The organism is Stenotrophomonas sp. 8(2023), assembly GCF_030345295.1.
GTDB classification, from domain to species: domain Bacteria; phylum Pseudomonadota; class Gammaproteobacteria; order Xanthomonadales; family Xanthomonadaceae; genus Stenotrophomonas; species Stenotrophomonas muris.
In genome coordinates this window covers 2,186,145-2,243,146 of the sequence record NZ_CP128404.1, presented here as the reverse complement: position 1 = coordinate 2,243,146, position 57,002 = coordinate 2,186,145, and the positions used below count along the sequence as shown (strand labels likewise).

Sequence of the window (57,002 nt, the reverse complement as noted above, 5' to 3'; positions counted from 1 at the left end):
GAGGACACGCCACATGCACAGGGAGGTAGGCGGATACGCTCTTTTGCTTCACCATCCATGGTTACCGGATACACCGCTGGGTCGTTCCTGCCCTTCACGAATCATGAGTCCCGCCCTTGATGCCTTCTGCTGAGCCCACGCACGACGCTGCCCTGTCGCGTTGCGCGCGCGAACCGATCCATACCCCCGGCGCGATCCAGCCGTACGGTGTGCTTCTGGTGGTGGAACCGCACTCGCTGCAGGTGCGTGAGCGCGCCATCAGCCACCCCGCCCTGCTGCAGCAGTTCGGCGAGCCATTGATGCAACACGTCGCCGAGGTGCTGGGTGGCGTGCTGGCGCCGTTCCAGGCGGTGTTGCAGCAGGCCACGGTCGGCAGCAGCGCACACGTGGGCGCGGTGCATCTGGATGGCCATGGCCGCCACCAGCTGCTCGTGCACCGGTCTGCAACCGACCTTCTGGTTGAACTGGAGGCGCCGGTTCCGGGCCAGCCCGGTTCGCTGGAAGAGCTGTACCCGGCGATCCGCGAGCTGATGTCCGGCATCGAGACCGCCACGACGGTGGAAGACCTGTGCAGGCTGGCCGCCGCGCATGTGCGACGCCTCACCGGCTTCGACCGCACCCTGGTCTACCAGTTCGATGCAGGCTGGAATGGCACGGTGGTGGCCGAGGACGGCAACGGCCTGCTGCCCTCCTATCTGGACCTGCGCTTCCCCGAATCGGACATTCCCGCCCAGGCGCGTGAGCTGTACCGCCGCAACCGGGTGCGCCTGATTGCGGACAGCGATTACACCCCTGCGCCGCTGTTGCGCGCGGAAGCGCATCGCGACGCGCCTCCCACCGACCTGAGCCTGGCCGTGCTGCGCAGCGTCTCGCCGGTGCACCTGCAGTACATGCGCAACATGGGCACCGGGGCATCAATGTCGGTGTCGCTGGTGCACGAAGGGCGGCTGTGGGGCCTGGTGTCCTGCCACGCGGTGCAGCCGCGCCGCCTGCCGTACCACGTGCGTACGGCCTGTGAGTTCATGGGCCAGATCCTGTCGCTGCAGATCGCGCTGAAGGAGCGCGCGCGCGCGATCGAGGAACGCGTGGCCCGTCGCTCGGTGCTGGTCAAGCTGCTGGCACGCATGGCCGGGGACGAAGAGTTCATGGCGGCGCTGCGCCACGATGAGGCCAGCCTGCTGTCCCTGACCGGCGCGGCCGGCGCGGCCATCGTGCACAAGGGGGACTGCATGCGCGTGGGGCAGTGCCCGCCCCCCAGCGAGGTGCTGGCCCTGGCCGACTGGCTGGCCAACCAGCACGCCGGGCAGGAAATGTACTGCACCGATCATCTCGCCGGCGACTGGTCGCCTGCCGCGCACCTGACCGACGTGGCCAGTGGCCTGCTGGCGGTGTCGATCTCGCAGCTCCATCACAGCTACCTGATGTGGTTCCGGCCGGAGGTCGTGCGCACCGTGCGCTGGGGGGGCGACCCGCGCAAGACCGAGGCACCCGGCGTGGCCCTGTCGCCGCGGAACTCGTTCGAGGCGTGGAAGGAGACCGTGCAGCAGCGCAGCCTGCCGTGGAGTGATGCCGACTGCGATGCCGCGCACGAAATGCGCACCGCCATTGTCGACATCGTGCTGCGCAAGGCCGAGGAAATGGCGGAGCTGAACGAACAGCTGGTGCGCAGCAACAAGGAACTGGAAGCGTTCTCCTATTCGGTCAGCCACGACCTGCGCGCTCCCTTCCGCCACATCGTCGGCTACTCGGAGCTGCTGGGCAGCTCTGCGGGCGAGCGCCTCAACGACACCGAACGTCGCTTCCTCGACACCATCGTGGAATCGGCGAAATCTGCCGGCACGTTGGTGGATGACCTGCTCAGCTTCTCGCAGATGGGCCGCTCGACGGTGGGCAGGGTGCGGCTGGACATGGCTGCGCTGGCCGAGGACGTACGCAGGACGTTGGCCCTGGACTATGCCGGCCGCGAGGTGCAGTGGACGCTGGCGCCGCTGCCGGAAGTCGAGGCCGATCCGACCATGCTGCGCCTGGTCTGGCAGAACCTGCTGGGCAACGCGATCAAGTTCACCCGCGAGCGCGAGCAGGCGGTTATCGAGGTCGGCCACGAACGCAACGACGACGAAGACCATTTCTTCGTGCGCGACAACGGCTGCGGCTTCGACATGCGCTACGTGGACAAGCTGTTCGGCGTATTCCAGCGCCTGCATCACGTCGAGGAATTCGAAGGCACCGGCATCGGCCTGGCCAATGTGCGCCGCATCATCGGCCGCCACGGCGGCCGCACCTGGGCCGAGGGCGAGCCCGGCAAGGGCGCCACGATCCATTTCACCCTACCCCGTTCCACAGGAGATCACCCATGAGGGACCTGCGGCCGATCCTCCTGGTCGAGGACAGCCCCAAAGACGCCGAGCTGACGATGGCCGCGTTGTCACGCTGCCAGCTGCTGAACGACGTCGTCCACGTGCGCGATGGCGCCGAGGCGCTGGACTACCTGCGCTGCGAAGGCAAGTTCGCCGGCGCCATGCACGGCGGCCCGGTCGTGGTGCTGCTGGACCTGAAGCTGCCCAAGGTCAACGGCCTGGAGGTGCTCGAGCAGGTCCGTGGCGACGCGCAGCTGAGCAGCACCCCGATCGTGATGCTGACCTCCTCGCGCGAGGAGCAGGACCTGGTGCGGAGCTACGAACTGGGCGTCAATGCATTCGTGGTCAAGCCGGTCGATTTCAAGGAATTCTTCGATGCCATCCAGGGGCTGGGCATGTTCTGGGGCATCACCAACCAGCCACCGCCGCACCGGCCCAACGGTTCGGGGCAGCACCATGCGTGATGGATCGCGCCGCAGCGAGCGCCTGCGCATCCTCATGCTGGAGGACAGCGCGCTTGACGCGGAGCTGATCAGCGCACAGCTGCAGCGTGCAGGCCTCGACTTCGAGGCCGAGCGGCTGTGGACCCGCAATGCGTTCATCGAGGCGATCGACAATCGCCCCTTCGACATCATCCTGGCCGACCACGTGCTGCCCGGATTCGATGGCGATGCCGCCCTCGCGCTGGCGCGCGAGCGCATCCCGCAAACGCCTTTCATCTTCGTCTCCGGCACCCTGACCGAAGAGCTGGCCGTGCAGGCCTTGACCCGCGGCGCACGCGACTATGTGGTGAAGCAGCGCCTGCAGCGCTTGCCGGATGCCATCCGTCGCGCGCGGCAGGAGGCCCACGAGCGCAACCAGCTGGTGCAGGCGCAGGCTGCGCTGAATGAAAGCCAGGCGCAGCTGCAGCAGGTGACCGACGCCGTTCCGGCGCTGATTGCCCGGCTCGACAAGGACCACCGCTACCGCTTCGCGAACAAGGCGTTCCTGGATTGGCATGGCGTGAGCCAGGCCGAACTGCTGGGCCGCCTTGCCCGCGATGTCAGCGGCATCAGCGCCTTCGAACATGCCCTCCCCAGCCTGGAACGCGTGCTGCAGGGCGAGCGCACCAGCTTCCAGGTCGAGCTCGTGCATCGCAGCGGCCAGTCACGATTCGTGCAGATGGACTGCGTGCCGGAGCATGCCGCCGACGGCAGCGTGGTCGGCTACATCTGCATGGGTAGCGACGTATCGGTGTTGAAGCAGGCCGAACTGGCCCTGCGTGAGGACAACCAGGCCCTGGAGCAGCAGGTGCAGGCGCGCACAGCCGAACTCCGGGCCAGCAAGCGGCGGCTGCAGGCGATCTTCGAATCCAGCTTCCAGCATCAGGTGTTGCTGGATCTGTCCGGGCGCGTGGTCGATGCCAATGACGCCTCATTGGCCGCCGTGCTGGCGGACAAGAAGGACATTGTCGGCCAGCGCTTCGGCGAATCCCTGTGGTTCGCCAACACCGACGGCGTCGGCGCGGTGGTTGACCAGGCCGTCGCCGCGGCGGCACAGGGTCGCAGCTCGCTGCATTCCCTCGAGTTGGAACTGCCCACCGGCCGGCGCAGCTTCGATGTCTCGCTGCGCCCGCTGCTGGACGCCGACGGCGTGGCCACTGCCGTGGTATCGGAGGCGGTGGAAACTACTGCGCGGCGGCAGGCCGAGCATGCGCTTCGCCAGTCGCAGAAGATCGAGGCGGTCGGCCAGCTCACCGGCGGCATCGCGCATGATTTCAACAACATCCTGACGGTGATCTCGGGCAACATCGAGCACGCCATGCTGCTCAGCGAACGGGCCGGCGAAGCCGGCGCGATGGCCAGCCGTGCCCTGGACAATGCCCTGAAGGGGGTTGGCCGTGCCGCCAGCCTCACCCAGCGCCTGCTCGCCTTTGCCCGGCGCCAGCCGCTGCGCAGCCAGGCAGCCAACCTCAACGAGTGCCTGCTGGACATGCAGGACATGCTGCAGCGGGCACTGGGCGAACTGGTGCAACTGGACATCCGCACCGCCGAGGACATCTGGTGCGTGGAGATCGACATCAGCCAACTGGAAGCCTCGGTGCTGAACCTGGCGGTCAATGCGCGCGACGCGATGCCGCACGGCGGCCGCCTGGTGATCGAAGTCGACAACAGCCACCTCGACCACGACTATGCCGCATTGTTCCCGGATGCGTCCCCCGGCGAGTACGTGATGCTGCGGGTGCGCGACAACGGCCACGGCATGGACGCGGCCACCCTGGCGCGCGTGTTCGAGCCGTTCTTCACCACCAAGCAGGTCGGCCGCGGCACCGGGCTCGGCCTGTCGATGGTGCACGGCTTCGTCAAGCAGTCCGGCGGCCACGTACTGATCGATTCGGCGGAAGGCGGCGGTACCAGCATCACCATGATGTTCCCGCGCTCGCCGCTGGCGCTGCCTAGCGAGGCTCGCGTTCCGCAGACGGGCCTGGCTGGCTACTCGCCACGCGAGGAAACCGTGCTGGTGGCCGAGGACAACGACGATGTCCGTGCGCATACAGTCGATGCGCTGCGCCTGCTGGGCTACCGCGTGCTGGAAGCGCACGACGGCCCCTCGGCGTTGCGGCTGCTGGAACGGCCGGACACCAAGGTCGACCTGCTGTTCTCGGACGTGGTGATGCCGGGCATGTCCGGCTGGGAGCTGGTGCGTGAGGTGCGTGAACGCTGGCCGGCAATCGCGGTCCTGTTCACGTCAGGCTATCCACGCGACCACGATGCGGTTGGCGCGCAGGGGCGTGCAGCCGCCCTGCTGCCAAAGCCATTTACCCGCAGTGACCTTGCGCTGGCAGTGCGCACCGCGCTGGAGGCTGCGCCGCGCTGAGGTCAGGCGGACGCATCGCGCATGCCTGCCGCGATCCGGTTGATATCCGCGCACTCGATCGTGGCCGGCGGGTTTTCTCTTCCGGCCAGGGCGATCATGGCCATGCCCAGCGCCAGGTTGCTGGTCATCAGCGAGGGCGCGAGCGCACCGGCCAGTTTCATCAACGGTGCGCCGCCCCAGTACAGGGGTTTCAACAGGGCATGCCGGGTACCTGTCCCCGGCACCGGCCGGACCCCGCCCGGACGCAGCATCACCGCGCGCAGCGGCAGCGCCTGCAACGCCCGCTCGGTCTCGCCCTTCACCCGCAGCGGCATCAGCCGGCTTTGCGGGTCCGCGCCTGCGCCGGAGACATACAGGAAGGACCCCTGCGGATTCACCGCAGCCCAGGCGCGGGCCACTGCCAGTGTGGTGTCCAGGGTCACGCGCCGGTACTCGGCCTCGGCAGTGCCAACCGGTGGCGCACCGGCACAGTAGAAGCATGCGTCGTACCCGGCCAGTTCATCACGCTGCGCGTCGATGTGCAGGAAGTCCGGGACCACCCGTTCGCTGCCGGGTCCGCGCAGGCTGCCCGGGCGCCGCACCAGCGCGGTCAAGCCGGCAACCTGCGGCGAACGCTGGCAGGCCAGGGCAACGCCCTGCCCCACCAGGCCTGCAGCGCCGGTCAGGAAAATCCGCAATGTCCGTGCCTGAGCCATGGCCAGGGCCGCACTAGAGTTTCACGAACCGCTGGATCTTGCGCGCCAGCCACCCGCTGAACACCAGCGGTGCATCCAGCGCCGACACGCAGATGCACGGCACCCCCGGCGCGGTCACCGGCTGATGCTCCACGTCTTCATCCAGGTCCGCCACGTCGCCGGGTGCGAACAGCCCCAGCGCATCGTTGTAGGAACCGCGCAGGATCTGGGTCAGCTCGCTGCGGCCATGGCTGTGCATGGGCAGGCATTTGCCCGGGGCGATCTTCAGCATGATCAGCGAAGGCATCTGCTCGGCACGGATGCAGTGCACGCCGGGCGCCATCCAGCGCCAACGCAACCCACTGAGCGATGCCCCGAAGTAGGGGTGCAGCGAGGCAGGCAGATGGTCCGGGTCGGCCTCGGGCCGCTCCATCGGCACGGGACGCGCGGCCTGGTCCATGGCAATCGGCATTTCCGCAGCCAGCTGCATCAGCATGGCCTCGCGCAGCTGTTCGCGGCGTGGATCAGGCGCGGGCGGCTGGGTCTGCTCGAGCAGCACCGAGCCGATCGCCTCGGCCTCGCGCAGGCGCTGGCGGCAGTGCGGGCACTGCTCCAGATGCGTACCAGTGACCACGCTCAGTGGCGTGGGCAGCGCGCCTGCGGCATAGCTCATCAACGTCGATTCGTGCAGGTGGTGGCGCGGGTTCACAGCGCACCTCCCACTTTGGCCTGCAGCTGCAGGAACGCGCGCCGCAGATGCGACTTGACCGTGCCCAAGGGCATGCCGATCGCCTCGGCGATCTCGCTGTGGCTCTTGGCCTCGAAATAGGACATGCGCACCAAGCGCGCCTGCACGGCGGGCAGTTCGTTGATGCGCTGGCGCAGCCGGGCCTGGTCGGCAAACTGTTCGGCGCTGCTGCGTTCGATCACATCCAGGGTTGCTGCGTCCTCGACGGCTGCCTGCACCTGCATCCAGCTGCGCTCGCGGCGGATGCGGTCAATGTGCAGGTTACGGGCGATGCGATACAGCCATGTGCTCAGCGCACCCTGCGCGGGATCGAAGTCGGCCGCGCGCAGCCATAGCCGCAGCAGGCTCTCCTGCGCCAGTTCCTCGGCCACCGCGTCAGGCACGCCCAGGCCCCGCAGGTATACGCACAGCCGCGGCATGAAGTAATCATAGATCCGCATGAAACAGTCGCGGTCACGAAGCCGTGCCACGCCGTCCATGTCACCGGCCCAGTTCGTCGGCTCGCTGCTCGGCTGCTGGGAACTGGACACGATGCGTGCGGTATCGAAGTTGAGGGGGTTGCTGGCGGCGTCAGGGTACATCGGCGTTCGCGGCGGGCGGGTGAAGGTCTGTCCTCTCTACGCGCAGGGGCCGTGATTGGATGCAGCCGCTGCAGACGCATCCAACCGCCCATCCCCGCCGTATGACCTCAGCCCTCCTTTCCCGGATGAACGCGATGCGTACCGCCTGGCTGCTGCTGTGCCTGCCCCATGTCGCGCTGGCCGCGCCCTGGCTGCGAAGCGAGGGGGTAGCAACGTCGTCGCGCGGCGACCTGCTCTACCGCGAGGTGCACTGGCGACGCGATGCGGCCGAGGGTGCCGAGCGCTGGGTGCTGTACCAATGCGCGGACGGGCGGCCTTTCGCCCGCAAGCACCTGCCGGCCAGCGCGGACCCACAGGCGCGCGGCTATACCCTGGAGGACCGGCGCAGCGGCCAGAAGGCCGACGTCGAGGCCGCCAGCGGCAGGGTCTCGATCGCGTGGAAGGAGGATGCCGGCAGCCCACCGGTGCAGCGCGAGCTCGACCTGCCGACCGGCGCGGTCATCGACGCAGGGTTCGACGCGGCGGTGCGCCTGCATTGGCAGGCGCTCATGCGCGGCGAGCGTGTGACCCTGCCCTTCCTGGTTCCAGCGCGGCAGCGCTACTTCCCGGTGCAGGTAAGGCGCACCGGCCCGCAGCGCTGGCAGGGGATCGATGCGCAGTCGATCGAGGTCAGCCTGGACACCTGGTACGGCGGCATCGCGCCACGCCTTGCGCTGGTATATGCCAGCGCTGACCAGCGCCTGCTGGAGTTCCGTGGCACCAGCAACCTGCGCGATCAACGCGGTGCCTATCCACAGGTGACGGTGCGCTTCATCGCCGCAGCGGCTGGTCGCCCCGCCAGCGAATGGCAGCAGGCCTGGGCGCAGCCGCTGACAGATCGCTGCACCGTTACGGCCAGGTGAAATCCAAATTTCCTGCCGCGCTCCGCATCCAGTGGGCCTTCTGCCGCGTAGAGGAAGACACGAAACCCGCCGAGATCCGCCATGGCCTCTGTAGCGCCCCTCCCCCGTCGACGCTGGCGCCTGCTGCGCACGCTGCAGCGCTGGTTCGATACCGGCAACGCCGCAGAGGCCACCGGCGAGCGGCCGGGGCGGATCGACTGGGTGCGCGCCGTGCCCTTCGCGCTGATGCACCTGGCCTGCATCGCAGTGATCTGGGTGGGCATCTCGTGGACAGCGGTGATCGTGGCTGCAGCACTCTATGCGGTGCGCATGTTCGCCATCACGGCGTTCTACCACCGCTACTTCTCGCATCGCACCTTCCAGGCATCGCGGCCGGTGCAGTTCGTGTTCGCGGTGATAGGCGCCTCCAGCGTACAGCGCGGGCCGCTGTGGTGGGCCGCCCACCATCGCCACCACCACCGTCACGCCGACCAGCCGCTGGACCCGCACTCCCCCCGTGAGGGCGGCTTCTGGCGCAGCCACATGGGCTGGTTCCTGACCCGCGAGGCCTTTGCCACCGACCTGTCGCGGGTGCCCGACCTGGCGCGCTACCCGGAGCTGCGCTGGCTGGACCGCTTCGATACGGCTGTGCCGGTACTGCTGGCCGCAGCGCTGTATGCACTGGGCGCCGGGTTGGAGCGCTGGGCGCCAGGCTTGCATACCTCCGGCTCGCAGTTGCTGGTGTGGGGCTTCCTCATCTCCACCATCGTGCTGTTCCACGCCACGGTCACCATCAATTCGCTGGCCCATCGCTTCGGTCGCCGCCGCTTCGAGACCCGCGATGACAGCCGCAACAATCTCTGGCTGGCGCTGCTCACCTTCGGCGAAGGCTGGCACAACAACCACCACTTCTTCCCGGGCACCGTCCGCCAGGGCTTCCGCTGGTGGGAAGTGGACCTGACCTGGTATGGACTGCGCGCGATGGCGGCGCTTGGGCTGGTCAAAGGGCTCAAGCCGATTCCCGAGTGGGTGCTGGCCAAGGCGAGGTACTGACATGCGCATCGCGATCATCGGTTCGGGCATTGCCGGACTGGCCAGCGCCTGGTGGCTGGACGGCGAACACGACGTCACGCTGTTCGAGGCCAACGACTATCTGGGCGGCCATACCCACACCCACGACGTGCAGGTGGATGGCGTCCGCATGGCGGTGGACACCGGCTTCATCGTGTTCAATCCCCAGCACTACCCGCTGCTGACCGCACTGTTCGACGAGCTGGGCGTCGCCTCGCAGCCGACCACGATGAGCTTCTCGATGCACAGCGAGCGCAGCGGCGTGGAGTACAACGCCACCTCGCTGGATGGCCTGTTCTGCCAGCGCCGCAACCTGGTGTCGCCGCGGTTCTGGGGCATGCTGGTCGACCTGCGCCGGTTCTACCGCGATGCCCCCCTGTTGCTGGCAGAAGACGAGGGCCCAACGTTGGGGCAGTACCTGCGCAGCCAGCGCTACGGCGATGCCTTCATCGACGAGCACCTGCTGCCGATGGCCTCCGCGCTGTGGTCGTCCCCGACGGCCACGGTGATGGACTTCCCGGCGCGCTATCTGGCCCAGTTCATGGCCAACCACCAGATGCTGCAGATGACCGGGCGTGCACCGTGGCGGGTGGTGAGCGGTGGATCGGCCCGCTATGTCGACGCCCTGCGCGCCCGCTGGCGGGTGCATGAGCGGCTGGAGTGCCCGGTACAGTCGGTCGAGCGCATGCCGTGGGGCGCTCGCGTGCACAGCGCGGCCGGCGTGGAAGGCTTCGATGAGGTCATCCTGGCCTGCCACAGCGACCAGGCCCTGGCGCTGCTGCGTGACGCCGACCCCATCGAACGCGACGTGCTCGGCGCCATCCGCTACCAGGCCAACGAAGCGGTGCTGCACACCGACGCGTCATTGCTGCCGCGCAACCGCAAGGCGTGGGCGGCATGGAATGCCCATGTGCCCCGCGACCCTGCTGCGCCCTGCACGGTCAGCTACTGCATGAACCAGCTGCAGGGCCTGCCCGGCAGCACGCCCCTGGTGGTAACGCTCAACCGCAGCGAGGCAATCGACCCGGGCAAGGTGCTGCGCACCCTGCATTATGCGCACCCGGTGCACGACCATGCCGCAGTGCGCGCGCAACAGCGCTGGGCCGAGCTGCAGGGCCGCCGCCACACCTGGTTCGCAGGCGCCTATTGGGGCTGGGGCTTCCATGAGGACGGCATCCGCAGCGCCCGCCGCGTGGTCGATGCACTGCGCACCTGTGAACCGCACCACGTCATGGCGGCTCCCGGCGAGGTGGCCGCATGAGCGCCAGTGCGCTCTACTTCGGGCAGGTGGCGCACCGCAGGCACCTGCCACACCCGCATGCGTTCCGCTATCCGATCGCACAGCTGCTGCTCGACCTGGATGAACTCGACAGCGTGTTCGCCGGGCGCTGGCTGTGGTCGATCAATCGCCGCAATCTGGCCGAGTTCCGTCGCAGCGACTACTTCGGCGATCCCGCGCGGCCCTTGGCCGATGCAGTGCGCGACCACGCTGCATCAACCCTGGGCTACCGGCCCACCGGCCCGGTCCGCCTGCTCACCCATCTGCGCTTCGCCGGTCACGTGTTCAACCCGGTCAGCTTCTACTACTGCTACCGGGCCGATGGCAGCACGCTGGACTGCATCGTCGCCGAGATCACCAACACACCCTGGAAGGAACGTCACGCCTACGTGCTGCCGGTCGCAACGGCCACGCAGGAAGGCACCTCGCTGCGCTGGCGGTTCGACAAATGCTTCCATGTCTCGCCCTTCATGCCGATGGATTGTCATTACGACTGGCGGTTCAACTGCCCTGATGAGGACCTGCGCGTGCACATGCAGGTCTGGCGCGACGGCGCGCGCCAGTTTGATGCCACCCAGGTCATGCAACGACACCCCCTGGATGGCCGCGGGCTGGCCCGCGTCCTGGCCTGCTATCCACTGATGACCACCCAGGTGGTGGCCGCCATCCACTGGCATGCGTTGCGGCTGTGGCTGAAACGCAATCCCGTACACGACCACCCTACCCTTGCCGAGAAACCGCGATGAATTCGATGATTCCTTCGGTCGCGCTGCCGCGCCCCGGCGCATTGGATGCCTTCCTGCGCCGCCGCCTGCTGGCCCAGCTCGCCCCGATGCGCGACGGCCGCCTGTGCGTGCGCGACGCGCTGGGCGAAGTCTGGTTGGGCGATGCCCGCGGTGAGCTGCATGTCACCGTCACCATCGAGGACCCGGCGTTCTATCGCAAGGTGGCGGCCCAGGGCAGCGTCGGCGCCGGCGAAAGCTACATCCATGGCGAATGGCGCTGTGACGACCTGGTCGCCCTGATACGGCTGCTGGTGCGCAACCGCGATCTGCTCGACAGCATGGAACACGGCCCGGCGCGCGTGGGAGGCTGGCTGCTGCGCGGCTGGAACCGCCTGCGCCGCAACAGCCGCGAAGGCAGCCGCCGCAACATCGCCGCGCACTACGACCTCGGCAACGACTTCTTCGCCCTGTTCCTGTCACCGGACCTGATGTACTCCTCGGCCCTGTTCGCCGAAGAGGGCGAGTCGCTGGAATCCGCCTCGCGGCGCAAGCTGGACCGCATCTGCCAACAGCTGCAGCTCAAGCCGGGCGACCGCGTGGTGGAGATCGGTACCGGCTGGGGTGGTTTTGCGCTGCACGCGGCGCAGCACTACGGCTGCCACGTCACCACAACCACGATCTCCGCCGAGCAGCATGCACTGGCCAGCGAGCGCGTCCGCGTCGCCGGGCTGCAGGACAAGGTCACGCTGTTGATGCAGGACTACCGCGACCTGCAGGGCCAGTTCGACAAGCTGGTATCGATCGAGATGATCGAAGCCATCGGCGCCGAATACCTGGACACCTACATGGCAACGCTGCAGCGCCTGCTCAAGCCCGATGGTGTCGCCCTGCTGCAGGCCATCACCATCGAAGATCACCGCTACGAGCAGGCACGGCGCAGCGTCGACTACATCAAGCGCTATGTGTTTCCGGGCAGCTTCATTCCGTCGATCAACGCGATCATGGCGGCCAAGACCCGATCCAGTGACCTGCAGCTGGTCGCCCAGCAGGATTTCGGCCACTCCTACGCACTGACCCTGCGCGCCTGGCGCCAACGCTTCCTTGCCCAGCTGCCCGCTGTGCAGGCACAGGGCTTTGATACGCGCTTCTGCCGGATGTGGGAGTTCTACCTGGCCTATTGCGAGGGCGGCTTCCTGGAGCGTTCGATCGGCGTTTCGCATCTGCTGCTGGCGCGCCCCGGGCATCGTCCCGCTGGCGCATCGGGTCAAGGCGGCTGAGGTGCGCCGGTTCTGGGCCAATCTGCTTGGCAACCAGCTGGTCTGGCTGTGCGCCGTGGCCGGCGCCGGGCGCGGCTGGCAATGGCCGGCGCTGCTGGCAGCGTCGCTCTACATCGGCAGCCAGCTGCTGACCTCGCCGCAACCTCGGCTGGATCTTCGGCTGATGCTGTTGGCGATGGCCTGCGCGTGGCTGGTCGACGCCAGTGCCGCCGCCAGCGGCACCGTACGCTACGCCGCGGCCCCGCTGGGCTGGACGCCGCCCCTTTGGATCATGGCGTTGTGGGCCGCGTTTGCGATGACGCTGACCACTTCGATGCGCTTCCTGCTGCGCCACCCTGCCCTGCCAGCCGCGTTCGGCCTGCTGCTGGCCCCGCTGGCCTATCTCTCCGCAGCGCGCGGTTTCGATGCGGTTCGATTCACTGCGCCGCTGTGGCAGGGCCTGCTGGTACTGGGGGTGGGCTGGAGCATCGCGCTTTCGCTGCTGTGCATGGCCGCTCGTCGCGGCTCCCGCACCATTCCACCGCCCTTGGCCGGAGCGCCGTCATGATCAATCTGGTGTGGATACTGCTGTATGCCGTGCTTGTGATGAGCTGGGGCTGGGCCTGGCAGCGGCGCCACCGCAACATCGGCGTGGTCGATGTGCTCTGGGCCAAGGGCGTGGGTGCTTCGGCCCTGTTGCTGGCTTGGCTCGGCGATGGTGCGGCGGCGCCACGGATTGCACTGGGCGTGCTCGGTGGCCTGTGGGGCAGCCGACTGGCACTGCACCTGTGGCATCGGGTCCGCCATGAACAGGAAGACGGTCGCTACCGTTATCTGCGCGAGTACTGGCAAGGGCATCAAGCCAAGATCTTCGGCTTCTTCATGGCCCAGGCACTGCTGGTCGTGCTGTTCGCCCTGCCCTTCGTCGCGGTGGCTGCCAATCCACAGACCAGCATGACGTTGTGGGTCGTGGCCGCCGCACTCGTCTGGCTGCTGAGCGTCGGCGGCGAGAGCCTGGCCGACCATCAGCTGGCCCGGTTCCGCGCGGATCCTGCAAACCAGGGTCGCACCTGCCGCGACGGGCTCTGGCGTTACTCCCGCCACCCGAACTACTTCTTCGAGTGGCTGCACTGGTTCAGCTATGTCCTGCTCGCGGTCGGCTCGCCGCTGTGGTGGCTGGCGTGGTCCGGCCCGCTGCTGATGTATGTGTTCCTGCGCTACCTGAGCGGCATTCCGTTCACCGAAAAGCAGGCGCTGCGCAGCCGCGGCGACGATTACCGCGCCTACCAGCGCAGCACGCCGATGTTCTTCCCCTGGTTCCCTCGTCCTTCCAAGGAGCATTCCGCATGAGCGCGATTCCGTCACTGACCCCGGCCGACGACGCGGAAACCGGGCTGATCGCCTGGGCCGAACGCGGCCTGGTTCCCGATGCCGCGCTGCGCGCCGGCATCCGTCGCCTGTGCGCGCAACGCCTGCACGAGGAAATGCTGGGCGGTATCGAAGCACAGTCCGCACGCTTCAGCCGTCGCATCGCCGAGCTGGCCGACAGCCCGCTCGCGCTGCATACCGACGCGGCCAACCGCCAGCACTATGAGGTTCCGGCGGCCTTCTTCAAGGCCTGCCTGGGCAGGCGCCTGAAGTACAGCAGCTGCTACTACCCCACCGGGCGCGAAACGCTGGACCAGGCGGAGGACGCCATGCTGGAGCTGTACGGCCAGCGCGCCGGACTGGCCGATGGCCAGCAGATCCTCGAACTGGGCTGCGGCTGGGGTTCGCTGACCCTGTGGATGGCCGAGCGCTATCCCGCCGCCGCGATCACCGCCGTGTCCAATTCGCACAGCCAGCGCCAGCACATCATGGCGCAGTGCCAGGCCCGGGGGCTGCACAACGTCGAGGTGATCACCCGCGACGTCAACCAGCTCGAACTGCCAACCGCACGCTTCGACCGCTGCGTCTCGGTGGAAATGTTCGAGCATGTGCGCAACTACGAGCGCCTGCTGGCGCGCATCAGCCAGTGGCTGAAGCCCGACGGCGCGCTGTTCGTGCACATCTTCGCCCACCGCACGCTGATGTACCCGTTCGAGACCGAGGGCGGCGACAACTGGATGGGCCGCCATTTCTTCACTGGTGGCCTGATGCCGGCGGCCGACACGCTGCTGCATTTCCAGCGCGACCTGCGGCTTGACCAGCGCTGGTTGCTGGACGGCACCCACTACCAGCGCACCGCCGACCACTGGCTGGCCAACCAGGATGCAGCACGCGAGGCGGTGATGCCGGTGCTGGTCGCGACCTACGGCCAGGCCGCCGCGAAGATCTGGTGGCAGCGCTGGCGCATGTTCTGGATGGCATGCGCCGAGCTGTTCGGCTACGACGACGGCCAGCAGTGGCTGGTCGCCCACTATCTGTTCCGCCCCCGTTGAGGTGTGACATGCGCATGCGCTCGCTGCTTCCCCTGCTGGCATTGAGCCTGTTTGGTTCCGGCTGCAGTTCCACCGATACCCGTCCCCTGCCCCGCCCGCCCTCAGTGGACGTGCCACGTTTCATGGGTGACTGGTATGTGATCGCCCACATCCCCTCATGGCCGGAGCGCGAAGCTTTCGACGCGGTGGAGAGCTACGCATTGAAGCCCGACGGGCGCATCCAGACCACCTTCACCTATCGCAAGGGCAGCTTCGACGCCCCCCAGAAGTCGATGCACCCTGTTGGACGGGTTGAGAAGGACGGCAACGGCGCCATCTGGGGCATGCAGTTCATCTGGCCGATCCAGGCCGAGTATGTGATTGCCTGGCTGCGCGACGACTACGGCCAGACCATCGTCGCGCGCAGCAAGCGCGACTACGTGTGGTACATGGCACGCACGCCACAGGTGTCCGAGAGCGACTACCAGCAGGCCGTGCAGCGCATCGCGGCCATGGGTTACGACACCGCAAAGCTGAGGCGCGTGCCGCAGTCGGTGCGCTGAGCCATCGGTCATCCCCACGCAGCACCTGCTGACGGCAGGGCGTGTCGACATCTGCTTGCGCCGGATGTCGCATTCATCACCGCTGTCGCATTGTTCATCCGGCACGCGCGCAGCCGCTGCCGGACCCGTGCGTACAGCGACGCCGCCCCTGCCCTGCCTGCAGTAGCTGGCGCCGGGGTCGCGAACACTCAAGACTCGACCGCGGCGGCCGCTAATGGCCAATACAGGGCTGTGCGCGCCGGCCACAATGGCCGACGAAGGGTGCATTCCGGTCGTGGCCGATTTCACAATGGAAGGAACAGGCAGTTGAAGGAAGAACGACGCAACACGTTGCAGGCCAGTCATCGCGCGATCCTCAGCTTCTGGCACAGGGTTGAGTTCTTCATACCCTACGATCTCCAGGGCCAGGTCCTTGAGTCGAAGGACGCGGACTGGAGCGTACGGCAGCTGTCCAGGGATCAGCTCGAGCGATTGGACCCGAAGGATCTGTGGTCCCCACCCCTGCCATTCGGTCGCAGGCTGAGCGGATTCGATGTCTACCTCGGCATATTCGACAAAGCCCAGCTGGCCGATATCACCCAGCGGGTACTGGCTGAGACGCCAAGCGGAGACGAGTCGCTGGAACAGGACGAACGGGCCGAACTGGAAGGCCTGACCTGCGCGGCCAGCCTGCGGGCAAGCGCCGAGGGCGTGCTGCAGCTGGGTGAAATCTCGGTATCGACCGTTCCGTGGGCACTGGGCACGATCTCCAGGCGTGGCTTGCAGGGCCTGGACTTCGACGCCTTCCAGGCAAGCCTTGAAGCACTCAAGCGCGACGTAGCAACGTTCCGCAGCGCCGCTGCCACCCCCGCCGGACAGGGGGAGGGCCCAACGCCCTGCAGCCCCGACGACCTGTTGCGCCTGCTCGACATCCTGTGCAACTGGTCGGGTCATGACCCTTCCGCGGGCGACGCGTCCGCTCCGCTGCTGGTCATCCGGGCGAAAAGCGTTGAAGACAAGCCGAAGCCGGAACGGGCAGCAAAAGCCACACCCCCAGGGCCGGACAACGAGCCAACGGCGGAAGCGGACGACGCCGAGGACGACGAGGCCCAGCCCGAAGAGGACGCGGAGATCAGCATCCTCAACAGTTTCTTCGTCGAGGATATCGCGCGGGCCATCGGCGCACTCGACCAGGGCAAGGCCAGTGCGCCGCTACGCGCCTATCTGAGCCCATTGCCTGAAAGCCGACGCGAAGACCTTTACACCCCAGAAGGCCATGCGCTGATTGCCGACCGGCTGCGCCCGCGCCACATCAATCGGGGCCACTGGCCCGGCGATCCTGCACACACGATGAGCCTGATGCAGCAGTTCGCTGTGAACAGCATCTTCGAGCAGGTGCGCGATTCAGGCGTGTTCTCGGTCAATGGCCCGCCCGGAACCGGAAAGACCACGCTGTTGCGTGAGGTCTTCGCTGAGAACATCGTGCGGCGTGCACGTGCATTGTCACAGTACGCGACGCCAGCCGCTGCGCTCGGCCCAGCCCGCGAAGTGAACTTCGAAGGTGAGAAGCCGTGCAGGGTCTCGCCACTGAAGGCCGACCTGACCGGCTTCGAGATGGTGGTCGCATCGTCGAACAATGCCGCCGTGGAGAATATTTCGCGTGACCTGCCGAAGAGCCGGTCACTGGGCAAGCCCGGAGGGTCGCGCTGGCGCAACAGCACAGGGGACGTGACCTTCGACTACCTGCGGCCACTGGCCCGCAACCTGCTCGAATGGAACGGCAGGGGCGCCTATGAACGACCGGCGGCAGACAGCGATGCCTGGGGGTTGATCAGCTGCGCGCTGGGCAGGAAGGCCAACCGCGAGGCACTTGTGCGGGCCATCAGCAGGAGCGCCCCAAAAGATGGCAAAACCCCGAAGGGCTACGACCGCGCCCGCCACCAGTCGCTCTGGGAGTGGCGGGACAACCCAGCAGCCATGAGCTTCCAGCAGGCCAGGCAGGCGTTCGGCAAGGCCGATGCGATCGTCAATGGCCTGGTCGAAAAGCTGGATCGGCTTGCCTCGCTCAGCCGTGAAATCAGCGGCAACGATGAGGAGAGCTTCTGCCGGCAAACGACTTCTCAGCTTCGCGATGCACAGCGCGCGCATGAGGAAGCTGCACAGCAGTGCCGTGCACTCGAGGGCCAGCGCAGCAGATCCGATGAACAGCTCGCCCTGCTCAAGGCGCAACGCATCCTGCTCAGGGAAGAGAAGCCTGGCTGGTGGGCCCGCATCTTTGACCGGCAGCGCGCGCACAGCCATGCGGCCGCAATGGTGCAGAACGCAGATCATCAGCACCGATGGACCCAGCGCGGGCTCGAACTCGGGACGCAATGTGATACGGCGCAACAGCACCTGGGCCGAACCGTGAGCACCCTGGCCGAGGCATCGGCCGCCGCGCAGGCACGGGCGCAGCAATGGGCTGGAATGACGCAACAGCTCGAACAACTGAAAGCCGAATTCGGCACCGCGTCCCATCCCGCCAACGCGGCCGAACTGGAAGGTCAGGACTGGCAGATCAAGGGAGTCTGGAACAGCGAGCAGCTCAACGAGCAGCGCGCCAACCTCTTCGTGGCGGCACTGCAGCTTCACCAGGCCTGGCTGCACGAAGTCGTGCAGAAGGGCGGCGGCTTCGCCCAGAACGTCATCGCACTGTGCCACCTGCTGAGTGGCAAGCGGCTGCAGGAGCCACGCGATGCGCTGGCCATCTGGCAGAGCCTGTTCATGATCGTGCCGGTTGTCTCCAGCACGTTCGCCTCGGTCGCACGCCAGTTCCGCCACCTGGGGCCGGACTCGATCGGCTGGCTGTTCATCGATGAAGCTGGCCAGGCCGTGCCGCAGGCGGCGGTCGGTGCACTGCTGCGCTCCAGGCGCGCGGTCGTGGTGGGTGATCCGCTGCAGATCGAGCCGGTGTTCACCGTGCCGGTCAAGTTGCTGCAGGCGCTGGGCCGAACCAGCGCACTGCCTGCAGGCGTGAACGTCTCGCCCGACAAGACCTCCGTACAGGTACTGGCCGACGAGGCCAACCCGCTCGGTGCCCGCATGGAGTCCGGCGGCTCGCCGCTCTGGATCGGCAGTCCGCTGCGCGTGCATCGTCGCTGCGTCGAACCGATGTTCTCCATTGCCAACACGATTGCCTACGAGGGGAAGATGATCTTCTCCAACCCCTGGGAACCCAGTGCGGCGCGGCCACCCACCGACAGCCTGGACATCGGCAGCAGCGCCTGGGTACACGCCCCCGGCCGCACCAGCGACAAGCAGGTCGTGCCGTGCCAGATCGACCTGGTGCAGCAGGCGTTGGCCGCGCTCTACCACAGCACCGGAAGCCTTCCCCCGGTCTACATCATTTCGCCCTTCAAGCGCATCAAGAATGCCCTGCTCGAGCGACTGCGGAGCCAGGACGCCTGGCTTGGCCCGGATGCCCCACCCGGCACGCAGGCGCCACGCACCACCGAACTGCGCACGTGGTGCAGGGAGCGCGTCGGCACCGTGCACACCTTCCAGGGCAAGGAGGAAAGCATTGTCTGGATGGTCCTGGGCTGCGACACGGACACGGTGGGCGCGGCGCACTGGGCCTCCAGCAAGCCCAATCTGCTCAACGTCGCCGTCACCCGTGCCCAGCACCGCTGCTTCCTGATCGGAGACACCGCACTCTGGGGCGGCCTGCGCCACTTCTCACACGCCCATGCCAAACAGTTGCCCCGCATCACCCCGGCGCAGTTCCTGGGTCGCATGTCGATCCCCCGCGTGCAGACTCGATAGCCCTGCCCTGACGGCGTCAACGACTCAGGTCAGGGGCGCAGGGTCACGCCAGCGTGACGCGTCACATTAATGGTTCCGGCAGCCACGACGGGACGCCTGCAGCACCCCATCCATTTACGTCACGAATGCGTAAGCCCCGGCCGATCAACTGCGTCCATCGACCTTTAGGAATAGTCGTAAAAACGCAACGAATTCGATGTTCGACGCGACAGCGGCGCCAGAATGGCGGCCACGCCCATGGGCGCCGACCACCTCCCGCGCATGAATGGATTTCCTGCACCGCGTCGGCTTCGCCTGGCGCTCCTGGACGATCACGAAGTCGTCCGTCGCGGCACCGCCCTGCACCTGTCAGGCGATCTCCGCTTCGACATCGTCGCCAGCCACGGTTGCAGCAACGAACTGCTCTGCAGCCTGCAACGCACACCAGTGGATGTGGCCATCATCGATCTCACGCTTGCCCGTGACGACCTGGGTAGCCTCGAGCTGGTTGCGCTGCTGCGCCGGGAATTCCCGCGCACGCCATTGCTGGCCTTCGCCACGCTCTGCCCCACCACCAACCTCAACAGCCTGATCGATGCCGGACTCAACGGATTCGTCAGCAAGGCCGAACCGCTTGCTGCATTGTCCGACGCCATCGTACGTGTTTCCCAGGGCCTGACCCGGGTTCCACCGGACGTCAGGCTGGCCGGCGATCGCGGCGAGCTCAGCCGCAACGAGCGCGAAGTGCTGGGCCTGCTGCTGGAAGGCTTGACGGTCTCCGAGATCGCATTGCGGCGGCACCGCAGCATCAAGACTGTCAGCACGCAGAAGGTGGCTGTGCTGCGCAAGCTGGGATTGCGCAGCGACGTGGAAATCTACGCACTGCGCGAACGACTGGAGACACCGTGAGGCGCCAGCCGCCGTTGCGCCGCCGCTTCCTGTCCACGGGGCTGCTGGCGCTCCTTCTCCTGCCGGCTGCCTCGGCCGAAGATATCCGCTCGCCACGCTGGCTGCCGGGCAGCACTGTACGGGTCGCCACGACTCCCTCCCTGCGCCCCCTGCCCGCGGCCCTGGCCGATCCGTCATCACCGCCAACGCTCGCCCATGGCTATGCCAACCTGGTGGCGCGGCACGCCCAATTCCGTTTCCTGGAACACCCCTACCCGACAACCGCCGCATCGATCCTCGCTGTATGCCATCACGAGGCTGACCTGGTCATGGTGTTTGGCGGCGCAAGGCACCAGCCGCTGCCCTGCCCCGGCCTTGCCGCGTCCACCGCATTCCGTGGCGGCGCCACCCTGTTGGCCGGACGCGCTGGCGAGTGGCTGCCACGGGAGATGCGCGAACTCGACGGCCGGGTCATCGCCGTCGTTGAAGGCGGGCCCTACGCCAGTTGGCTGCACGCGCATCACCCGCAGGTCCGGCTGCGGCAGCTGCCAGACCGGCATGCAGCACTGGCGGCAGTCGAAAGCGGGCTGGCGGACGTGGCGATTGGCCTGGAGCCCACGCTGCGCCCCCTGGTTCGACGCCATTTCAATGGCAGCCTGCGCTTGCAGCCGTTCGATAGCGGCTTCTCCACCGACCTTTACCTGCTGGTTCGCCGGGAAGACCAGCAACTGCTTGGGCGCATCGAACAGGCATTGCGGGAGATCACTCTGGAAGAGCACGCAGGCCTGCTCCACTTGTGGGCAGGCCAGACCCTGCCTGCCGCGGCCGGGAATGCACTGGACTGGATGCAGGCGTCGCCCCCGCGCGGATGGTTGCTGCTGGCCCCACTGCTGATTGCCCTGCCGCTGCTGTGGCTCGCAATGCGCCACCTGCGGGCGCGCGGTGACCGAAGCAGCGCGCATGCCATCGGCGTGATCAGCCACGAGATGCGCAACTCGGCGCAGGCCGTGCTGACCTCGATCGAGCTGCTGGGGCAATCGACATTGCCCAAGGGCGAGCGTGACCTGCTCGCCGCTGCCAGCAGCGCCAGCCAATCCCTGCGCAGCCTGTTGAATCGCGCACTGGATTTTTCGCGCCTTGCGAGCGGTGCTTTCAAGCCGCATGCGCAACCCTGCGATGCAACCCAGCTGTGCCGGCATGCTCTGGAGGCGATCCGGCCACAGGCCCAGCGGAAAGGCCTGCAGCTGCATCTCGATGCCCAGGGCGCATCCCCGTCGAACATCCTGGTGGACGCCGATGCGCTACGCCAGATTGCCAGCAATCTATTGGCGAACGCAGTGAAGTTCAGCGATTCCGGTCGCATCGAGCTGCGCCTGCAACTGATGCCGGCGGCGCGTCCGCGGGCGCTGCTGCTGGAGGTGATCGACAGCGGCATCGGCATCGCGCCGGCGCAGGTAGCCACCCTGTTCCAGCCTTTCCAGCAAGGCAGCAGCGGACAGCGGCGTGGCGGAAGTGGGCTGGGGCTTTCCATCGCGCGCGAGCTGGCCCGCGCAATGGGCGGCGACCTCACCGTGCACAGCGTGCTGGGCCGTGGCAGTCGCTTCATCCTGCGCCTGCCGGTGTGCCCGGCTGGCACCGGCGTGGATGCCCAGGACATGCCCGTGGGCGATACGCCACTGGCCGGACTGCACCTGCTGCTGGTCGAGGACCACGAGCTCAATCGCCACGTGATCGCCGAACAGCTGCGGCGCTGGGGCGCAGAGGTGTGCGCCGTGAAAGATGCGGCCAGTGCCCTGGCCGAACAGGCACGACAGCCCCGCTCCGTTGCTCTGATCGACATTGGGTTGCCTGGCGCCGATGGTCACGTGCTGGCGCGCGAGCTACGCGGGTCTGCCGGGCGCACCGTTCGCCTGATCGCATTGTCTGCCCGCACCGGACGGCGTCATCGCGCACGCTGCCACCGCTCGGGCTTCGACGCGGTGCTGGCCAAGCCGCTGCGCGCCGCCCAGCTGCTGCCTGCGCTCGGCATTGCGCGACCAGAGGGCCTGGGCGCAGCCGCGCAGACGATTGACATGGACGCGGCCTACATCGCCGACATCCACGATGAGCTCGGCAACATGGAGCGGGTTATTGATCGAGCGGATGCATCGGCACTGGGCCATCACGCGCACCGATTGCAGGGCACGCTGCAGATGCTGGGCCAATGCGAGCATGCGGCCATCGCGGCGGAGCTGGTCGACCTGGCGCATGACGCCGCGCCGGACTGGGCCGATGCGCGGCGCCTGCTGGACGTGCTGAAGGCCGGACAGGGCTCCCGCCCAGCGGGAACCCTGCCAATGCCTTGATCAGGCGGCCAGGCGCTCGACCTGGCGACGGGTCAGGTCATTGAAGCGACCCAGCGACATCAGGTGCTGGTGGATCAGTGCCAGCCAGCCGCTGCGGTGCCACTCGACTACGGTGGCTTCCGGCAGCGCAACGAACTTCTCGACGTCCACCACCAGGAAGCCATTGAGGTTGAACTCGCGGCCATCCGGGGTACGCACGGTGGCGTTGCGCTCGACCAGCAGGCCGTTGTCGGTCAGGGCCTTGGAGAAGGCCAGGGTCTGTTCGTGCTCGCGGGTGTACTGGCCGCAGAACTCCAGCGCCTGCTGCACCATTTCGGTGGCCTTGCCGTCAACGAACAGCGGCTGGCCTTCCTCGCCGCCCTTGACCACGCGCGGGCTTTCTTCGTCGATGCCCAGCAGGAAGTCATTCTCCGCGCCGGTGTCGATGAAGATGAAGGGGTGGCGGCGCAGGTAGGCCGGAATATAGGCCTCGTCTTCCCACAGGCCGTCCTTGATGAACAGGTTCTGGTCGGACACGCCGACGGCAGCCATCGGAACCGCACCGGGGCCGGCGAACAGGATCGGGAAATGATGCAGCGCCAGCGAGAACTCGCCCAGCACCAGCGGAATGGCGTTGTTGCCGGCGGCGAACTCGAGCTTGCCCGGCAGGATGCGCAGATCGGCGTGCACATCGGCCTGCAGCGGCACCGGACGGGTATAGAACAGGGGAGCGCCGCTCGGCGCCGCTTCGGTGGTGGTGTCGCTGGTGGTGGTCATCTTGGGAACCGTTCGATCATGCGCGCCTGCCATCCCGGGCACGCCAGCGGGAACAACCTGAATCCCGCATTATCAACAAGCTCGATGACAACGGCCACCCCGCCAGCGAACTATTTCAGCTGCAGGGGGTAGCGCTGCCAGAGCACGTGGACCAGGAATCCGGCCAGTTCGGTGTCGCGCGCGCTCACCGCTGCACGGATCTTGTCCAGCAGCACCATGTCGCTGCAGGAGCGCACATCGGCGTGGTTGGCCTGCCCTGCCCGGCGCGCACGATAGCGTGCGGCCCGCTGCGCATCGCTCATCGCATACCCGAACTTGGGCGGACGACCGCGCTTGCGCGGCAGGGTCAGCTCCAGGGTTCCGGGGTCTTTGTCATCACGCATGAGAGGGGTGCGGGCGGCGGCGAGCAACGGGGGGTGCGCAATTTATCGTGAGGCATCACTTTAATCCAGCTTTTTCTGCAGTTTTGTTGCATCGCAATGCAAAAAAACGCATCGCGAGGGCCCCAGCCACGCATGGCGTGGATCTAGTGCAGAGCTCGCGACCCGATCAGCCGGTAGATCCACGCCACGCATGGATGCGGAAACCCGAACCCACAAAAAAGGGAGCCCGCGAACGGGCTCCCCTCACCTTCTTCATGCAGCGCGCACCGGCTCGTAGCCATGCAGGTGCGCCTCGCTGCTGGCCCGCCCCTGGCTGAGCGAACGCAGCGAGGTGGTATAGCCCACCAGCTGCGCCAGCGGTGCGAAGCCACTGACCTCGGCGCGACCATCCTGATCGTCGATGCGGACAATGCGACCATGGCGGCGGTTGAGGTCGCCGACCACATCACCCACCGACGCTGACGGCGAATGCACCGTCACCGCCATCACCGGCTCCAGCAGCTGCGTGCCGCCTTCGGCCAGCGCCGCCTTGATCGCCTCGGCGCCTGCGCGATGGAACGCCATCTCCGAGGAGTCCTTGGCATGGGTCTGGCCATCGACAAGACTGACCTCGATGCCGACCACCGGATGGCCCTGGGGGCCTTCCGACAGCGCAGCACGCACACCTTTCTCCACCGCCGCGATGAAGCTGCGCGGCACCACGCCACCGACGATGCGGTCGTTGAATACGACCTGTTCGTCCTCGCGCGGCGATACATCCAGCACCACGTGCGCGAACTGGCCCTGGCCGCCGGTCTGCTTGACCAGCCGCCCGACGACGCCGGTCATCGCACGCCTCGGCGTCTCCTGGTAGGCCACGCGCGGCGCACCTACGCCTACGTCGACCTTCCATTCGCTGCGCAGGCGCTCGACCATCACCTCCAGGTGCAGTTCGCCCATGCCCCAGACCAGGGTCTCCGCCGTGTCGCGATCGGTTTCGACGCGGAACGAGGGATCTTCCTGGGCCAGGCTGGCCAAACCCTGTGCCATCCGGATCAGGTCGGCCGCACGCGCCGGCTCCAACCGCCACGCCAGCACCGGTGCCTGTGCCTGGATGTTCTCCAGGCGCAGCGGCTGCGCACGACCGCTCAGCGTTTCACCACTGACCGCATCCTTCCAGCCCAGCACTGCAACGATGTCACCGGCCACGGCCTGTTCGATGTCGTGGGTCTGGTCGGCCTGCACCCGCACCAGGCGACTGACACGCCGCCCCTGCGGATGCTGCGAACTGGCCACCGCATCACCCACCTTCAAGGTGCCCGAGTACAGCCGCACGAAGCTCAACGCGCCGTGCTGCTGGTGGGTGATCTTGAACAGCAGGCCGGCCAGCGGACCGTCCGGGTCCGGCGGCAGCACGACCTCGCCCTCATCGCTTTCGGCGCTGACGGCAGGGCGATCCAGCGGCGACGGCAGGTAATCGACCACGGCGTCCAGCAGCGTCTCGATACCCTTGTCCTTGAACGCAGCACCGGCCAGCACGGGCACGCCCGCACCCGCCAGCGTCGCCCGGCGGATCGCCGCGCGCAGCTGCCCGGCATCGATCACGCGACCTTCCAGCCAGGCATCGGCCAGTTGCTCATCGTGATCGGCCACGGCCTCGACCAGCGCATCGCGTTGGGCTTGCCACTGGGCCCGCGCCGCTTGGTCCCACGGGGTCACCGTGGTTGCGGCACCATCCTGCCACTGCAGCACGCGCTCATCGACCAGATCGACCCAGCCGTTGAAGCCACTTTCGCTGCCCAACGGCACGCCCAGCGCCCACGGCCGCGCCCGCAGCTTGTCCCGCAGCTGCTCCAGCACGCGCTCGAACGAAGCGCCGACGCGGTCCATCTTGTTGACGAAAGCGATCAGCGGCACGCGGTGGCGACGCGCCTGGCGCCACACGGTTTCGGACTGCGGCTGCACGCCATCCACGGCCGAGAACACGGCCACGGCGCCGTCGAGCACGCGCAGTGAACGCTCGACCTCGATGGCGAAGTCGATGTGGCCAGGGGTGTCGATCAGGGTCAGCCGATGCGGCGGCAGGTCGCGCGGCGCCCACTGCGCCTGCACGGCGGCAGCGCCGATGGTGATGCCGCGTTCGCGTTCGATCGCCGAGAAATCGGTGGTCGCGTTGCCGTCGTGCACTTCACCGACGCGGTGGATCTCGCCGCTTTTCCACAGCAGGCGTTCGGTCAGCGTGGTCTTGCCGGCGTCGATGTGGGCAATGATGCCAAGGTTGCGACGACGGGAAAGGACTTGGGTGTTCATATAGAGATTCCTGCAAAGCCAACTTCAGGGGCCGCGCCCCCCGGTTGGCGACAGGGTGCGCGGCTAGCGTTCGGTCTCGGCGATCTGGTGCATGGCACGTTCTCCTTTGCAGTACTGGGTAGCGTCGGCTGGGTAGCGTCGGCTGGGTAGCGTCGACTGGGTAGAGTCGACTGTTAGTCGACTAACAAAAACAAAAAGAGCGCCCCGGGGGGCGCTCTGTCGAAGGTCCAGCGATGGCCGCTTCAACGGCCTCGTGGGGCTCCAGGCAGACACGCCCGTTCCGCGTTGGCGCGGGTCAGGGTGAAAAACTTCAGGAGCGGCATCCGATTCATGGGGCGCATTCTAGACCTGCCAATCTGGCGCGCAAGTGAATATTGCAAACATAAATGGAACGATGAGGCCGACAATGATCGGGGTCAGATCCCTTTGCCCCTGGGCAAAGGGTTCTGACCTCTCAGCCTTTACTTGCAGCCGTGCAGCGTGCGCGCCTCGGCCACGGTCGCCGCCTGGTCATCCCCCATCGAAATCCACCCCTTCAGCGACGTCGCCGGGTCAATGTGCGGCAGCCGCGGGCCACCATGGATCAGCACCTCGGTCCAGCTCCCCACCGGCGCCAGTTCGGACAGGCGTGCCGCCTGGTCATCCTCGGTGCTGAACGTGTCGTCCGGGCTCGCCGGGGGCGTCGTGTTCACGGTCTCGGTCTTGCGGGAATGCACACGCAGCGCGCCGCCCGGCATGCGCTGGGTGGTGACGTCGTAGCGCTCGATACCGTACGCCCAATGGCTTTCGCCAATGCTGCGGGTCTCGCTTCCGTCATCCGCCACAGCCACCATCTCGCCCGCCGGCCCGACCACGCCCGCGACAGCACCCAGGCCGGACATCAGCGCCTGGTAGACGATCATCTGCCGCTGCTCGGTGCTCAACGCACCGGCCTTGAGCTTGGCAGGGGGAATCTGCAGGTATGCCGCCTCCTTGCAAAGCACCAGCACCTGCTGGTCATCCCAACTCACGGACATTTCCTCGCTGGCGAAGTACTGCGTCCGGATGGACGCAACAGGAGAACCCGCGCCAGCGGAATGCCGTATCTCGATCAGCGAGGCATTCTCCGCCGCATCGGTCAGCGAAACCGGAGAGGTGGAAGCCGCAGTCGCAGCGCCTGCGAAGCCAACCAACACGGCCAGCAGCGTGCCGCGCGAAATGCTACAGATCATTGCATCAGTCCATTGAGGGAATACCGGTCAGACATGATACGCGGCGACGGCAGCAGATCCGGACTACGTCACCACCACCAACGGCACCCCGCGCCGCGGATGCTCCAGCACCACCACATCCTGCTGATAGACCCGCTGCAGGTTGTCTTCGGTGAGCACCTGCAGCGGCGTGCCATCGGCGGCCACCCTGCCCTGTTCCAGCAACACGATGCGGTCGGCATAGCCGGCGGCCAGGTTCAGATCGTGCAGCACCACGATCACGCACGCACCGGCTTCGGCACAGGCACGCACACTGCGCAACGTACGCTCCTGGTGGCGCAGATCCAGCGCCGCGGTCGGTTCATCAAGCAACAGCAGCGGCGTGTCCTGCGCCAGCACGCGCGCGAACGTGGTCCGGGCGGACTCGCCACCGGACAGCTGCTGCACTTCGCGCAGGCGTAGCGCCTGCAGTTCGGCGGCATCGATGGCAGCTTCCACCCGTGCATCGTCCACACGCGGATCCGGCGGATGCGGCAACCGTCCCATCGCCACCACTTCTTCCACGCTGAAGGCGAAGCGCACGCCATGTTCCTGCGGCATCACCGCGCGCTCGCGTGCCAGCGGCCCCGCCTTGTAACTGGCCAACGGCTTGCCCAGCAGGCTCACCTCCCCCGCATCGGCGCGCAGGTCACCGGCCGCCACCGCCAGCAACGTAGACTTGCCCGCGCCGTTCGGGCCAACCAGCGCGGTCACCGTGCCCGGCTCGAACGCCAGCGAGATGCCATGCAGGATCTCGCGCTGCTGGCGGCGCACCACCACCTGGTGCAGTTTCAGCAGCACGCTCATGGCGCCGCCTTGCGGCGCTGCTGCAGCACCAGCCAGAGGAAGAACGGCGCACCCAGCGCGGCCGAGAACAGGCCCAGCGGAATCTCCGCAGGTGGATCGAGCGTGCGTGCGGCGGTGTCGGCCACCACGATCAGCAGCGCACCGAGCAGCCCGGACAACGGCAGCAGCCAGCGATGACCCGGGCCGACCAGCAGTCGCGCCACGTGCGGCACCACCAGGCCGACGAAGCTGATCGAGCCCGCGAACGCCACCGCTGCGCCCACCAGCAGCGCACTGAACGCGACCAGGCGACGCCGCGTACGGGTCACGTCCAGCCCCAGGTGCTGCGCCTGGCGCTCACCCAGCGCCAGCATGTCCAGCGGCGTGGCCAGTCGCTGCAGCGCAAACACGCCGAGCGCAAACAGCGGCACCACCGCGGCCACGTCGGCCCAGTTGGCGCGCGCCAGCGAGCCCATCTGCCAGAACACCAGCGACTGCAGCTCGCTTTCGCTGGCGATGTAAGTAAGGAACCCAATCAGCGCCGAGCAGAACGCGGCCATCGCGATGCCGACCAGCAGCAGCGTGGCATTCCCACTGCCTTTGCCGGGCCGGGCCAGCGCATAGGTCAGGCCGATCGCCAGCGCGCCGCCGACGAAGGCTGCCACCGGCACCAGCCAGCCGGCCGCACCGGCAGCGCCGAGAACAATGGCAGCCACCGCACCCAGCGCAGCACCCTGGCTGACACCGACGATGCCGGGGTCGGCCAGCGGATTGCCAAACAGGCCCTGCAGGCTGGCACCGGCCATCGCCAGCGACGCACCGACCATCGCGCCCAACAGGGCGCGCGGAATGCGCAGCTGCCAGACCACGGCCAGATCACGGCTGCTGACTGCCCCTGGGTCAAGCAGGCCCAGCTTCACCGCAAGCGCCTGCATCACCTCCAGCGGCGGCAACCGCAACGGACCCACGGCGAACGACGCCAGCACTGCCCCCAGCAGCGCCAGCAACGCCACCATCAACATCGTCCGCCCGCGACGGCGGCGCCGATCCGCCGGACTCATGCCTTCGGCAAGGCTGCCAGGGCCTTGGCCAGCGCCAGCGCGCCCGCACCAGAACCCACGCTGGTGTACTTCAGCTGCACATCCGGCATCACCCAGACCCGATTGGCCTGCCCGGCCGGCGTCTGCTTCAGCGTCGGGTACGCCTTCCACAGGCCTTCGGCACCGCCGAACAGCCGCAGGTCATGCTCGGTCACCAGGATCACCTCCGGTGCCGCGGCGACCACCCCCTCGTTGCTCAGCTGCGAGTAGTTCTTCACCCCGGCCTCGGTGCCGATGTTGATGCCGCCGGCCAGCGCGATCAGCTGCGCTGACGCGCTGTCGGCACCGGCAACAGTGGGCGAGCCGCCAGCGCCGGTGGCCGATACGTGGATCAGTCGTGGCGCATGGCCCAGGCCCTTGCCAATCGCTGCAGCCTCGTCGAGCTGGCGGTGCACCTGCGTGGCCAATGTTTGCCCCGCTTCGGCCAGCCCTAGTGCGGCGGCGACCTTGCGCACCTTGTCCGGGGCCGGCTGCAGATCATCGATGACCACCGCCGGCTCACCGACTTCGCGCAGCTTTTTGGCCAGCTCGGTGTGGCGGCGCAGGCTGTTGCCGAGGAACAGCGAGCCCTGCAGGCTCAGCACGCCCTCCACGCCGGTGGTGCGGTTGAACAGGAACTGGTGCGGCGCGGCCAGGCCGGCCTGGGTGGTGGTGTTGGTCGGCGCGGCGAATACCTGCGTGCCCAGCCCCAGTGCTTCGATCACCGCGATGACGTCGTCGCCACCGGCAATGATCCGGCTGGTATCGGTCACCTCGATATCGGCGCCGTCATCGGAATGCACCTTGGCCGGCAGCATCGCCTTCTGGTCATGCACGGCCGGCAGCTCGGCACCGGCCACGCGCTGCCAGCCTGCCGGCAACGCGGTTTCGGCAGCGGCCGGTGCGGCGGGCGGCTCGGCGGCCTTCTGGCCATCAGGCGGTGTCGACGCGCCGCCACAGGCGGCCAGTACCAGCGAAACAGCCAACGGAAGCGCACACAGGCGCAGACGGGACGCGATGTTCATGCTCGTTCTCCTTGCTGGCAGGGCGGCGCGCACGCCGCCCCACCGTGTGACTTACTGCTTCGGGGTGATGCGGGTGATGCGGGTGATGCGGTCACCCTTCGGGTCCTCAGCGCCGCGCGACTTGTTCACCGCGAACACGTTGCCCTTGCCATCGGCGCGGACGTGGTTCGGCAGCGTGCCGCCATCAAGATTGGCGACCACCTTGCCGTCACCATTCACCACGGTGACCGTGCCAGCGCCACGGTTGCTGACATAGGCCAGGCCGGAGGCATCATCGAAGGCGACGTTCAGCGCACCGGCGCCGACCGGCACGTCATGCAGCACCTTGCCGGCTGCCACGTCGACGATCAGCAGGTTGTCGGTGCCCTGCGAGGCGACGTACAGGCGGTTGCGTGCCGCATCGAAGGCCACGCCCGAGGCACTGATCGAATTGCCCAGATCGATGACCTTCTCGACCTTGCCGCTGGCCACATCGATCACCGCCGCTTCCGGGGTGCCGATGCTGACGGTGAACAGCTTGCCGCCCTTCTCGTCCAGCACCAGGCTCATCGGGGTGAACGTGCCGTCGTCCACGCCGGATTCCAGCGTCACTGCCGGCAGCTCCTTGAAGGTCCTGGCGTCGAACACCGACAGGTGGTCCTCGCCCGTCGCCGAGGCGAACACCTTGCCGCGGGTGCCATCGACCACCACGTCGCGCGCGTGCGGCACAGTGTCGGCCGGGAACTGGTGGACCAGCGACAGGTCCTTCTGCCGGTAGACCGCGATCGAGTTCTGGCGGGTGTTGGTCACCCAGACGTTGCCGTTGGTGTCATCCACGCCCACGCCGTAGACCGCGTACACCGCACCATTGGTGCTGCCCGGTACCTGCGCCGGGGTGATCGCCCTGGTCACCTTCAGCGACGTCGGGTCCAGCTTCAGCAGCTGCGACTGGGTCACCGGCGGGCGGCCCACCGCCGAGGTCACGAACACCGCATCGCTGGCGGCGCTGTAGGCGGACTGGTACAGGCCCGGCACCAGCTTGCTGGACCGGGTGGCGAACTGCGCCTGGCCGGACAGCGGCAACTGCGGCGACACGCGCAGCTTCAGCACCGTGGCCGCAGCCGGCTGGCTGGCGCGCACCACCACCGGGTGGGTGCCCGGCACCGCGTCGGCCGGAATGCTCAGCTGGGTCTTGAAGTTGCCATCGGCATCGACCACCACCGGCTGTGCGTTGAGCACGCTGTCGCCACGCAGCAGGCTGACCTTCTGGCCCGGCACGAAACCACGGCCGACCACGTCGGCGGTGCTGCCGGGAACCACGTTCTCACCGCGTGAGACGACCTCACCCTTGAAGGTGGCGTTGGCCGGCTGGTCGAACACCGGCTGCGCGGTGGCGGTCACTGCCAGCAGCAGGCCGGCAGCGAGAGAGGTAAGACGGAGAGACGGACGGAACGACATGGCAGGCTCCTTGCACACGTAGGCCGCGCCACGTGGCGCGGGGGTCATCGGTTGCCTGGGCCGCTGCACGTCGGCAGCCTCGCCTGGGTAGTGGGGTCGCACGGCAGCGCGTGCGAAGGGATTCATTCGGCGGCGTTGTCACCGCCATTGGGCGCGCCATCGCCGACGCTGCGATCGGTCACGCCGTACAGCTCATGCAGCGCCGCATGGAAGGACGCCGGCAGCATCGGGCCGTGGCCAAGGCCGGGGAACTCGCGGTACTGCACGCTCAGGCCCGGCACCTTGCCCAAGCGCTCGGACAGCTGCATCGCCGCATCCGGGGTGGCGCCACCGATGCGGCGCAGGTGCGCGACCACGCGCGGATTGTTCATGTCGCGCTTGCCGCGATCACCGACACGCTCGGCACCGCCCAGCATCAGCCAGAGCCTTGCCGGTTGGCCGTGCACGTTCTGCACGAACTGTTGTTCCGGATCCCCCAGCGCCGCACCCTGGCTCCACCACAGCGACGGGCTGGCGGCCAGATAGGACTGGAAGGCGGCCGGACGCGTGTACAGCGCATTGAGCACGAACAATCCACCCAGCGAGTGGCCCCACAGCGCTTGCTGCTGCGTATCGATGCGTGCGCGACGCTCGACTTCCGGCTTGATGCGGCGTTCGATCACATCCAGGAAGGCCGCAGCACCACCGCCGACCGCCTGGGTCGTACCGCTCTCGTCGTCGGCACGGTCGATCCATGCGGTGTAGTCGCGGGTGCGCGCCTTGGAATCGATGCGCAGGTCGTTGTCGTAGCCGATCAGCACCAGCACCGGCGGCGCCTTGCGCGCGGCCAGCTCGGCCAGCAACGGCTGATCCAGGACCATCGCGACGGCGTTGCCGTCCAGCGCGTACAGCACCGGAGAGGGCACCTTGCCGGCCTTGGCCGGGATCGCCAGGTTCACCCGCCAACGGCGCTGCTGGTCCGGGCTGTCCACCACGAAATGCTCGAAGCGATAGCTGGCCGCCGGCTCGTCGAGCACTGTGCGGCCGATCTTCTGCAGCGGGTTGCGCTGCTGTGCATGGGCATATGGGGTGGCCAGGAGCAGACCCATCATCAAGGCGGCCAAGCCGCGGGCCAGCGGACCACGGCGCGAAGGCGGAACAAAGTGCTTCATCAGCGGCGGCAGAAGCGGCCCAGGGCCGCCGGTTCACAAGGGACCGCAGTCTACCTTAAACGCGAATGATTATCACATCGATCAAACGTCACGCTGTGTATCACGCGCGCGCATGCCCGGGTTGCGCAAGGGGCAGCAATTCCCCTATTTTGCCGCCCATCGGGGCATTGGATCGCCCCGCTTCCAGCGCAGCCATGAATGGCGGGCACTTGCCGCCATCCGGGTCGCGTTCATCTGCACACAACCGGCATGGGATTGGATCCCATGATTGTGAGACTCCCTTGAAGCACACCACCCTGATCGCCCTCTCCCTCGGCCTGCTTGCGCCGCTGGCCGCCCATGCCGCACAGGACCTGCCAACGCTCTACCAGGCCTTTGAAGAAGCCGGCAATTCGTCACTGGGCATGGACCAACTCAACCAGACGGTGACATTCACTGCCGTAGCCCTGAGCGTTTCCAGCAACCTGGCGGGCGAGCCGCTGATCGAGGCCGGCGACGACCAGGGCAATGTCCTGGCCCGACTGACCAGCGACGACGAACAGCAGGCGGCCAAGCTGGGCGCACTGGAAGAAGGCGCGACGTTCACCGCCAGCTGCACGCTGCAGTTCAGTTCCGGCACGGACTACCTGTCCTTCGGCGACTGCACCATCAAGTAAAGACGAAGCCGGCGAAATGCCGGCTTCTTTTCTTTGCCTCTTGTGGAGTCGAGCCATGCCCGACTCGCGAAATGTCACGGCCCCGAAGGCACCGGACCATAAGCATTTTCCTGCGGCGTGCCCGGCAGCAGCGCGAATACGAAGATCACCAGGCCGCCGAACGGAACGAAGGCCAGCAGGTACATCCAGCCCGACTGGTTGCAGTCGTGCAGGCGGCGCACGGTGACGGCGATGACCGGCACGAACGTGGCCAGCCAGAACACGACAAACAGGATGATCGACGCGATGCCCAGGACGTCGGACTGCATCACCAGCCCGGCAACGAGCGGCACCATCAGGACGGCGGAGACGATCAGCATGAACAGCTGGAACATCCAGTACTCACGACGGTTGGCACGCCCCTCGAACTGGGCGTAGCGCTTCAACGGCAGAATCATTTCCTGCACGGCATCAATCCTTGAAAAAGTGGCCGCGCAGTGTGCCAAAGACCGCCGCCGGGAACAATGTGGAGCCGAGCCATGCTCGGCTGCCATTGGCCCTGTAGAGCCGAGCCCATGCTCGGCTGCCGTTGCCGCAGGCGCTGCTGGCCCGGTCCAGAGCGGAGTCGAGCGCGGCTCGACGCTACATAAACCGGGTCAGCGACCCTTTGCCGCCCTCGCCGCTTCGCGCTCGGCACGCAGCCGGTCCAGCTTTTCCTTCAGCTTGATTTCCAGGCCACGCGGCACGGGGTTGTAGTACACCCGTTCGCCCATCGCATCCGGGAAACCCGTCTGGTCCAGCGCGATGCCACCCTCGGCGTCATGGTCGTACTGGTACTCGGCGCCGTAGCCGAGCTCCTTCATCAGCTTGGTCGGTGCATTGCGCAGGTGCAGCGGCACTTCTTCGGTACCGCTCTCGCGCACGTCGGCCTTGGCTTGGTTGAATGCGGCATAGCCGGCGTTCGACTTGGCGGTGCTGGCCAAGTAAAGCACCAGCTGCGCGAACGCCAGCTCGCCTTCCGGGCTGCCCAGCCGCTCGTAGATGTCCCAGGCTTCCAGCGCCATGCTCTGCGCGCGCGGATCGGCCAGGCCGATATCCTCGATGGCCATGCGGGTCAGCCGGCGCGCCAGGTAGGACGGGTCGCAGCCACCATCGAGCATGCGGGTCAGCCAGTACAGCGCGGCATCCGGGTTGGAGCTGCGTACCGACTTGTGCAGCGCCGAGATCTGGTCGTAGAACTGCTCGCCGCCCTTGTCGAAGCGACGGGTGCGATCGGCCAGCACCTGGGTCAGGGTCTGCGGCGTGATGCGCCCTCCCTCCCCGCCCGCCAGTTCCGCGGCGATTTCCAACAGGGTCAGCGCACGGCGCACATCACCATCGGCAGCGGTGGCGATTTCCAGAAGCAGTTCGGGGGCGACCTCGATACCCTCTTCGCCCAGGCCGCGCTCGCGATCACCCAGCGCACGTTCCAGCGCCTCGACGATGTCTGTGGGCGAAACGCCTTCCAGGACATGCACGCGGCAACGCGACAGCAATGCGGAATTCAACTCGAACGACGGATTCTCGGTGGTGGCACCGACGAACAGGATCGTGCCGCGCTCGATGTGCGGCAGGAAGGCGTCCTGCTGCGCCTTGTTGAAGCGATGCACCTCATCCACGAACAGCACGGTGCGCCGGCCCTCCGCGAAGCGTTGCGCGGCCTCGGCCAGCACCTGGCGCACCTCCGGCAGGCCGGAGAGCACGGCGGAGATGGCACGGAATTCTGCGTCGGAGTATTCGGCCAGCAACAGCGCCAGCGTGGTCTTGCCACAGCCTGGCGGCCCCCACAGGATCATTGAATGCACGCGACCGGATTCGACCGCGCGACGCAGCGCGCTGTCCGGCGCCAGCAGGCGCTTCTGCCCAACCATTTCGTCGAGAGTGCGCGGACGCATGCGCTCGGCCAGCGGGCGCAGGTGTTCCCGATCGACGCTCAGCAGATCGGGACCAGGGAAGGAAGTTGAACGATGTCTTGCCACCCGGTCATTGTACCGCGCCGCCCAACGGTAGCGCCGGGCCGTGCCCGGCGGCGGGACGCGATGTCTGGTAGTGCCGGCCGCTGGCCGGCAGATCCCAAGCGTGCCAACCAACGGTTGACACCCACCAAGGCGGTCCCGGTTGAAACCCACCAGAGCAGAAAGCGCCGGGCCATGCCGGCGATCAGGCCGCACGGGTGGTAGTGCCGGCCGCTGGCCGGCAGATCAAGAGCGTGTCAACCAAGGTTGACACCCACCATGACGGTGCCGGTTGACACCCGCCAGAGCAGACAGCACCGAACCCTGCCCGGCAGATCAGGCCACAGGATCGGTAGTGCCGGCCGCTGGCCGGCAGATCAAAAGCGTGTCAACCAAGGTTGACACCCACCAAAGCGCCTCCGCCCACAGGTCAATTACCGATAACGTCGGTGCCCTTCGGCGGGGTGAAGCTGAAGGTACCGGCGGCAAAGCCCGGGTTGCGCTTCCAGCCGCTGAAGCTGATCACGGTGCGCTGGCCAACCGCATCGGTGATTTCCATCTTGGCCAGGCCCTGGGCATTGAAGCCCAGCGCAGCGTACTGGAAGCTGGCTTCGGTCTCGCGCTTCGGCGACAGCGACAGCCACTGCAGGCCGTCGCGCTGCGCAGCCTCTTCACTGACGTCGTACTGCTGTTCCAGCAGCGCCGGGTTGATCAGCGCGGTCAGCGGACTGTTCTGCTCTTCCTTGCCCTGCTCGCGCACGGTGGCCTGCTCCAGGTCCGGTTCGTACATCCAGACCTTCTTGCCGTCGGCCACGATCAACTGCTCGTGCGGGCGCACGTATTCCCAGCGGAACAGGCGCGGCGCCGACAGGGCCACGCGGCCACTGGTCGATTCCTTCACCTTGCCGCGGCTGTCGAACACCTGCTGGCTGAACTGGCCATCCAGGCCCTTCAGGCCACTGGTGAAGGTCTTCAGGTCATCGCGGGCGCCTGCCCAGGCGCTGCCGGCGGCGGCGCAGGCCACGGCCAGGGTGGTGGTGGCAAGGAAACGACGGAAGCGGAAGTTCATGCGGGAATCCTGTGGGCGCGGGCGCCAGGAAAGGTGGTTGCCAGTGTGCCCGGGGAAAGATGAATGGGCGATCAGGGCGACATTATGCCGCCCTGAACGTCCATCGGCGATTCAGCCGCCCGAGCCCGGCAGCTTGCCGTACAGCACCTGGCCACGGAAGCCACGCCGCACTTCGCGATACAACGCGCGGAACGCGGTGTAGTCCTGCGGCTGGCACAGCGCCTCCGGGCCACGCACCGCGTTCTGCTGTAAGCGATGGCGCACGATCACGTCCTGCCCCTCGCGGCTCCAGTCCACGCGGTACTCGCCGGCGGCGTTGGTGAAACGCTGGTTGGCCGGGATGGCGATGATCGGCGCATTGGCCGGGAACTGCAGGCGATAGGTTTCCTCGCGCAGGCTGGCATTGCAGTAGAACGGCGTCTCGTTGGCCGGCGCAGAAGCGGTGGCGTACAGGCCACGCACCGACTCGCCGCCCGGCGGATCCGGCACGGCCATGCCGCCGGCCACGCTGAAGTCGGCGTAGTCCTCGGCCTGGAAGGCCATGCGATAGCCGAACGGCCGGGTCAGGTCGACCGGCACGCCCTGGATCTGCAGCTGCCCTCGCCCGTCGAAACCGGACGCGGCCATGATCTGCTCCTCGGCGCGCGCACGATTCTGCGCGTTGAGCTGGGAGAACTGGGCGCGCATGCCGATCTCGGCGTTCTCGCCCAGCTTCGGAATGGTCTCGCCGCGCAGGTTGCCGTTGGCGTCGAAGGTGAAACGCACTTCCATCGAGGTGGCATTGCGCTGCGGCGTGTTGGCCGGGGTGCGTGCCAGCGTGGCGTCGCGGGTACGCATCACCGGCGCACCCAGGTCACCTTCCGGCAGCTGCCCGAAGCGGGCCCACGCGGTGGTCGAATCAAGGTACAGATCGAATTCCGGGATGTAGGTGATGGCGTGGTTGAAGCGGCCCAGCACCGGAATCTTCGGCAGCGTGGGGCCGCCGCCGGCACCGATCAGCACCGGCGAGCTGGCGATGCCCTTGGCCGCCAGCAGCGCCTCCAGGATCGTCACATGGTCCTTGCAGTCACCGTAGTGGTTGTCGAGGATGCTCTGCGCGCTGTTCGGCTCCAGGCCGCCATTGCCCAGGTACACCGCCACATAGCGGATGTTCTGCGCCACCCAGCGGTAAAGCGCATCGGCCTGCTCGCGCCGGTCGCTGATGCCAGCGGTGATCTCATCAGCCAGCGCCTGCAGCGCCGGGGTCACGTCGGCCGCCGGGCCGGCCTTGAGCTGGTAGGCGCGTCCCATCTGCGACCAGTCACGATAGGTGCTGGCCATGATGTTCGGGCCGAACTCCCAGCCCGCCGCCGACCAGTTCTGTGCCGGCATGGCTTCGCGCCGCTGGTAGCGCCAGCGCCACTGTGCCTGGCCGTTCTTCACCGTCGGGCGATCGCTGCCCTGCACGCCGCGGCTGTCGACGAACATCGGCAGGTTGGCCGGCGCAGTCAGGGTGACCTCGGCGTCTTCGTACTCGGTGAAGACGTTGAAGGTCTCCCACAGGCCGAAATAGCCCGGGAAGTACGGCGTGGCCTGGGTGCGGCGCACCTGGTAGTACAGGCGCGTGCCCGGGGCCAGGTTCGGGAACACGATCACCCGCACCTTGCGGTCGGCATACATCGCCGCCGAGGCGCTGGAGTAGCTCTCCTGGGTGTAGATGCGATCGGCCGGCACGTCGCGGCGCTGGCCGTCGGCGGTGATGGTGTAGGCGCCAAGCACCTCCAGGGTTTCCATCTTCTCGCTGTAGCTCAGCCGCACCTGGCTGAACTGCTCGACCGAGGCCTTGGTCTTGAGCAGGACTTCGTAGGTTTCGGTCTGCACATTGCCCGCATCCGGCCGCACCTGGTAGTCGGCGCGGTAACGGACAATGCTGAAATTATTGCTGGCTTCGGTATCGCCGCTGGTGGAAGGCGGCGCCGTGGCGGGCGCGGAGGTGGCGGTTTCTGCCAGTGCCGGGCCGGCAGCCAGGAAGGCTGCCAGCGCCAGCGCCAGCGCGCTTGGTACGGGGTGAAGCATGCGTCGGTTCCTTGGACGTCGTGGGGGATACGTCGGGCCTTACTTCGGCGGCGGCGGTGCCAGCACCGTGCGGTCGCCGTTGTGCTCGGGCGGGCTGACCACGCCGGCCGCTTCCATGGCCTCGATCAGTCGCGCTGCACGGTTGTAGCCGATCTTCAGCCGGCGCTGCACGCCGGAAATCGAGGCGCGGCGGGTCTCGGTGACCACCCGCAGCGCTTCGTCATACAGCGGGTCGGACTCGTCGCCGGCCGCACTGGTCTCGGGCAGGCCGGTGGCACCGACGACCACGCCGTCGCCCATCGTCTGCACCTCGTCCAGCACCCCGTCGATATAGTCGGCCGGGCCCATCGCCTTGAGGTGCTCGACCACGCGGTGCACTTCGTCATCGGACACGAACGCACCATGCACGCGCTCGGGCAGCGCGGTGCCCGGCGGCAGGTACAGCATGTCGCCGTGGCCCAGCAGGGTCTCCGCGCCGGACTGGTCGAGGATGGTGCGCGAGTCGATCTTGGAGCTGACCTGGAAGGCGATACGGGTCGGGATGTTGGCCTTGATCAGGCCGGTGATCACGTCCACCGACGGGCGCTGCGTGGCCAGGATCAGGTGGATGCCGGCCGCACGCGCCTTCTGTGCCAGGCGCGCGATCAGCTCTTCCACCTTCTTGCCGACGATCATCATCATGTCGGCGAATTCGTCGATGAAGATGACGATGAACGGCAGCGTCTCCAATGGACGCGGCGCCTCGCCCAGCTCCGGGCTCGGCTTGAACAGCGGGTCCATCAGCGGCTGGCCGGCATCCTGCGCTTCCTTCACCTTCTTGTTGAAGCCGGCCAGGTTGCGCACGCCCACCGCGCTCATCAACTTGTAGCGGCGCTCCATCTCGGCCACGCACCAGCGCAGGCCGTTGGCAGCCTCCTTCATGTCGGTGACCACCGGCGCCAGCAGGTGCGGGATGCCCTGATAGACGCTCAGCTCGAGCATCTTCGGGTCGATCATCAGCATCCGCAGATCTTTCGGCGAGGCCTTGAACAGCAGGCTCAGCACCATCGCGTTGACCGCCACCGACTTGCCCGAACCGGTGGTACCGGCCACCAGCAGGTGCGGCATGCGCGCCAGATCGGCCACGGTCGAGCGCCCTGCAATGTCCTTGCCCAGCGCCAGGGTCAGCACGCTGGCCGACTTGTCGTATTCCTTCGAGCGCAACAGCTCGGACAGGTAGATCATCTCGCGGGTGACGTTGGGAATTTCCAGGCCGATCACCGACTTGCCCGGAATCACGTCGACCACGCGCACCGACTTCACCGACAGGCCGCGCGCGATGTCCTTGTCCAGCGAACTGATCTGGCTGACCTTGATGCCCGGCGCGGGCTCGATCTCGAAGCGGGTGATGACCGGGCCGGGATTGGCGCCGACCACCTGGGCGTCGATGCGGAAGTCCTTCAGCTTGAACTCGATCTGCCGCGACAGCGCGTCCAGGGTTTCCTTGTCGTAGCCCACCGGCTGCGGCTTGGGGTCGTCCAGCAGGGCCAGCGGCGGCAGGTCCGAGCCGTCGCCGTTGACGCCACGGAACATCGGGATCTGCGTGTCGCGCTTGGCCCGGTCACTCTTCTCGATCACCGGTTCCGGACGCGGCTCGATCTTCACCGGCTCGCGCTTGGCGCGCACCTCGGCATCGGCCTTGCGCACTTCCTGGCGCTCCTCGCGCATCACCCGGGTCTGCTGCCACTCGGTGACTTCTTCCTTCTTGCGCGCCAGCAACGGTGCCAGCGACATCACGCCGCGGCCGATCTTTTCCATCACCGTGAACCAGGACAGCCCGGTGGCCAGGGTGATCGAGGCCAGCAGCAGCACCAGCACGAACAGGTTCGCGCCCAGCGCGCCGAAGCCCACCGTGAGCGAATTGCCAACCAGCTTGCCGAGGATGCCGCCGGCGCTGGAGACATCGCCGCTGAACAGGCGTACATGCAGGAAGCCGGTGCCAGCAATCAGGAAACCGACCAGGCCGACCAGGCGCAGCGCAGGGTCCAGGTCGTTCTCGCCCTTGCTCTCGCGCTTGAGGCCGAACATGGCAATCCACGACAGCGCACCGAGCACCACCGGCAGCAGGAAGGCGATGTAGCCGAACAACTGCAGCAGCACGTCGGCGATCCAGGCGCCCGCGCGACCACCGAGGTTGTGCACCGGCGCGACCACGCTGCCGGTATGCGACCAGCCCGGATCCGTCGCTGAATAGGTGAAAAGACTCGCCGCCAGATAGAGCAGGGCCGGCGCGATCGCGATCAGGCCCAGGTCGCGCCAGAGGCGCTGGCGGCGTGGATTGTCGGTCGTCGCCGCCGCGGCCGTGCGACGTGACGCCTTGCTGTCGTCCGACTTGGAGCGTTCAGGGACCTGCTTCGCCACCTTAGACCATACCTTTGGAATGCGCTGTTAGTGATTGATAATAAATGAGACGGCGTCAGTTTTCAGTTATGCGACTTCTGACCGGGCCCGGACAGAGCCGAAACCACCGCTGGATGACGGCGTTCTGTTCATCGGCTTGAATCGCCCTGCCCCAGCCGCCACTCTATGACCAGCCACGGATGCTGCGCAAACATCGCCAGCGCCTTGTCCCATCTACCTTTTCGCGAGTCTACATGAGCACCAGCCTGCCCTCCCGCCACCAGCGCCTCGTCATCCTCGGTTCCGGACCGGCCGGCTGGACCGCCGCCGTCTACGCCGCCCGTGCCAACCTGAAGCCGGTCGTCATCACTGGCCTGCAGCAGGGCGGCCAGCTGATGACCACCACCGAGGTGGACAACTGGCCGGGTGACGCCCACGGCCTGATGGGCCCGGACCTGATGGCGCGCATGCAGGCCCACGCCGAGCGCTTCGAGACCGAGGTCATCTTCGACCACATCCACACCGCCGACCTGTCGCAGCGCCCGTTCAAGCTGATCGGCGACAGCCACGAGTACACCTGCGACGCGCTGATCATCGCCACCGGCGCCACCGCCAAGTACCTGGGCATCCCGACCGAAGACGAGTTCAAGGGCCGCGGCGTGTCCGCCTGTGCCACCTGTGACGGCTTCTTCTACCGCGACCAGGACGTGGTCGTGGTCGGCGGCGGCAACACCGCGGTGGAAGAGGCCCTGTACCTGTCCAACATCGCCCGCAAGGTCTACCTGGTCCACCGCCGCGACACCCTGAAGGCGGAGAAGATCATGCAGGACAAGCTGTTCAGGAAGGTGGCCGAAGGCAAGATCGAGACCGTCTGGCACCACCAGGTGGAGGAAGTGCTGGGCAACGACGCCGGCGTGACCGGCGTGCGCGTGAAGTCCACCCTGGACGGCGGCACCCGCGACATCGATGCCCACGGCTTCTTCGTGGCCATCGGCCACCACCCGAACACCACCCTGTTCGACGGCCAGCTGGCGATGAACAACGGCTACCTGGAAATCCGTTCGGGCCTGGGCGGCAACGCTACCCAGACCTCGGTGGAAGGCGTGTTCGCCGCCGGCGACGTGGCCGATCAACACTACCGCCAGGCGATCACCTCGGCCGGCTTCGGCTGCATGGCCGCACTGGACGCCGAGCGCTATCTGGACGCGCAGGGCAAGGCCAGCTGAAGCGCTGATTATGCTCTGTAGAGTCGAGCCATGCTCGACTCAGGAGAAAGGCCGACGCGAAAGCGTCGGCCTTTCTCGTTACATCCCTGCGGCAGCCGTATTCTCAGGCAAGCCATTTCGATCAGGGCCGGCCGCATCGGGAACACAACGAACGGTGTGAGGCACGGGCTGCGACTTGACCCCATCCGCATCCAACACATGCGTCTCCCAGCCGAGCGTCCCCACGCTGTCGCGACCGCAGCTGAGTTGCATCCTGCTGGGCTGGTCAGGCGAATCGAGGACCACCGTCCGTCCGCTGCAGTTCCACCCTGATGGGCACAGCGTATTGCGGGTGATCAGGCTGATCGGGAATTGCGGATGGCCCGCAAACGCCACGTCCACCTCGCGCGAGTCGCCGGATGGAACGTCGACATCTGCGATCGGCTGCCCGGACAGCGGCTCACACGTCTTTCCTGTTGCCCACAGGCGATAGCCCTTCTCCACCCCTTTCATCGACGCCGAGCGGAAGACGGGGTCCTGCAGCGCCTTGGCATCATCCGAATTCGTGTGAAACGCCGTCTCTACGATGATCGATGGCATGTGCGCCTCTCGGTTCTCCCCCTTGTTCAGCGCGTGCGGAGCGGGAGCCACGGTGAATGCCGCATACTCAGGTAGCGAGTGAATCAGCTCCTTCATCGAGCACAGGACACTCTCTGCAAGAGCAGCATCCATCGGCCTACCAGGTTGCACGATCACACGAGTACCGCGCGCGGCCCCCGAGGGTTCTCCATTGCTGTGCAGATGAATCGCTACCTCAGCTCCGTGGTGGTTTGCGAGAAGCGGCCGACTGTTGATGTCTTCACGCTCCTCCCGATCCCAAAGCGTACTGCCTGCGTACGTGTTCCATATCTTTGTCTCGGCCGGATACTGCTCGGCAATCGCGTAGCGCGCAGCTATGGTCCACCACTCCTCACCACTCGGAGGATGAGTCGTTCCCGTGATCTGAACGCGCGGACGGACGACAGGCATTTGGCTCCTTTGCTCGATCATCGCCTTCAGCTCCGCAGCGTACGACGGAGTCAACAACCCCTCGGAGACCCCATTCCATTCATCCCTTGAGGTCACCCACCGGTTGTCCTTGTAGCTGTAGAAATACCCATGGCCGGCTGCGACAAATGCCATCCCGGACCCAGGCGTTCCACGCATCCGCCTCAGCGCATCCCCCGCTTTCCGCGCCGCATCGTCCGCAGCCTTTATCTCAGGAAAGTAGTATTCGATCTCTTTCCCGTCATACAGAAAAACGACACGACTGAACGGCGCCACCTGCTCGGCCCAATGCAGTAGTCCAAAACTGATCTCGCTTCGCTGATCCTCGAACGACGGTCCGTAATCGGCAGGAACGAAGTCACGATCCAGCGCCACGGTCACTACACCGTTGGCGATATCTGCTGATACCTCAACCCGGCGACTACGTGCCTGGCCATCCACGAGACGAACGCGCTCCAGAATGTCGCGCGCCTTCTGGGTCAAGAGGATGTCGAGTCCAGTGTCCTGCTCCACCGCAGGAGGAGCGTCAACGGCCTGCGCGGGGCTTATCAACAGTCCGCCACCCAGAAGAGACAGCAGGACAGAAAGGGATCCAAGGCGAAATTTCTGGTTCATTTTGGCTACTCCATGCAAAGAGTGAATGCACCGCTCCAGCGGCGCAGCTCACTCTGCCCCTGTGCATTCAGGCATTCCGCAACCAAGCGCACACGGATGGACAATTCAAACTTTCCTCACCCCCAACCGGAACAAACCAACCCAGCTCCGCCAGCACCGTTCGCGATCCACCTGGCCTATCCTTGCCAACCATGCTCTCCACCCGCTTCCTCGACTCCCTGCAGTCCATTCCCGCCACCGACTGGGATGCCCTGCACGACGGCCAGAATCCGTTCGTCAGCCACGCCTTCCTCTCAGGCCTGGAACAGCACGGCTGCCTGCGCGAGGACTGGGGCTGGCAGCCCCGGCACTTCACGCTGTGGGAGGGCGAGCGCCTGATCGGCGCAATTCCGGGCTACCTGAAGACCAACTCCCACGGCGAATTCGTGTTTGACCATGCCTGGGCGAACGCCTACGCCCGCCATGGCCGCGACTACTACCCGAAGTGGCTGGGCGCGGTGCCGTACTCGCCGGTCACCGGGCCGCGCCTGCTGGCCCGTCACGATTCAGAGCGCACCACGCTGCTGTCGGCGTTGCGCGATGCACTGCCGGCACTGGCCGTGTCATCGGCCCATATCAACTTCCACGCCGCAGCGGACGAGGCGCTGTTCGGCGATGACTGGCTGCTGCGCGAGGACGTGCAGTTCCAGTGGCAGAACCCGGGTGACTGGGCGACATTCGACCAGCTCCTCGGCGCGATGAACCACAAGCACCGCAAGAACATCCGCCAGGAACGGGCCAAGGTCGCCCGCCAGGGCATCAGCTTCCGCGTGGTGCATGGCGACGACGCCAGCCGCGCCGACCTGCAGGCGATGTACCGCTTCTACCTGCAGACCTTCCTTGAGTACGGCAATGCCCCGGCCCTGACCGAGGCCTTCCTGCGCCATCTGGCCATTTCATTGGGGCGCGGGCTGGTACTGTTCCTGGCCGAGCAGGAAGGCCAGCCGATTGCCGGCGCGCTCTGCCTGCGCGGCGGTGACACGCTGTACGGCCGCTACTGGGGCGGCGCCACCCTGCCCGGCCTGCACTTCGAAGCCTGTTACTACCAGGGCATCGAGTACTGCCTGCGCGAAGGCCTGAGCCGTTTCGAACCCGGCGCACAGGGCGAGCACAAGCTGGCGCGCGGCTTCCTGCCTACACTGGTGCGCAGCCGGCACTGGGTGGCTGATGCGGATTTCGCCGAGGCGTTGCAGGAGTGGTGCCGGCAGGAGCGGCGGGATGTGCGGCGCTACCAACAGGAGCTGCTGGGGCACAGCCCATTTCGCGCGGACGGGTGACCCGCCAACCAAGGTTGGCATCTACCGCGGCATTCACGCGGGGCCGCGACGAATACAATGCCGGCATGACCCGCCAGCTGCCCTGGCGCCTGGCCGACGCGCCGGACGCCCCCTTCCCGCCGGCCGAGACCGCCCTGCGCCAGCCCGACGGCCTGCTCGCCGTGGGCGGCGACCTGCACCCGGCGCGCCTGCTCAACGCGTATGCGGGCGGCATCTTTCCATGGTTCAGCGAGGGCGAGCCGATCCTGTGGTGGTCGCCCGACCCGCGCATGGTGTTCCGTACCGATGGCGTGCATCTGTCCAGCCGCTTCCGCCGCCAGTTGCGCGGCAGCACATGGGAGGTCACCGCCGACACCGCCTTCAGCCGGGTGATGCGCGCCTGTGCGGCGGCACTGCGGCCCGGCCAGGACGGCACCTGGATCAGCCCCGACATGGTCGAGGCCTACAGCCAGCTGCATGACCTCGGCTTTGCCCACTCCTTCGAGGTCTGGGACCGGCAGACGCTGGTCGGCGGCATCTACGGGGTGGCGATCGGGACGATGTTCTTCGGCGAGAGCATGTTCAGTGGCGCCAGCGGCGGCTCCAAGATCGCCCTGGCCGCGCTGGCATCCACGCTTCACGGCTGGGGCTGGGCGCTGATCGATGCCCAGGTGGAGAATCCGCACCTGCTGCGGATGGGCGCCGAGCACCTGCCGCGCGCGGCGTTCCTGCAGCACGTCCGCCACGCGGTGCGCCATGACGGCCGTGAAGGCCCGTGGACGCAGGCGGTCGGACGCCTGCCGGCACAGCGTTTGGCCGGGGGTTAACACAAACTTTGCAAGCTGGGCCGGTCACGCGTAAAATACTGCGCCTTAGGCCCAGCGTGGCCGTTTTCTGAACCGCACAGGACTACATGTCGAAAGACGATTCCATCGAGTTCGAGGGCACCGTCAGCGAGACGCTGCCGAACACCACTTTCCGCGTTCGCCTGGAAAATGGGCACGAGATCATCGCCCACATTTCCGGCCGCATGCGCAAGAACTACATCCGCATCCTCACCGGTGACCGGGTCAAGGTTGAAATGACCCCGTACGACCTGACCAAGGGTCGTATCACCTACCGCATGAAGTAAGCGGTCGGCGCGTTGCGCCACTTCGACAAGGCCAGCCCTGGTTGCTGGCCTTTTGTCATGCCTGCAATCCGGCCCTGCCGGAGGTCATCGTGACCGAACGCACCGTGGCGTCGGTCAGCCCTGCTTGCGGCAGATTCGCATCTTCATCCGTGGCGGCATCGTGGGACCCGATCCAGTCCGGATCGCCATTCCCCTGCCCCGCCATGAACATGCTCACGTTGACCGCCCTGCTCGTCGCCGTTGCCGCGTCCGCCAGCGCATCGCCTGTGCGCGCCGCCGAGCCCCCCTCCACGGCCAGTGACTGCATCCAGCTGGGCAGCGACCAGCAGATCGTGCGCGCCGGCGTTTCGCGGAACATCCTGCTGCGCAATGGCCAGGACCACTATGTCGTGCACTTCCAGAACGACTGCTCCACTGCCGGCTACTCGCGGAAACTGAGCTTCATCACCGAAGGCCAGCAGGGCCTGCTGTGCAGCGCCGGCCGCAGCCAGCTGCGCACCGATGCCGACCACTGCCGGGTGGCGCAGATCGAACCGATCGACGAAGCCACCTTCCAGAAGAAGGCCCGCCAGCGCGGCCGTTGATGGCGCATATGACAAGGGCGGCCGAAGCCGCCCTTGTCATTTCAGGTCCGCCGGGCCACGCCCGGCGTCAGTTCACTCCACCGTGACCGGCAGCAGGCGCTCCGGCTCGGCCTGGGTCTCGACGACCAGCTCGTCGTCGCGGACATCGATGTTCACCTTGCCGCCGTTGACCAGTTTGCCGAACAGCAGCTCGTCGGCCAGAGGACGCTTGATCTTGTCCTGGATCACGCGGGCCATCGGGCGCGCACCCATCAGCGGGTCGAAGCCGTGGTGGGCCAGCCAGTCGCGCGCGGTCGGCGTGGCCGACAGGCTGACGTGCTTGTCCTGCAGCAGCATCTCCAGCTCGATCAGGAACTTGTCGACCACGCGCAGGATGTGCTCGAAGCCCAACGCCTGGAACTGCACCACCGCATCGAGTCGGTTGCGGAATTCCGGGGTGAAGCTGCGGCGGATGGTCTCCATCGCGTCGGTGGCATGGTCCTGCTTGGTGAAGCCGATCGAGCGCCGCGAGGCCTGCGCCGCGCCGGCATTGGTGGTCATCACCAGCACCACGTTCTTGAAGTTGGCCTCACGCCCGTTGGTATCGGTCAGCACGCCGCGGTCCATCACCTGCAACAGGATGTTGAAGATATCCGGGTGCGCCTTTTCGATTTCGTCCAGCAGCAGCACGCAGTGCGGCGTCTTGACGATCTTTTCGGTCAGCAGGCCGCCCTGGTCGAAGCCGACATAGCCCGGAGGGGCACCGATCAGGCGGCTGATCGAATGCGGCTCCATGTACTCGGACATGTCGAAGCGGACCAGCTCGATGCCCAGCTGCAGCGCCAGCTGCTTGGTCACCTCGGTCTTGCCGACACCGGTCGGGCCGGCGAACAGGAAGTTGCCGATCGGCTTTTCCGGATTGCCCAGGCCCGAGCGGGCCAGCTTGATCGCCGAGGACAGCGTCTCGATGGCCGGGTCCTGGCCGAAGATCACCATCTTCAGGTTGCGCTCCAGGTGCTGCAGCACGTCCTTGTCGGTGGCACTGACCTGCTTGGTCGGGATGCGCGCCATCTTGGCCACGATCGCCTCCACTTCCTCGACGTCGATCAGCTCCTTGCGCTGGCCTTCCGGCAGCAGCCGCTGGCGGGCACCGGCCTCATCGATCACGTCGATGGCCTTGTCCGGCAGCAGGCGGTCGCCGATGTGCTTCACCGACAGGTCCACTGCCGCCTGCAGCGCTTCGTCCGAATAGGTCACGCCGTGGTGCAGCTCGTACTTGGACTTCAGGCCCTGCAGGATCTCGTAGGTCTCGCCCACGGTCGGCTCGACGATGTCGATCTTCTGGAAGCGGCGGGCCAGCGCCCGGTCCTTCTCGAAGATGCCGCGGTACTCCTGGAAGGTGGTCGAGCCGATGCAGCGCAGCTCGCCGGAGGCCAGCGCCGGCTTGATCAGGTTGGACGCATCCATGGTGCCACCCGAGGCCGAACCGGCACCGATGATGGTATGGATCTCGTCGATGAACAGCACCGCATTGGGGACTTTCTTCAGTGCGGTCAGCACGCTCTTCAGGCGCTTCTCGAAGTCGCCGCGGTACTTGGTGCCGGCCACCAGCGCGCCCAGGTCGAGCGAGTAGATCACCGCGTCGGCCAGCACGTCGGGTACCGAGCCCTCGACGATGCGGCGGGCCAGGCCCTCGGCAATCGCGGTCTTGCCCACGCCAGCCTCGCCCACGTACAGCGGGTTGTTCTTGCGGCGGCGGCACAGGACCTGGATGGTGCGCTCGATCTCGTCGGCACGGCCGACCAGCGGATCGATGCGGCCCGACCGCGCCTGTTCGTTGAGGTTGCTGGCGAACTCGGTCAGGGCATCACCCTTCGGCTCGCCCTCCCCGCCTTCGATGCGGCCTTCGCCCTCGGAGGAGGAGGGCGGCTGCTCGCCTTCCTCGCCCAGCTTGGCGATGCCGTGGGACAGGTAATTGACCACGTCCAGCCGGGTCACGTCCTGCTGGTTGAGGTAATAGACGGCATGGGAGTCCTTTTCGCCGAAGATGGCGACCAGCACGTTGGCGCCGGTGACCTCCTTCTTGCCCGAGGACTGCACGTGGTACACGGCCCGCTGCAGCACGCGCTGGAAGCCCAGGGTCGGCTGGGTATCGCGGCCGTCATCTTCGGCCAGGCGGGACACGGAAGCCTCGATGGCCTGCTCCAGCTCCTGGCGCAGGCGTTCGGCGTCGGCACCACAGGCCTTCAGTACGGCCTGGGCGGACGGGTTGTCGAGCAGTGCCAACAGCAGGTGTTCGACCGTCATGAATTCATGCCGGGCCTCACGGGCGCGCTTGTAGCACTGGCCGATGGTGTGTTCGAGGTCTTTGCTGAACATGGATTACTCCGGCGGCAGATGGGGACAATATGCGGCCTGACTACGCGATTTCCATCACCCTAGCGGATTGCTGCGTTCAGATGGCGTTAGCAGTGCAGATCGCTTGATCTTCATTCACTCCAGGACAGCCCACCCAGCATGAGCGAACCCTACCTGAGCCGCTGGCGATTGCGGCGTGATGGCGCGGCCATCGAGACGCCCCACGCCCAGCTCTGGCCGGTGCTGACCGCCGACGGCGAACCGGCGATGCTGAAGGTCAGCAGCGAAACCGAGGAGCAGAACGGCCATCGCCTGCTGCGCTGGTGGGACGGCGATGGTGCCGCCCGCCTGCTGGCCCACGAGGGGCCGGCGATCCTGATCGAGCGTGCAGACGGCGATTCGCTGCGGCAACGTTCGATCGAGGGCGACGATGATGCCTGTACCACGATCCTGTGCCAGGTCCTGCGGCAGCTGCACCGGCCACGGAGCGCGCCGCCAGCGGAACTGGTCTGCCTGCGTACATGGTTCGCCGACCTGCTGCAGCCAAGGGCCGCGCTGCCGCCACTGCTGGAACAGTGCAGATCACTGGCGGAGCGGGTGTTGCGGGAAGAACACGAGATCCGGCCGCTGCACGGCGACCTGCACCACGACAACGTGCTGGATTTCGGCGCGCGTGGCTGGCTGGCGATCGACCCGAAGCGGCTGCTGGGCGACCGCGCGTTCGACTACACGACAATGTTCAGCAACCCGGACCTCTGTGGCCCGGGCATCCATGTGGCCACCCGGCCCGAGCGGTTTGCCGCCCGGCTGGAACAGGTCAGCGCGCTGGCTGGGCTGGAACGGGCGCGCCTGCTGCGCTGGATCGCGGCCAGCGCGGGGCTGTCAGCGGTGTGGTTCCGGGGCGACGGCGACCCCGCCGAGGTCGACGAGGCAGTGGCACGCATGGCGCTGGAGGCGTTGGCGGAGGCGTGACCTCCGCGCGTGGTGGGCGCACTCCATCCGGGACATTGCGCCGGGACGAAAAGCAGCCGAGCATGGGCTCGGCTCTACAGGTTTCTGCCTTGGTAGGTGCCCACCTTGGTGGGCACGCCGTGTCCGGAGTCGATGTACCCGGACGAGGATCGGCAGCCGGTCAGGCCTTTTCCATCGTGCACAGCAGCGGGTGCTGGTTCATCCGCGAATACTCGTTGACCTGGGCAACCTTGGTCTCGGCGACCTCGCGGGTGAACACGCCGCAGACCCCGCGGCCGCGGGTATGGACGTGCAGCATCACCTGCGTGGCCTTGTCCAGGTCCATGCTGAAGAACTGCTGCAGTACATCCACCACGAAATCCATCGGGGTGTAGTCGTCGTTGAGCAGCATCACCTGGTAGAACGGCGGCGGCGCCACTTCCGGGCGCGCGGGCTCCACGGCAACGCCGTGCTCGTGATGGGAATCGGGGGAGGACTCATGGGGCATCCATCCATTATAGGGGTAGCGCCGGACCTGCGTCGGCCCGCCGCAGATTGGACGGCACGCACGCCCAACGTCACAATTGCAGCTTCTTTCAACACTGCTTCACAGGATCTTCATGAAAAGGACCCTTCTGCCCGCCCTGCTGATCACCCTGGCCGCTGCCGGTGCTGCCACCGCCGCGCCCCAGGCCGACAAGTCCGTGGCCCGCCACCTGGACAAGCTGGGTTACACCTACGAGGTCGACGAGGATGGCGACTACCGCATGGTCTTCGACGTCGAGGGTGACCGCACCCAGATGGTCTACGTGCGCTCGGCGGTGGAAGACTTCGGCAGCCACAACATCCGCGAGATCTGGTCGCCGGCCTACAGCGCCAAGACCAAGCAGTTCCCGGTGGCCGTGGCCAACCGCCTGCTGGAAGATTCGCAGGACGCCAAGATGGGCGGCTGGGTAAAGCAGGACACCACTGCCATGTTCGTGGTGAAGATCGACGCCGATGCCACCGCCGACCAGCTCAGCGACGCCATCGATGCGGCCATCCGCACCGCCGACGCGATGGAGCTGGAACTGACCAAGAAGGACGAGTTCTGAGTTGAACGCCACGCCGGACCCGCGCTGGGCACCGCACGCCACCGTTGCCACCGTGGTGATCGACGGCGGCCGCGTGCTGCTGGTCGAGGAGACCATTGACGGCCGCCAGGTGCTGAACCAGCCGGCCGGCCACCTCGAGCCGGGCGAAAGCCTGGCCGAGGCCGCCCTGCGCGAGACCCGCGAGGAAACCGGCTGGACGGTGCAGCTGACCCACTTCATTGGCTGCTACCAGTGGACTGCCGGCGACGGCACGGCCTTCCTGCGCTTCTGCTACGCGGCGCGCCCGGTTTCGCACGATCCGGCGCAGCCGCTGGACACCGGCATCGACCGCGCGCTGTGGCTGACCCCGGCCGAGCTGCAGGCCGCCGGCGAGCGCCAGCGCAGCCCGCTGGTGTGGCAGGTGGTGGCGGATTACCTGGGTGGCCAGCGCCACCCGCTTTCGCTGGTCCGGGAGGTCGCATGAGCACTCCGCGTGTGATGGTGGGCGTCTCCGGCGGCGTCGATTCCTCGGTCGCCGCCTGGCGCCTGGTACAGCAGGGCGAGGCCGTGGCCGGCCTGTTCATGCAGAACTGGGCCGACGATGGCAGCGGTGATTGCCGTGCCGAGGATGACCGTCGCGACGCGGTGGCCGTGTGCGGCCTGCTGGGCATCCCGTTCCACTTCCGGGACTTCTCCAGCGAGTACTGGCAGGGCGTGTTCGAGCACTTCCTGGCCGAGTACGCGGCCGGCCGCACCCCGAACCCGGACGTGCTGTGCAACCGTGAAGTGAAGTTCAAGCATTTCCTGGACGCCGCCCGCGAGCTGGGCGCCGAGCGCATCGCCACCGGCCATTACGCACGGGTGACCCAGCGCGGCCACCAGTGGCTGCTGCTGCGCGGCGCCGATCGATCCAAGGACCAGAGCTACTTCCTGCATCAACTGGGCCAGGAACAGCTGGCAGCCACCCTGTTCCCGATCGGCGACCTGGAAAAGAGCGACCTGCGCCGGATCGCGCGCGACGTCGGCCTGCCGACCCACGCCAAGAAGGACTCCACCGGCATCTGTTTCATCGGCGAGCGCGACTTCCGCGAATTCCTCGGCCGCTACCTGCCGGCCAAGCCCGGCCAGATCCTCGACCCGGCCGACGGCAGCGTGATTGCCGAACACCCGGGCGTGTTCTATTTCACCCTGGGCCAGCGCGAGGGCCTGAACATCGGCGGCGTGCGTGGCCGCCCGGCCGCGCCGTGGTACGTGGTTGGCAAGGATGTGGCCAGCAACGTGCTGTACGTGGACCAGGACCGCGACAGCAAGTGGATGCTGTCCGACCGCCTGCGTTCGGAAACCGCGCACTGGATCGCCGGCTCACCGCCGGCACGGCGCTTCGAATGCACCGCCCAGACCCGCTACCGCCAGCCCGACGAGCCGTGTACGGTCCAGGTGCTGGACGATGGCAGCGTGCTGGTCACCTTTGCGCGCCCGCAGCGTGCCGTTACCCCCGGTCAATCGCTGGTGCTGTATGACGGTGATGTGTGCCTGGGCGGCGCGGTGATCGCCGCCACCGATGCGCCGCTGGAACAACGCCTGCGCACCACCCCCTCCCCTTTTGAGGTAATCGCTGCATGAGTTTCACTGTCGACGACCGCGTCCTGGCCTTGGCCGGCATTGCCCAGGCCCTGCAGCAGGTGCGCCGCATCGCCGATACCGGCCATTCCGACGCCGCCGCCGTGCGCACCGCCGTGGACAGCGTGTTCCGCGTCGATGCGTCCTCGCCGCAGGCGGTGTTCGGTGACCGTCATGCACTGAAGTCCGGCCTGCGCCTGCTGCACAACTACTTCCGCAGCCAGGGCCAGGACCCGATGCTGCCCAAGCTGGCCCTGTCGGTGCTGCAGCTGGAGCGTCGCTTCGTGCAGGATGGGGCGACCGTGAACAAGGTCGCCTCGGGCATCGAGCGCGCCCAGCGCCAGGCCACCGAACTGGGCGACAGTGGCCACCCGGACGTACTGGCCAACCTCGGCGGCCTGTATGCCGACACCATCAGCCACCTGAAACCGCGGGTGATGGTGCAGGGCAACCCGCACTACCTGGGCCAGGCCGGCGTGGTGGCGGAGATCCGTGCCCTGCTGCTGGCCGCGGTGCGTTCGGCGGTGTTGTGGCGCCAGCTGGGCGGCAGCTACTGGGACTTCCTGTTCAGCCGCAAGGCGATGATCGAGGCCGTGGACCGCCTGCTGGCCTGAGGGTGTGGGGTCAGAGCCCTTTTCCATGGAAAAGGGATCCGACCCCGTTGCGCCTGCCCAAGGGGTCGGATCCCTTTCCGGCACGGAAAGGGCTCTGACCCCGAGGCCGCCAAGGCGCCGGAAAACCGGCGCATTCAGAATGCACTTCGAGGCACATCGACGTTAAAGAGAAAGGGGGTACGGCCGATACATCCTCCGTGCACCTCCCGAGAACGTCCATGTACTCACGCATTTTCATCCGTCTGGCCGCCCCCCTGGCTCTGACCCTGCTGCTCCCCTTCGCCATCGGTTTCGAATGGCCGGCCGCCCTGCGCTGGGCGATCCTGACCACGATGACGCTGAGCTGGCTCGGCTTTGCGTGGTGGACCACCCGCGCACAGGCACATCGTTCCCCCGAGCACGCCCGTGTCCTGCGCGAACAGGACCAGCTGCTGACCGAGCTGCGCAACTTCGTCGGCAACGAGATCGACGGTTCGCGTGGCGAAGTGGAACGCGCCCGTGACCTGATCCGCCAGGCCGTCTCCAGCCTGGGCGGCAGCTTCGATGCCATGAACCGCAAGTCGCGCCAGCAGAGCCAGGCCCTGTCGCGCATCGTCGACCGCGCCGGTGATGAAGGCAATGCCGGCCTCGACGTTGCCCGTTTCGCCCAGCACGCCAGCCATCGCATGGAACAGCTGGTGGAAGCGCTGGAACAGGTGAGCGGCCAGAGCAGCACCACCGTGCAGCACATCGACCAGATGGCGCAGCACCTGGATGGCATCTTCGCGCTGCTGGAAGACGTCAAGTCGATCGCCGACCAGACCAACCTTCTGGCGCTGAACGCGGCCATCGAAGCGGCCCGCGCCGGTGAAGCCGGTCGTGGCTTCGCCGTGGTCGCCGACGAAGTGCGCAACCTGTCCGAGCGCTCGACCACCTTCAACGAGCAGATCCGCAAGCTGGCGCACAGCTCCAAGGACGCCATCGCCAAGGTGCGCGAGACGGTTTCGCACATGGCCTCGCGCGATATGGACCGCTCCCGCGAAGCCCGTCAGGAAGCAGCAGCGATGCTCGACAACGTCGCGCAGATCAACGCCTCGCTGGGCGACGGCATGCGCGAAGTGTCCGAGTGTGCCCGTGCGATCGATGGCAGCGTGGCCGAAGCCGTGCGTGCCCTGCAGTTCGAAGACATCGCCACCCAGGCGCTGGGCGGCGTGCACACCCACCTGGACCGCCTGACCGCGATCAACCGCGAAGCGGTGGCCCTGCAGGAACTGCTGCACCGCAATGGCGGCGTGTTCGACGAAGAGATCGCCACCGCCCTGCAGCGCACCGGCAACCGCCTGCGCGAACTGCGCAGCGAATGGGAACGCCCGCCGCACAAGCCGGTCGCCCAGCAGAGCATGGGCGCCGGCACCGTCGAGCTGTTCTGATCCTGATGTCCGCTGCCCTCGCCGGCAGCCCGCAAGGCCCCGGTTCGCCCGGGGCCTTTGCCTGTAACCCGCCATTGGATGCATCCTGTACGCGCACCATGACCCTGATCCGCGCCCTGCCCGCCCTCACCGACACCGAGCGCCCGCGCAATGCGAGCGTGCGTGAGCAGCTGCAGCGGCTGGAAGACGTGGCCCGCGAGGAACTGCTCGAACTGCAGCAGCTGGCCGATGCGCGCCCCGCCCCCTCCCGAGCCGACGATGAACTGCTGGGCCTGGCATGGGACCTGGGCCTGGATGGCGAAGCCCTGAAGTAGATCCACGTCCTGCGTGGATGGGCCGTCCCGCATGGCATGATCCACCGGTCCCGTTCATGGAAGACCGATGGCCATCGCCCTCATCGCAGTGCTCCTCATCGAAGCCGTCCTTCTGATGGCCTGGGTGGCCGGCTATTTCAGCTGGGGCATCACCCTGTTCAACGAACGCATCGCGGCGTCACCGGCCATGCAGGCCCGGCTCTCGCTGGGCAGCCTGGAACGTGACCTGCCGCAGGACAAGTGGCTGCGACTGGCCTTCCATGCGCTGCCCGATGGCAGCATGGCGTTCCGCGAGAGCTTCGCACCGAGCTTCGGCCTGCGCTACTTCCCGGTGATGCGTGGACGCATCGTTCTCAACGCGCGGCGGCACGAGGTGCGGGTGATCGGCCTGTGCAGCTGGTTCGTGGCAATCCTGTCGCTGCTGCTGTTGCCGCTGGTGGCGATGCGCCCGATGGTGGCACCGATGCTGCTGGTGCTGCCGCTGTTCCTGGCCAGCTATCTGGTCCAGAAGCGACGCTATGCGGCCATCGTCGAGGCCCTGCGCATGCAGTTGAAGGCGGAGTTTCCCAGGTAGTTCCACGCCATGCGTGGATGATCGCGAGCGTCAGGGCATCCGTGCCGGCCAACGGTCGGCACCCACCAGAGCTGGGCGCACCAGAGTCAGGCTACACCGCGCCGGCATCTGCAAGCGCAGATCCTCAGCGCACCAGCACCGCTTCGCCGCTGGCGTCGGTGCGCATCGGCGCCGGGCGCTGCTGGCGCAGCCACTGCGCCAGATCACGCGGGCTGAGCGGGCGCGAGTACAGGTAGCCCTGGATCTCGTCGCAGCCCTGGCGGCGCAGCATGTCTTCTTCCTGGTGGGTTTCCACGCCTTCGGCCACCACCTTCATGCCCAGCGCGTGGCCCAGGTGGACGATGGCCTGGGTGACTTCGGCCGTGCCCGAATCATGCAGCATGCCCTGCACGAAACTGCGGTCGATCTTCAGGCGCCCCACCGGGAAGCGGTTGAGGTAATTGAGGTTGGAGAAGCCAGTGCCGAAGTCATCCACCGCCAGCGGCACGCCGTGCCGTTCCAGCACGTCGAAGCAATGGCGCAGGATGTCGGTATCACGGATCAGCGCCGACTCGGTCAGCTCCAGTTCCAGCCGTTGCGGCGGCCAGCCATGGGCATGGCAGATCTCGATCACGCGCTCGGCGAAGCCGCGATCACGCAGCTGCACCGCCGACACGTTGACCGCGATGCGATCAAAGTGCAGTCCGGCACGGTCCCAGGCGGTCGCCTGGCGGCAGGCCTCGTTCAGCACCCAGTCGCCGATGCGCACGATCTCGCCGCACTTTTCGGCAATGGGAATGAACTCGGCCGGGCTGCAGTAGCCGATGCCGGGGCGGTGCCAGCGCAACAGTGCCTCGATCGCCGGTGGCTCGCCGTGGTGGGCGTGCAGCAGCGGCTGGTAGGCCAGGCTGAACTCGTCGCGCTCGATCGCCCCATGCAGGGCATGCTCGACGTCCAGCCGGCGCTGGATGCGGGCCAGGGCGTCCTGGCTGTAGTACTGGTAGGTGTTGCGCCCGGCTTCCTTGGCCGCATACATCGCGGCGTCGGCCGCGCGCAGCAGTGAGTCGAAATCGGTCTGCGCATCGCCCAGCATCGCGATGCCGACGCTGGCGCCGACTTTCAACGTGGTCTCGCCACGGCGCAGCGGCTCAGCCAGCGAGGCAATCAGCTTGCGGGCGACATGACCGGCATCTTCCGGCTCGGCCAGGTCGCGCAGCACCACGATGAACTCATCGCCACTGAAGCGGCCGAACAGGTCGTTGTTGCGCAGGTTCTGGTGCAGGCGGGTGGCTGCGGCCTTCAGCAGCGCATCGCCGGTGGCGTGGCCGAAGCTGTCGTTGATGGTCTTGAAGCCGTCCAGGTCGATGAACAGCATGGCCAGCGAGGTACCGCGGTCGCGTGCTTCCTCGATGGCTTCGGCGGTCTGTTCGCCGAGCAGTACGCGATTGGGCAGGCCGGTCAGCAGGTCGTAGTGGGCCAGCAGTTCGATGCGCTCGTTGGCTTCGCGCTCGCGGGTGATGTCACGGAACAGGACAACGAACCGCGGCGGCAGGCCGTCACGGCGGTCCAGTTCGATCAGCACCTGCACCCAGACGCGCAGGCCG

The 57,002-nt window shown here is 67.0% G+C and carries 51 protein-coding genes (1 of these 51 only partly in view); 29 read left to right on the top strand and 22 right to left on the bottom strand.

Going from position 1 to position 57,002, the window contains the following annotated elements; genetic code table 11:
• Nucleotides 1–119 precede the first annotated feature (119 nt).
• Genes QP609_RS10540 through QP609_RS10530 form a run of 3 tightly spaced genes read left to right on the top strand, consistent with a single transcriptional unit; the run spans nt 120 to nt 5,213 of the window.
• The gene (locus QP609_RS10540) at nt 120–2,357 is read left to right on the top strand and encodes an ATP-binding protein (RefSeq protein WP_197620884.1); all 2,238 of its coding nucleotides are present in this window, start codon (nt 120–122) and stop codon (nt 2,355–2,357) included.
• Nucleotides 2,354–2,821, top strand: coding sequence for a response regulator (locus QP609_RS10535; protein ID WP_049467664.1), 468 nt, complete (start codon nt 2,354–2,356; stop codon nt 2,819–2,821). Before QP609_RS10540 ends, QP609_RS10535 begins: the two co-directional genes overlap by 4 nt.
• Entirely contained in the window at nt 2,814–5,213 is a 2,400-nt protein-coding gene (locus QP609_RS10530) for a response regulator (RefSeq protein WP_197620885.1), read from the top strand. Before QP609_RS10535 ends, QP609_RS10530 begins: the two co-directional genes overlap by 8 nt.
• A gap of 2 nt (nt 5,214–5,215) precedes the next feature.
• Here the strand turns inward: QP609_RS10530 and QP609_RS10525 are convergent, their stop codons facing one another.
• From QP609_RS10525 to QP609_RS10515, 3 genes are read right to left on the bottom strand one after another with little or no spacing between them, the layout of a single operon-like run.
• On the bottom strand, nt 5,216–5,908 hold the full coding sequence (locus QP609_RS10525; RefSeq protein WP_197620886.1) for an oxidoreductase: 693 nt from the start codon (nt 5,906–5,908) through the stop codon (nt 5,216–5,218).
• Between the two features lie 13 nt (nt 5,909–5,921).
• On the bottom strand, nt 5,922–6,596 hold the full coding sequence (locus QP609_RS10520; RefSeq protein ID WP_197620887.1) for a ChrR family anti-sigma-E factor: 675 nt from the start codon (nt 6,594–6,596) through the stop codon (nt 5,922–5,924).
• A complete protein-coding gene (locus tag QP609_RS10515; RefSeq protein ID WP_014647131.1) occupies nt 6,593–7,216 on the bottom strand; it encodes a sigma-70 family RNA polymerase sigma factor in 624 nt (207 codons plus the stop codon). The genes QP609_RS10520 and QP609_RS10515 overlap by 4 nt, the downstream gene beginning before the upstream one ends.
• A 134-nt stretch (nt 7,217–7,350) precedes the next feature.
• Here QP609_RS10515 and QP609_RS10510 point away from each other — a divergent pair, with 134 nt between their 5' ends.
• The 12 genes from QP609_RS10510 (at nt 7,351) to QP609_RS10455 (ending at nt 22,382) form a co-directional block, all read left to right on the top strand.
• On the top strand, nt 7,351–8,118 hold the full coding sequence (locus tag QP609_RS10510; protein ID WP_197556546.1) for a hypothetical protein: 768 nt from the start codon (nt 7,351–7,353) through the stop codon (nt 8,116–8,118).
• Between the two features lie 81 nt (nt 8,119–8,199).
• Nucleotides 8,200–9,150, top strand: a complete 951-nt coding sequence (locus QP609_RS10505; protein WP_169411047.1) for an acyl-CoA desaturase — start codon at nt 8,200–8,202, stop codon at nt 9,148–9,150.
• A gap of 1 nt (nt 9,151) precedes the next feature.
• Nucleotides 9,152–10,429: an FAD-dependent oxidoreductase gene (locus QP609_RS10500; protein WP_014647128.1), complete on the top strand. Its 1,278-nt coding sequence runs from the start codon at nt 9,152–9,154 to the stop codon at nt 10,427–10,429.
• Nucleotides 10,426–11,193, top strand: coding sequence for a DUF1365 domain-containing protein (locus tag QP609_RS10495; protein WP_014647127.1), 768 nt, complete (start codon nt 10,426–10,428; stop codon nt 11,191–11,193). The genes QP609_RS10500 and QP609_RS10495 overlap by 4 nt, the downstream gene beginning before the upstream one ends.
• Nucleotides 11,190–12,449, top strand: a complete 1,260-nt coding sequence (locus tag QP609_RS10490) for a cyclopropane-fatty-acyl-phospholipid synthase family protein (RefSeq protein ID WP_041863424.1) — start codon at nt 11,190–11,192, stop codon at nt 12,447–12,449. The genes QP609_RS10495 and QP609_RS10490 overlap by 4 nt, the downstream gene beginning before the upstream one ends.
• A 1-nt stretch (nt 12,450) precedes the next feature.
• On the top strand, nt 12,451–12,996 hold the full coding sequence (locus tag QP609_RS10485; RefSeq protein ID WP_069116852.1) for a DUF2878 domain-containing protein: 546 nt from the start codon (nt 12,451–12,453) through the stop codon (nt 12,994–12,996).
• Nucleotides 12,993–13,778 (top strand): DUF1295 domain-containing protein, encoded by a 786-nt coding sequence (locus QP609_RS10480; RefSeq protein WP_197620889.1) that lies wholly within the window; start codon nt 12,993–12,995, stop codon nt 13,776–13,778. The genes QP609_RS10485 and QP609_RS10480 overlap by 4 nt, the downstream gene beginning before the upstream one ends.
• The gene (locus QP609_RS10475; protein WP_289214007.1) at nt 13,775–14,848 is read left to right on the top strand and encodes a cyclopropane-fatty-acyl-phospholipid synthase family protein; all 1,074 of its coding nucleotides are present in this window, start codon (nt 13,775–13,777) and stop codon (nt 14,846–14,848) included. Before QP609_RS10480 ends, QP609_RS10475 begins: the two co-directional genes overlap by 4 nt.
• 8 nt (nt 14,849–14,856) lie before the next feature.
• Entirely contained in the window at nt 14,857–15,390 is a 534-nt protein-coding gene (locus tag QP609_RS10470) for a lipocalin family protein (RefSeq protein ID WP_032961066.1), read from the top strand.
• 306 nt (nt 15,391–15,696) lie between these two features.
• Nucleotides 15,697–19,170 carry an AAA domain-containing protein gene (locus QP609_RS10465; RefSeq protein ID WP_197620890.1) on the top strand — a complete coding sequence of 1,158 codons (3,474 nt, stop codon included), beginning with the start codon at nt 15,697–15,699 and terminating at the stop codon, nt 19,168–19,170.
• 261 nt (nt 19,171–19,431) lie between these two features.
• Nucleotides 19,432–20,058, top strand: a complete 627-nt coding sequence (locus QP609_RS10460) for a response regulator transcription factor (protein ID WP_032961138.1) — start codon at nt 19,432–19,434, stop codon at nt 20,056–20,058.
• A 14-nt stretch (nt 20,059–20,072) separates the two neighbouring features.
• Entirely contained in the window at nt 20,073–22,382 is a 2,310-nt protein-coding gene (locus QP609_RS10455; RefSeq protein WP_212577251.1) for an ATP-binding protein, read from the top strand.
• Here QP609_RS10455 and QP609_RS10450 read toward each other — a convergent pair whose 3' ends face one another.
• The 9 genes from QP609_RS10450 to QP609_RS10410 all read right to left on the bottom strand — a co-directional run bounded on the left by QP609_RS10450 (nt 22,383) and on the right by QP609_RS10410 (nt 32,517).
• Complete coding sequence (locus tag QP609_RS10450; protein WP_032961063.1) at nt 22,383–23,138, bottom strand: SapC family protein; 756 nt, start codon at nt 23,136–23,138, stop codon at nt 22,383–22,385. It lies immediately after the preceding gene.
• 110 nt (nt 23,139–23,248) lie between these two features.
• A complete protein-coding gene (locus QP609_RS10445; protein WP_005409616.1) occupies nt 23,249–23,521 on the bottom strand; it encodes a hypothetical protein in 273 nt (90 codons plus the stop codon).
• Between the two features lie 252 nt (nt 23,522–23,773).
• Complete coding sequence (fusA, locus tag QP609_RS10440) at nt 23,774–25,810, bottom strand: elongation factor G (protein ID WP_197620892.1); 2,037 nt, start codon at nt 25,808–25,810, stop codon at nt 23,774–23,776.
• A gap of 461 nt (nt 25,811–26,271) precedes the next feature.
• On the bottom strand, nt 26,272–27,021 hold the full coding sequence (locus QP609_RS10435; protein WP_164076844.1) for a hypothetical protein: 750 nt from the start codon (nt 27,019–27,021) through the stop codon (nt 26,272–26,274).
• A 63-nt stretch (nt 27,022–27,084) separates the two neighbouring features.
• A complete protein-coding gene (locus QP609_RS10430; RefSeq protein ID WP_164109207.1) occupies nt 27,085–27,846 on the bottom strand; it encodes a heme ABC transporter ATP-binding protein in 762 nt (253 codons plus the stop codon).
• Nucleotides 27,843–28,886 (bottom strand): iron ABC transporter permease, encoded by a 1,044-nt coding sequence (locus tag QP609_RS10425; RefSeq protein WP_046430486.1) that lies wholly within the window; start codon nt 28,884–28,886, stop codon nt 27,843–27,845. Before QP609_RS10425 ends, QP609_RS10430 begins: the two co-directional genes overlap by 4 nt.
• Entirely contained in the window at nt 28,883–29,929 is a 1,047-nt protein-coding gene (locus tag QP609_RS10420; protein ID WP_197620893.1) for an ABC transporter substrate-binding protein, read from the bottom strand. The genes QP609_RS10425 and QP609_RS10420 overlap by 4 nt, the downstream gene beginning before the upstream one ends.
• A 51-nt stretch (nt 29,930–29,980) precedes the next feature.
• On the bottom strand, nt 29,981–31,366 hold the full coding sequence (locus QP609_RS10415) for an ATP-binding protein (RefSeq protein WP_169411025.1): 1,386 nt from the start codon (nt 31,364–31,366) through the stop codon (nt 29,981–29,983).
• Between the two features lie 122 nt (nt 31,367–31,488).
• Complete coding sequence (locus QP609_RS10410) at nt 31,489–32,517, bottom strand: alpha/beta hydrolase-fold protein (protein WP_197620894.1); 1,029 nt, start codon at nt 32,515–32,517, stop codon at nt 31,489–31,491.
• Between the two features lie 281 nt (nt 32,518–32,798).
• Between QP609_RS10410 and QP609_RS10405 the strand changes: the two genes are divergently transcribed.
• Nucleotides 32,799–33,173, top strand: coding sequence for a hypothetical protein (locus QP609_RS10405; protein WP_014647092.1), 375 nt, complete (start codon nt 32,799–32,801; stop codon nt 33,171–33,173).
• Between the two features lie 74 nt (nt 33,174–33,247).
• Here the strand turns inward: QP609_RS10405 and QP609_RS10400 are convergent, their stop codons facing one another.
• From QP609_RS10400 to QP609_RS10380, 5 genes are all read right to left on the bottom strand, one after another.
• Nucleotides 33,248–33,619, bottom strand: coding sequence for a DUF805 domain-containing protein (locus QP609_RS10400; protein ID WP_014647091.1), 372 nt, complete (start codon nt 33,617–33,619; stop codon nt 33,248–33,250).
• A gap of 189 nt (nt 33,620–33,808) precedes the next feature.
• Nucleotides 33,809–35,086: a replication-associated recombination protein A gene (locus tag QP609_RS10395; protein WP_014037159.1), complete on the bottom strand. Its 1,278-nt coding sequence runs from the start codon at nt 35,084–35,086 to the stop codon at nt 33,809–33,811.
• A 490-nt stretch (nt 35,087–35,576) separates the two neighbouring features.
• A complete protein-coding gene (gene lolA / locus QP609_RS10390; RefSeq protein WP_005413289.1) occupies nt 35,577–36,215 on the bottom strand; it encodes an outer membrane lipoprotein chaperone LolA in 639 nt (212 codons plus the stop codon).
• Nucleotides 36,216–36,326: 111 nt separating this feature from the next.
• Nucleotides 36,327–38,270 (bottom strand): DUF3857 domain-containing protein, encoded by a 1,944-nt coding sequence (locus QP609_RS10385; RefSeq protein WP_164110743.1) that lies wholly within the window; start codon nt 38,268–38,270, stop codon nt 36,327–36,329.
• Nucleotides 38,271–38,309: 39 nt separating this feature from the next.
• Complete coding sequence (locus QP609_RS10380) at nt 38,310–40,670, bottom strand: DNA translocase FtsK (RefSeq protein WP_197620895.1); 2,361 nt, start codon at nt 40,668–40,670, stop codon at nt 38,310–38,312.
• Nucleotides 40,671–40,903: 233 nt separating this feature from the next.
• On the opposite strand from QP609_RS10380, the gene trxB reads away from it, so the two are divergent.
• Complete coding sequence (gene trxB / locus QP609_RS10375; RefSeq protein ID WP_014647087.1) at nt 40,904–41,875, top strand: thioredoxin-disulfide reductase; 972 nt, start codon at nt 40,904–40,906, stop codon at nt 41,873–41,875.
• A gap of 78 nt (nt 41,876–41,953) precedes the next feature.
• Here trxB and QP609_RS10370 read toward each other — a convergent pair whose 3' ends face one another.
• Complete coding sequence (locus QP609_RS10370; protein WP_197620896.1) at nt 41,954–43,516, bottom strand: N-acetylmuramoyl-L-alanine amidase; 1,563 nt, start codon at nt 43,514–43,516, stop codon at nt 41,954–41,956.
• Nucleotides 43,517–43,707: 191 nt separating this feature from the next.
• On the opposite strand from QP609_RS10370, the gene QP609_RS10365 reads away from it, so the two are divergent.
• The 3 genes from QP609_RS10365 (at nt 43,708) to infA (ending at nt 45,943) form a co-directional block, all read left to right on the top strand.
• Nucleotides 43,708–44,832 carry a GNAT family N-acetyltransferase gene (locus QP609_RS10365; RefSeq protein ID WP_197620897.1) on the top strand — a complete coding sequence of 375 codons (1,125 nt, stop codon included), beginning with the start codon at nt 43,708–43,710 and terminating at the stop codon, nt 44,830–44,832.
• Between the two features lie 65 nt (nt 44,833–44,897).
• Nucleotides 44,898–45,638 (top strand): leucyl/phenylalanyl-tRNA--protein transferase, encoded by a 741-nt coding sequence (aat, locus tag QP609_RS10360; protein WP_134966824.1) that lies wholly within the window; start codon nt 44,898–44,900, stop codon nt 45,636–45,638.
• Between the two features lie 86 nt (nt 45,639–45,724).
• The gene (infA, locus tag QP609_RS10355) at nt 45,725–45,943 is read left to right on the top strand and encodes a translation initiation factor IF-1 (protein WP_005409596.1); all 219 of its coding nucleotides are present in this window, start codon (nt 45,725–45,727) and stop codon (nt 45,941–45,943) included.
• A gap of 55 nt (nt 45,944–45,998) precedes the next feature.
• Here the strand turns inward: infA and QP609_RS10350 are convergent, their stop codons facing one another.
• The gene (locus QP609_RS10350; protein WP_153643327.1) at nt 45,999–46,160 is read right to left on the bottom strand and encodes a hypothetical protein; all 162 of its coding nucleotides are present in this window, start codon (nt 46,158–46,160) and stop codon (nt 45,999–46,001) included.
• On the opposite strand from QP609_RS10350, the gene QP609_RS10345 reads away from it, so the two are divergent.
• Nucleotides 46,153–46,527 (top strand): hypothetical protein, encoded by a 375-nt coding sequence (locus QP609_RS10345; protein WP_229767389.1) that lies wholly within the window; start codon nt 46,153–46,155, stop codon nt 46,525–46,527. The genes QP609_RS10350 and QP609_RS10345 overlap by 8 nt on opposite strands.
• A gap of 72 nt (nt 46,528–46,599) precedes the next feature.
• Here the strand turns inward: QP609_RS10345 and clpA are convergent, their stop codons facing one another.
• Nucleotides 46,600–48,885, bottom strand: coding sequence for an ATP-dependent Clp protease ATP-binding subunit ClpA (gene clpA, locus QP609_RS10340; RefSeq protein ID WP_197620898.1), 2,286 nt, complete (start codon nt 48,883–48,885; stop codon nt 46,600–46,602).
• A gap of 138 nt (nt 48,886–49,023) precedes the next feature.
• Here clpA and QP609_RS10335 point away from each other — a divergent pair, with 138 nt between their 5' ends.
• Nucleotides 49,024–49,836, top strand: coding sequence for an APH(6) family putative aminoglycoside O-phosphotransferase (locus QP609_RS10335; RefSeq protein WP_197620899.1), 813 nt, complete (start codon nt 49,024–49,026; stop codon nt 49,834–49,836).
• A 160-nt stretch (nt 49,837–49,996) separates the two neighbouring features.
• On the opposite strand, the gene clpS is transcribed toward QP609_RS10335, so the two are convergent.
• Nucleotides 49,997–50,323 carry an ATP-dependent Clp protease adapter ClpS gene (clpS, locus tag QP609_RS10330; RefSeq protein WP_006444529.1) on the bottom strand — a complete coding sequence of 109 codons (327 nt, stop codon included), beginning with the start codon at nt 50,321–50,323 and terminating at the stop codon, nt 49,997–49,999.
• A gap of 112 nt (nt 50,324–50,435) precedes the next feature.
• Between clpS and QP609_RS10325 the strand changes: the two genes are divergently transcribed.
• The 7 genes from QP609_RS10325 to QP609_RS10295 all read left to right on the top strand — a co-directional run bounded on the left by QP609_RS10325 (nt 50,436) and on the right by QP609_RS10295 (nt 55,419).
• Nucleotides 50,436–50,909, top strand: a complete 474-nt coding sequence (locus QP609_RS10325; protein WP_014647079.1) for a hypothetical protein — start codon at nt 50,436–50,438, stop codon at nt 50,907–50,909.
• Nucleotide 50,910: 1 nt separating this feature from the next.
• Complete coding sequence (locus QP609_RS10320) at nt 50,911–51,372, top strand: NUDIX hydrolase (RefSeq protein ID WP_014647078.1); 462 nt, start codon at nt 50,911–50,913, stop codon at nt 51,370–51,372.
• Nucleotides 51,369–52,511, top strand: coding sequence for a tRNA 2-thiouridine(34) synthase MnmA (gene mnmA / locus QP609_RS10315; RefSeq protein ID WP_049403980.1), 1,143 nt, complete (start codon nt 51,369–51,371; stop codon nt 52,509–52,511). Before QP609_RS10320 ends, mnmA begins: the two co-directional genes overlap by 4 nt.
• The gene (hflD, locus tag QP609_RS10310) at nt 52,508–53,122 is read left to right on the top strand and encodes a high frequency lysogenization protein HflD (RefSeq protein WP_049439883.1); all 615 of its coding nucleotides are present in this window, start codon (nt 52,508–52,510) and stop codon (nt 53,120–53,122) included. The genes mnmA and hflD overlap by 4 nt, the downstream gene beginning before the upstream one ends.
• Nucleotides 53,123–53,340: 218 nt before the next feature.
• On the top strand, nt 53,341–54,531 hold the full coding sequence (locus tag QP609_RS10305; protein ID WP_005416472.1) for a methyl-accepting chemotaxis protein: 1,191 nt from the start codon (nt 53,341–53,343) through the stop codon (nt 54,529–54,531).
• A 98-nt stretch (nt 54,532–54,629) separates the two neighbouring features.
• Nucleotides 54,630–54,845 (top strand): hypothetical protein, encoded by a 216-nt coding sequence (locus QP609_RS10300; protein WP_032961894.1) that lies wholly within the window; start codon nt 54,630–54,632, stop codon nt 54,843–54,845.
• Between the two features lie 67 nt (nt 54,846–54,912).
• Nucleotides 54,913–55,419 carry a hypothetical protein gene (locus QP609_RS10295; protein ID WP_197561066.1) on the top strand — a complete coding sequence of 169 codons (507 nt, stop codon included), beginning with the start codon at nt 54,913–54,915 and terminating at the stop codon, nt 55,417–55,419.
• 124 nt (nt 55,420–55,543) lie between these two features.
• Here QP609_RS10295 and QP609_RS10290 read toward each other — a convergent pair whose 3' ends face one another.
• Nucleotides 55,544–57,002: the 3' portion of a GGDEF domain-containing phosphodiesterase gene (locus QP609_RS10290; protein WP_053495620.1), read on the bottom strand. Its footprint extends 1,301 nt past the window's final position; 1,459 of the gene's 2,760 nt are visible here — the last part of the coding sequence; the start codon falls outside the window, past its right edge; the stop codon is at nt 55,544–55,546.

Bases quoted from the DNA above. Each gene is read 5' to 3' on its own strand.
- QP609_RS10540 (WP_197620884.1), top strand. From the start codon at position 120: ATGCCTTCTGCTGAGCCCACGCACGACGCTGCCCTGTCGCGTTGCGCG.
- QP609_RS10535 (WP_049467664.1), top strand. From the start codon at position 2,354: ATGAGGGACCTGCGGCCGATCCTCCTGGTCGAGGACAGCCCCAAAGAC.
- QP609_RS10530 (WP_197620885.1), top strand. From the start codon at position 2,814: ATGCGTGATGGATCGCGCCGCAGCGAGCGCCTGCGCATCCTCATGCTG.
- QP609_RS10525 (WP_197620886.1), bottom strand. From the start codon at position 5,908: ATGGCTCAGGCACGGACATTGCGGATTTTCCTGACCGGCGCTGCAGGC.
- QP609_RS10515 (WP_014647131.1), bottom strand. From the start codon at position 7,216: ATGTACCCTGACGCCGCCAGCAACCCCCTCAACTTCGATACCGCACGC.
- QP609_RS10510 (WP_197556546.1), top strand. From the start codon at position 7,351: ATGCGTACCGCCTGGCTGCTGCTGTGCCTGCCCCATGTCGCGCTGGCC.
- QP609_RS10505 (WP_169411047.1), top strand. From the start codon at position 8,200: ATGGCCTCTGTAGCGCCCCTCCCCCGTCGACGCTGGCGCCTGCTGCGC.
- QP609_RS10500 (WP_014647128.1), top strand. From the start codon at position 9,152: ATGCGCATCGCGATCATCGGTTCGGGCATTGCCGGACTGGCCAGCGCC.
- QP609_RS10495 (WP_014647127.1), top strand. From the start codon at position 10,426: ATGAGCGCCAGTGCGCTCTACTTCGGGCAGGTGGCGCACCGCAGGCAC.
- QP609_RS10490 (WP_041863424.1), top strand. From the start codon at position 11,190: ATGAATTCGATGATTCCTTCGGTCGCGCTGCCGCGCCCCGGCGCATTG.
- QP609_RS10480 (WP_197620889.1), top strand. From the start codon at position 12,993: ATGATCAATCTGGTGTGGATACTGCTGTATGCCGTGCTTGTGATGAGC.
- QP609_RS10475 (WP_289214007.1), top strand. From the start codon at position 13,775: ATGAGCGCGATTCCGTCACTGACCCCGGCCGACGACGCGGAAACCGGG.
- QP609_RS10470 (WP_032961066.1), top strand. From the start codon at position 14,857: ATGCGCATGCGCTCGCTGCTTCCCCTGCTGGCATTGAGCCTGTTTGGT.
- QP609_RS10460 (WP_032961138.1), top strand. From the start codon at position 19,432: ATGAATGGATTTCCTGCACCGCGTCGGCTTCGCCTGGCGCTCCTGGAC.
- QP609_RS10450 (WP_032961063.1), bottom strand. From the start codon at position 23,138: ATGACCACCACCAGCGACACCACCACCGAAGCGGCGCCGAGCGGCGCT.
- QP609_RS10445 (WP_005409616.1), bottom strand. From the start codon at position 23,521: ATGCGTGATGACAAAGACCCCGGAACCCTGGAGCTGACCCTGCCGCGC.
- fusA (WP_197620892.1), bottom strand. From the start codon at position 25,810: ATGAACACCCAAGTCCTTTCCCGTCGTCGCAACCTTGGCATCATTGCC.
- QP609_RS10435 (WP_164076844.1), bottom strand. From the start codon at position 27,021: ATGATCTGTAGCATTTCGCGCGGCACGCTGCTGGCCGTGTTGGTTGGC.
- QP609_RS10430 (WP_164109207.1), bottom strand. From the start codon at position 27,846: ATGAGCGTGCTGCTGAAACTGCACCAGGTGGTGGTGCGCCGCCAGCAG.
- QP609_RS10425 (WP_046430486.1), bottom strand. From the start codon at position 28,886: ATGAGTCCGGCGGATCGGCGCCGCCGTCGCGGGCGGACGATGTTGATG.
- QP609_RS10420 (WP_197620893.1), bottom strand. From the start codon at position 29,929: ATGAACATCGCGTCCCGTCTGCGCCTGTGTGCGCTTCCGTTGGCTGTT.
- QP609_RS10415 (WP_169411025.1), bottom strand. From the start codon at position 31,366: ATGTCGTTCCGTCCGTCTCTCCGTCTTACCTCTCTCGCTGCCGGCCTG.
- QP609_RS10410 (WP_197620894.1), bottom strand. From the start codon at position 32,517: ATGAAGCACTTTGTTCCGCCTTCGCGCCGTGGTCCGCTGGCCCGCGGC.
- QP609_RS10395 (WP_014037159.1), bottom strand. From the start codon at position 35,086: ATGCGTCCGCGCACTCTCGACGAAATGGTTGGGCAGAAGCGCCTGCTG.
- lolA (WP_005413289.1), bottom strand. From the start codon at position 36,215: ATGAACTTCCGCTTCCGTCGTTTCCTTGCCACCACCACCCTGGCCGTG.
- QP609_RS10385 (WP_164110743.1), bottom strand. From the start codon at position 38,270: ATGCTTCACCCCGTACCAAGCGCGCTGGCGCTGGCGCTGGCAGCCTTC.
- trxB (WP_014647087.1), top strand. From the start codon at position 40,904: ATGAGCACCAGCCTGCCCTCCCGCCACCAGCGCCTCGTCATCCTCGGT.
- QP609_RS10370 (WP_197620896.1), bottom strand. From the start codon at position 43,516: ATGAACCAGAAATTTCGCCTTGGATCCCTTTCTGTCCTGCTGTCTCTT.
- QP609_RS10365 (WP_197620897.1), top strand. From the start codon at position 43,708: ATGCTCTCCACCCGCTTCCTCGACTCCCTGCAGTCCATTCCCGCCACC.
- aat (WP_134966824.1), top strand. From the start codon at position 44,898: ATGACCCGCCAGCTGCCCTGGCGCCTGGCCGACGCGCCGGACGCCCCC.
- infA (WP_005409596.1), top strand. From the start codon at position 45,725: ATGTCGAAAGACGATTCCATCGAGTTCGAGGGCACCGTCAGCGAGACG.
- QP609_RS10345 (WP_229767389.1), top strand. From the start codon at position 46,153: ATGCTCACGTTGACCGCCCTGCTCGTCGCCGTTGCCGCGTCCGCCAGC.
- clpA (WP_197620898.1), bottom strand. From the start codon at position 48,885: ATGTTCAGCAAAGACCTCGAACACACCATCGGCCAGTGCTACAAGCGC.
- QP609_RS10335 (WP_197620899.1), top strand. From the start codon at position 49,024: ATGAGCGAACCCTACCTGAGCCGCTGGCGATTGCGGCGTGATGGCGCG.
- clpS (WP_006444529.1), bottom strand. From the start codon at position 50,323: ATGCCCCATGAGTCCTCCCCCGATTCCCATCACGAGCACGGCGTTGCC.
- QP609_RS10325 (WP_014647079.1), top strand. From the start codon at position 50,436: ATGAAAAGGACCCTTCTGCCCGCCCTGCTGATCACCCTGGCCGCTGCC.
- mnmA (WP_049403980.1), top strand. From the start codon at position 51,369: ATGAGCACTCCGCGTGTGATGGTGGGCGTCTCCGGCGGCGTCGATTCC.
- hflD (WP_049439883.1), top strand. From the start codon at position 52,508: ATGAGTTTCACTGTCGACGACCGCGTCCTGGCCTTGGCCGGCATTGCC.
- QP609_RS10305 (WP_005416472.1), top strand. From the start codon at position 53,341: ATGTACTCACGCATTTTCATCCGTCTGGCCGCCCCCCTGGCTCTGACC.
- QP609_RS10300 (WP_032961894.1), top strand. From the start codon at position 54,630: ATGACCCTGATCCGCGCCCTGCCCGCCCTCACCGACACCGAGCGCCCG.
- QP609_RS10295 (WP_197561066.1), top strand. From the start codon at position 54,913: ATGGCCATCGCCCTCATCGCAGTGCTCCTCATCGAAGCCGTCCTTCTG.